Origin of the sequence: Lyngbya sp. CCAP 1446/10, from assembly GCF_026130175.1 — a bacterium.
Taxonomy (GTDB): domain Bacteria; phylum Cyanobacteriota; class Cyanobacteriia; order Cyanobacteriales; family Microcoleaceae; genus Microcoleus.
On the sequence record NZ_JAIGNI010000019.1, the window covers coordinates 1 to 57,671 of the forward strand.

The 57,671-nt window shown below is 46.9% G+C and carries 42 protein-coding genes and 1 tRNA gene (1 of these 43 running past the window's edge); 25 read left to right on the forward strand and 18 right to left on the reverse strand.

Going from position 1 to position 57,671, the window contains the following annotated elements; genetic code table 11:
* The 3 genes from K4039_RS10615 to K4039_RS10625 all read right to left on the reverse strand — a co-directional run.
* Positions 1-676 (reverse strand): FAD-dependent oxidoreductase (locus K4039_RS10615; RefSeq protein WP_265235143.1); only part of this gene is annotated, 676 nt, incomplete at its 3' end.
* An 83-nt stretch (positions 677-759) separates the two neighbouring features.
* A complete protein-coding gene (locus K4039_RS10620; RefSeq protein ID WP_265235144.1) occupies positions 760-1,113 on the reverse strand; it encodes a helix-turn-helix domain-containing protein in 354 nt (117 codons plus the stop codon).
* Positions 1,103-1,474, reverse strand: a complete 372-nt coding sequence (locus K4039_RS10625; protein ID WP_265235145.1) for a type II toxin-antitoxin system RelE/ParE family toxin — start codon at positions 1,472-1,474, stop codon at positions 1,103-1,105. Before K4039_RS10625 ends, K4039_RS10620 begins: the two co-directional genes overlap by 11 nt.
* Positions 1,475-1,631: 157 nt before the next feature.
* Between K4039_RS10625 and K4039_RS10630 the strand changes: the two genes are divergently transcribed.
* The 10 genes from K4039_RS10630 to K4039_RS10675 all read left to right on the forward strand — a co-directional run bounded on the left by K4039_RS10630 (position 1,632) and on the right by K4039_RS10675 (position 20,173).
* The gene (locus K4039_RS10630) at positions 1,632-1,961 is read left to right on the forward strand and encodes a hypothetical protein (RefSeq protein ID WP_265235146.1); all 330 of its coding nucleotides are present in this window, start codon (positions 1,632-1,634) and stop codon (positions 1,959-1,961) included.
* 197 nt (positions 1,962-2,158) lie between these two features.
* The gene (psbB, locus tag K4039_RS10635; protein ID WP_265235147.1) at positions 2,159-3,688 is read left to right on the forward strand and encodes a photosystem II chlorophyll-binding protein CP47; all 1,530 of its coding nucleotides are present in this window, start codon (positions 2,159-2,161) and stop codon (positions 3,686-3,688) included.
* Between the two features lie 147 nt (positions 3,689-3,835).
* Positions 3,836-3,931: a photosystem II reaction center protein T gene (locus K4039_RS10640; RefSeq protein WP_096830854.1), complete on the forward strand. Its 96-nt coding sequence runs from the start codon at positions 3,836-3,838 to the stop codon at positions 3,929-3,931.
* Positions 3,932-4,328: 397 nt separating this feature from the next.
* Positions 4,329-4,886 carry a transcriptional regulator NrdR gene (gene nrdR, locus K4039_RS10645; protein WP_265235199.1) on the forward strand — a complete coding sequence of 186 codons (558 nt, stop codon included), beginning with the start codon at positions 4,329-4,331 and terminating at the stop codon, positions 4,884-4,886.
* 788 nt (positions 4,887-5,674) lie between these two features.
* Complete coding sequence (locus K4039_RS10650; RefSeq protein ID WP_265235150.1) at positions 5,675-6,928, forward strand: 30S ribosomal protein S1; 1,254 nt, start codon at positions 5,675-5,677, stop codon at positions 6,926-6,928.
* Between the two features lie 545 nt (positions 6,929-7,473).
* Positions 7,474-8,883 carry an adenylate/guanylate cyclase domain-containing protein gene (locus tag K4039_RS10655; protein WP_265235151.1) on the forward strand — a complete coding sequence of 470 codons (1,410 nt, stop codon included), beginning with the start codon at positions 7,474-7,476 and terminating at the stop codon, positions 8,881-8,883.
* Positions 8,884-9,112: 229 nt separating this feature from the next.
* Positions 9,113-13,330 (forward strand): chemotaxis protein CheB, encoded by a 4,218-nt coding sequence (locus K4039_RS10660; protein ID WP_265235152.1) that lies wholly within the window; start codon positions 9,113-9,115, stop codon positions 13,328-13,330.
* A 409-nt stretch (positions 13,331-13,739) separates the two neighbouring features.
* Positions 13,740-14,183 (forward strand): endonuclease domain-containing protein, encoded by a 444-nt coding sequence (locus K4039_RS10665; RefSeq protein ID WP_265235153.1) that lies wholly within the window; start codon positions 13,740-13,742, stop codon positions 14,181-14,183.
* Positions 14,184-15,259: 1,076 nt separating this feature from the next.
* Positions 15,260-19,462, forward strand: a complete 4,203-nt coding sequence (locus tag K4039_RS10670) for a CheR family methyltransferase (protein ID WP_265235154.1) — start codon at positions 15,260-15,262, stop codon at positions 19,460-19,462.
* A gap of 315 nt (positions 19,463-19,777) precedes the next feature.
* Entirely contained in the window at positions 19,778-20,173 is a 396-nt protein-coding gene (locus tag K4039_RS10675; protein WP_265235200.1) for an endonuclease domain-containing protein, read from the forward strand.
* Between the two features lie 16 nt (positions 20,174-20,189).
* Here the strand turns inward: K4039_RS10675 and K4039_RS10680 are convergent, their stop codons facing one another.
* A complete protein-coding gene (locus K4039_RS10680; protein ID WP_265235155.1) occupies positions 20,190-21,341 on the reverse strand; it encodes an ISAs1 family transposase in 1,152 nt (383 codons plus the stop codon).
* A 211-nt stretch (positions 21,342-21,552) separates the two neighbouring features.
* Here K4039_RS10680 and K4039_RS10685 point away from each other — a divergent pair, with 211 nt between their 5' ends.
* The gene (locus K4039_RS10685; protein WP_265235156.1) at positions 21,553-22,293 is read left to right on the forward strand and encodes an HAD family hydrolase; all 741 of its coding nucleotides are present in this window, start codon (positions 21,553-21,555) and stop codon (positions 22,291-22,293) included.
* Positions 22,294-22,411: 118 nt separating this feature from the next.
* Here K4039_RS10685 and K4039_RS10690 read toward each other — a convergent pair whose 3' ends face one another.
* Both K4039_RS10690 and tsaD read right to left on the reverse strand, forming a co-directional pair.
* Positions 22,412-22,903 carry a GNAT family N-acetyltransferase gene (locus K4039_RS10690; RefSeq protein WP_265235157.1) on the reverse strand — a complete coding sequence of 164 codons (492 nt, stop codon included), beginning with the start codon at positions 22,901-22,903 and terminating at the stop codon, positions 22,412-22,414.
* A gap of 46 nt (positions 22,904-22,949) precedes the next feature.
* Complete coding sequence (gene tsaD, locus K4039_RS10695; protein ID WP_265235158.1) at positions 22,950-24,023, reverse strand: tRNA (adenosine(37)-N6)-threonylcarbamoyltransferase complex transferase subunit TsaD; 1,074 nt, start codon at positions 24,021-24,023, stop codon at positions 22,950-22,952.
* A 346-nt stretch (positions 24,024-24,369) separates the two neighbouring features.
* On the opposite strand from tsaD, the gene K4039_RS10700 reads away from it, so the two are divergent.
* From K4039_RS10700 to ilvN, 4 genes are all read left to right on the forward strand, one after another.
* Positions 24,370-24,858: a Photosystem I reaction center subunit III gene (locus K4039_RS10700; RefSeq protein ID WP_265235160.1), complete on the forward strand. Its 489-nt coding sequence runs from the start codon at positions 24,370-24,372 to the stop codon at positions 24,856-24,858.
* A gap of 122 nt (positions 24,859-24,980) precedes the next feature.
* Positions 24,981-25,109: a photosystem I reaction center subunit IX gene (psaJ, locus tag K4039_RS10705; RefSeq protein WP_265235161.1), complete on the forward strand. Its 129-nt coding sequence runs from the start codon at positions 24,981-24,983 to the stop codon at positions 25,107-25,109.
* A gap of 289 nt (positions 25,110-25,398) precedes the next feature.
* Positions 25,399-26,211, forward strand: coding sequence for a carbon-nitrogen hydrolase family protein (locus K4039_RS10710; RefSeq protein WP_265235162.1), 813 nt, complete (start codon positions 25,399-25,401; stop codon positions 26,209-26,211).
* A 424-nt stretch (positions 26,212-26,635) separates the two neighbouring features.
* A complete protein-coding gene (gene ilvN, locus K4039_RS10715) occupies positions 26,636-27,154 on the forward strand; it encodes an acetolactate synthase small subunit (RefSeq protein ID WP_265235163.1) in 519 nt (172 codons plus the stop codon).
* A 408-nt stretch (positions 27,155-27,562) separates the two neighbouring features.
* Here ilvN and K4039_RS10720 read toward each other — a convergent pair whose 3' ends face one another.
* Positions 27,563-30,958: a bifunctional diguanylate cyclase/phosphodiesterase gene (locus K4039_RS10720; protein WP_265235164.1), complete on the reverse strand. Its 3,396-nt coding sequence runs from the start codon at positions 30,956-30,958 to the stop codon at positions 27,563-27,565.
* 277 nt (positions 30,959-31,235) lie between these two features.
* On the opposite strand from K4039_RS10720, the gene K4039_RS10725 reads away from it, so the two are divergent.
* Positions 31,236-32,243, forward strand: coding sequence for a zinc-dependent alcohol dehydrogenase family protein (locus K4039_RS10725; RefSeq protein ID WP_265235165.1), 1,008 nt, complete (start codon positions 31,236-31,238; stop codon positions 32,241-32,243).
* A gap of 285 nt (positions 32,244-32,528) precedes the next feature.
* Here K4039_RS10725 and tnpA read toward each other — a convergent pair whose 3' ends face one another.
* The 4 genes from tnpA to K4039_RS10745 all read right to left on the reverse strand — a co-directional run bounded on the left by tnpA (position 32,529) and on the right by K4039_RS10745 (position 35,368).
* Positions 32,529-32,951 carry an IS200/IS605 family transposase gene (gene tnpA, locus K4039_RS10730; RefSeq protein WP_265235166.1) on the reverse strand — a complete coding sequence of 141 codons (423 nt, stop codon included), beginning with the start codon at positions 32,949-32,951 and terminating at the stop codon, positions 32,529-32,531.
* Between the two features lie 332 nt (positions 32,952-33,283).
* Entirely contained in the window at positions 33,284-34,525 is a 1,242-nt protein-coding gene (gene argJ / locus K4039_RS10735) for a bifunctional ornithine acetyltransferase/N-acetylglutamate synthase (RefSeq protein WP_265235167.1), read from the reverse strand.
* A 446-nt stretch (positions 34,526-34,971) separates the two neighbouring features.
* Entirely contained in the window at positions 34,972-35,112 is a 141-nt protein-coding gene (locus K4039_RS10740) for a hypothetical protein (protein ID WP_265235169.1), read from the reverse strand.
* A gap of 61 nt (positions 35,113-35,173) precedes the next feature.
* Complete coding sequence (locus tag K4039_RS10745) at positions 35,174-35,368, reverse strand: hypothetical protein (protein ID WP_265235170.1); 195 nt, start codon at positions 35,366-35,368, stop codon at positions 35,174-35,176.
* A 1,166-nt stretch (positions 35,369-36,534) separates the two neighbouring features.
* Between K4039_RS10745 and K4039_RS10750 the strand changes: the two genes are divergently transcribed.
* Positions 36,535-39,924, forward strand: coding sequence for a PAS domain S-box protein (locus tag K4039_RS10750; RefSeq protein ID WP_265235171.1), 3,390 nt, complete (start codon positions 36,535-36,537; stop codon positions 39,922-39,924).
* A 176-nt stretch (positions 39,925-40,100) separates the two neighbouring features.
* Positions 40,101-40,823, forward strand: a complete 723-nt coding sequence (locus tag K4039_RS10755) for a Uma2 family endonuclease (RefSeq protein WP_265235172.1) — start codon at positions 40,101-40,103, stop codon at positions 40,821-40,823.
* A gap of 617 nt (positions 40,824-41,440) precedes the next feature.
* Here the strand turns inward: K4039_RS10755 and K4039_RS10760 are convergent.
* From K4039_RS10760 to K4039_RS10770, 3 genes are all read right to left on the reverse strand, one after another.
* On the reverse strand, positions 41,441-42,511 hold the full coding sequence (locus K4039_RS10760) for an ABC transporter permease (RefSeq protein ID WP_265235173.1): 1,071 nt from the start codon (positions 42,509-42,511) through the stop codon (positions 41,441-41,443).
* Positions 42,512-42,785: 274 nt separating this feature from the next.
* Entirely contained in the window at positions 42,786-43,919 is a 1,134-nt protein-coding gene (locus tag K4039_RS10765) for an AI-2E family transporter (protein WP_265235174.1), read from the reverse strand.
* 84 nt (positions 43,920-44,003) lie between these two features.
* Positions 44,004-44,180, reverse strand: coding sequence for a hypothetical protein (locus tag K4039_RS10770; protein ID WP_265235175.1), 177 nt, complete (start codon positions 44,178-44,180; stop codon positions 44,004-44,006).
* A 111-nt stretch (positions 44,181-44,291) separates the two neighbouring features.
* Between K4039_RS10770 and K4039_RS10775 the strand changes: the two genes are divergently transcribed.
* Both K4039_RS10775 and K4039_RS10780 read left to right on the forward strand, forming a co-directional pair.
* A complete protein-coding gene (locus K4039_RS10775; RefSeq protein WP_265235176.1) occupies positions 44,292-46,085 on the forward strand; it encodes an efflux RND transporter periplasmic adaptor subunit in 1,794 nt (597 codons plus the stop codon).
* Positions 46,086-46,366: 281 nt separating this feature from the next.
* Positions 46,367-49,477, forward strand: a complete 3,111-nt coding sequence (locus tag K4039_RS10780; protein WP_265235177.1) for an efflux RND transporter permease subunit — start codon at positions 46,367-46,369, stop codon at positions 49,475-49,477.
* 144 nt (positions 49,478-49,621) lie between these two features.
* Here the strand turns inward: K4039_RS10780 and K4039_RS10785 are convergent, their stop codons facing one another.
* The 4 genes from K4039_RS10785 to tumA form a co-directional block, all read right to left on the reverse strand.
* Positions 49,622-49,948: a HEPN domain-containing protein gene (locus K4039_RS10785; protein WP_265235178.1), complete on the reverse strand. Its 327-nt coding sequence runs from the start codon at positions 49,946-49,948 to the stop codon at positions 49,622-49,624.
* On the reverse strand, positions 49,945-50,265 hold the full coding sequence (locus tag K4039_RS10790; RefSeq protein WP_265235179.1) for a nucleotidyltransferase domain-containing protein: 321 nt from the start codon (positions 50,263-50,265) through the stop codon (positions 49,945-49,947). The genes K4039_RS10785 and K4039_RS10790 overlap by 4 nt, the downstream gene beginning before the upstream one ends.
* 192 nt (positions 50,266-50,457) lie before the next feature.
* A complete protein-coding gene (gene tumE / locus K4039_RS10795; RefSeq protein ID WP_265235180.1) occupies positions 50,458-50,838 on the reverse strand; it encodes a toxin TumE in 381 nt (126 codons plus the stop codon).
* Entirely contained in the window at positions 50,828-51,058 is a 231-nt protein-coding gene (gene tumA / locus K4039_RS10800) for an antitoxin TumA (RefSeq protein ID WP_265235181.1), read from the reverse strand. The genes tumE and tumA overlap by 11 nt, the downstream gene beginning before the upstream one ends.
* 529 nt (positions 51,059-51,587) lie before the next feature.
* On the opposite strand from tumA, the gene K4039_RS10805 reads away from it, so the two are divergent.
* From K4039_RS10805 to dpdE, 5 genes are all read left to right on the forward strand, one after another.
* Entirely contained in the window at positions 51,588-54,896 is a 3,309-nt protein-coding gene (locus K4039_RS10805; protein ID WP_265235182.1) for a calcium-binding protein, read from the forward strand.
* Positions 54,897-55,175: 279 nt separating this feature from the next.
* Positions 55,176-55,247 (forward strand) — tRNA-Gly (locus K4039_RS10810).
* A 54-nt stretch (positions 55,248-55,301) separates the two neighbouring features.
* A complete protein-coding gene (locus tag K4039_RS10815; RefSeq protein WP_265235183.1) occupies positions 55,302-56,249 on the forward strand; it encodes a rhodanese-related sulfurtransferase in 948 nt (315 codons plus the stop codon).
* Between the two features lie 160 nt (positions 56,250-56,409).
* Positions 56,410-57,066, forward strand: coding sequence for a glutathione S-transferase (locus K4039_RS10820; RefSeq protein WP_265235184.1), 657 nt, complete (start codon positions 56,410-56,412; stop codon positions 57,064-57,066).
* Between the two features lie 213 nt (positions 57,067-57,279).
* On the forward strand, positions 57,280-57,671 hold the 5' portion of the coding sequence (gene dpdE / locus K4039_RS10825; protein ID WP_265235185.1) for a protein DpdE. It continues 2,944 nt past the right edge of the window; only the first 392 of its 3,336 coding nucleotides appear in the window; its start codon is at positions 57,280-57,282; the stop codon falls past the right edge of the window.

The following is a 57,671-nucleotide window of genomic DNA, read 5'->3' on the forward strand; positions in this document are numbered from 1 at the left end:
GCTGCGGTTCCAGGTTGGTGTAATCGAGGGTACGTTTGTCAACTCTTGCCGGAGTTCCTGTTTTTAAACGTCCGGTTTCAAAGCCCAAACGGTTGAGAGTTTCTGTCAAGCCGACTGCGGCAAATTCTCCGGCACGTCCGGCGGGCATCGACTTATTGCCAACCCAAATTGTGCCACCGAGAAATGTGCCAGTGGTGAGAATTACGGCTTTGCATTCAAAGGCAACCCCGAAGTATGTTTCAACGCCGATAATTTCTTCGTTTTTGCCCAATACTAAGTCTGTAACCATCGCTTCGCGGATGGTCAAGTTCTCTTGATTCTCGACAATATTGTTCATCACGGCGGCGTATTCCCGCTTGTCTGTCTGGGCTCTCAGCGCCCAAACTGCGGGGCCTCTAGAAGCATTGAGGACGCGCTTTTGTAGGTAAGTGCGATCGGCCATTTTACCGATTTCTCCGCCCAGGGCATCGACTTCGTTGGTAAGTTGAGTTTTAGCGGGCCCGCCGACGGCTGGATTGCATGGTTGCCACGCGATTTTGTCGAGGTTGAGGGTGAGTAAAAGGGTGCGGCATCCGAGGCGAGATGTGGCGAGGGCGGCTTCGCAGCCTGAGTGTCCAGCACCTACTACGATGATGTCGAAACTGTCTTGGAATTGTACTGGGGTTTGTGCAGTCATTCGATTTTAGATTTTAGATTTTAGATTTTAGACTTTAGATTGAAGAATAGACATCTGGCAAAATTAGGTTTTAGTTTCGTCAATTAAAACTCTTCCTCTCCATTAGTGTAGCTGCTTTCTTCAAACATCGATGTTAATCCAGTAATTTTTACGGGGGGTCGATCTTTGAATTCTACGACAAATGACAACTCCCCACCCATTGCCGCGATATAACTTTGCAAAGTAGATACCAACAAATCCGCACGGCGTTCGAGTCGCGAGACATTTTCTTGACGCACATTTAATAATTCTGCCATGCGAATTTGAGTAAATTTCCTTGTTTTTCGTAAGTCTTGCAAGGTCATTTCTTCAGCCATTAATTCAACCGATCGCTTTTCGACTATTGCTCGTTGTTCGGGAGGAAAGTTTTCCATAATAGTCTTCAGGCTAATTGTCATTTGTTTCTGGCTCCATTAACTTATTCAAATGGCCGGTAAATCTACTATCTGCTATCTTAATTAGTTGCTTGTAAAATCGCTTCTCACTACTACCAGATTTGTCTCCAGCTACCAATAGAATCGCAGATCGGCGGGGGTCAAATGCAAAAGCGACTCGCCAAACTCCATCAGCCGCCTGAAACCTAAGTTCCGACCTATTGGTGTAGGTAGAATCATTGAGAGTATCGACGTGAGGACGCTTGAGGTTTGGACCAAATTCTTGTAAGAGTGTGAGTTTTGCTAAAAGCTCTAATCTGACATCAGTGGGGAATTCGGTAAACTCAGAGTAAAAATCCAAGTGAAACTCAATGTTCCATGTCATTTGGATAAATTATGCCTTACGTAGCATATTATAGGTAATAGTCGATCGAATAATAATATTTATATGCACCCTTGGCGTCTTCGCAGTTCAATAATTCCGTACTGTTGCAGTTTTGCGCTATGTTAGACAAAAAAATCTCAATAAGCGTACACAGCAAATGAAATATTTCTTCTTATCCGACGGCTGGAAAGTCGGGCGCGTCTGGGGGGTTGGCGGCGAGTGGACAGTCGCCGGCTGGAGACGACAGCCGGATATCCAACAGCTCAACCTCTGCCTTTCGGATCGAACTGAAAAAATGTGGCTCTACCGCGTAGAAGACGCTGTACTCATGGTAGAAGTCCAACCCGGAACCCCTCTAGATCCGGCAGATCCGGGAAAAAATATTGGCAACGTTACCCTTACCAGACTCATCGATGCCGAGCAAGTTCTCGAACGCCTCGGGACGATCGCCGCCCGCTGCCAAATCGATAGTCCACAATTAATGTAATGTTGAACATATTGCAATCGGTTCTAACACTCGATACACTTCTTTAAATAACTTTCATTTTTATACCTCCTCCTGTGAAGGTAGAAAGGATTCGGCAAAAGACAGAATTTAAACCCCGGACATCACCGCTCGGGATGGAAAATCTGAATTTTCCGTCAAAATGACATCATCACTTACACCTTGGAGAACCGCAGTCAATGGGACTACCCTGGTATCGCGTACACACAGTCGTCTTAAATGACCCAGGCCGATTGATTTCTGTACACTTAATGCACACTGCCCTCGTGGCAGGTTGGGCCGGCTCGATGGCCCTTTACGAACTAGCAATTTTCGATCCCTCAGACCACGTTCTGAACCCGATGTGGCGTCAAGGGATGTTCGTGCTGCCCTTCATGACTCGCTTGGGAGTCACCGGTTCTTGGAACGGTTGGAGCGTCACGGGCGAAGGTAACGTCGATCCTGGCTACTGGTCTTTTGAAGGCGTTGCGATCGCTCACATCATCCTCTCTGGTTTACTGTTCTTAGCAGCAGTCTGGCACTGGGTATTCTGGGACTTGGAACTCTTCAGAGACTCCCGCACCGGCGAACCAGCCCTCGACTTGCCAAAAATGTTTGGCATTCACCTGTTCCTTTCCGGCTTGCTCTGCTTCGGCTTCGGCGCATTTCACCTTTCGGGACTTTTCGGCCCCGGAATGTGGGTGTCCGACCCCTACGGCCTGACCGGTCACGTCCAGGCAGTGGCGCCTTCTTGGGGCCCTGAAGGCTTCGATCCGTTCAATCCGGGTGGCATCGTGGCTCACCACATTGCAGCGGGCGTAGTCGGCGTAATTGCCGGTTTGTTCCACTTGAGCGTGCGGCCGCCGGAACGTCTTTACAAAGCCCTGCGGATGGGGAATATCGAAACTGTACTTTCTAGCAGTATCGCTGCTGTGTTCTTCGCGGCCTTTGTGGTTGCGGGTACGATGTGGTACGGTTCTGCTGCTACTCCGATCGAGCTTTTCGGCCCGACCCGCTATCAGTGGGACGGCAACTATTTCCAACAAGAGATCGATCGCAGAGCTCAAGCTAGCTTAGCCTCCGGCCAAAGCTTCCAACAAGCTTACGAGCAAATTCCCGAAAAATTGGCTTTCTACGACTACGTGGGCAACTCTCCTGCTAAAGGTGGTTTGTTCCGTGCTGGCGCGATGGTCAACGGCGACGGTATTGCTAAAACTTGGCTGGGGCACGCAGTATTTACTGACAACGAAGGTCGGGTTTTGTCGGTACGACGACTCCCCAACTTCTTTGAAACTTTCCCAGTAATTTTGACGGACAAAGATGGAGTCGTTCGCGCTGACATCCCCTTCCGTCGTGCTGAATCAAAATACAGCTTTGAACAAACGGGAGTTACTGTCAGCTTTTACGGTGGCGAATTTGATGGTCAAACCTTTAATAATCCTTTAGATGTTAAGAGGTTTGCTCTCGCCGCCCAAAAGGGTGAACTGTTTGAATTCGATCGCGAAACCTTGAATTCTGACGGTGTTTTCCGCACTTCAACTCGCGGTTGGTTCACTTTCGGACACGTTTGCTTTGCTTTGCTGTTCTTCTTCGGCCATATCTGGCACGGTTCTCGGACTATTTTCCGCGACGTGTTTGCTGGAGTTGAGGCTGACTTGGAAGAGCAAGTCGAGTGGGGCTTGTTCCAAAAACTGGGCGACAAGAGCACAAGAAGAGAAGAATCTATCTAGTTTTCTGCCGCCAAACAGAGCACCGGGAAACTTCCCCGGTGCACAAAAACCCGGTTTCTTCAAGAAACCGGGTTTTTTTAGTTAATAAGAAAAGCAGCAATAATTAAGATAAAATAATATAGCAAGGGAAGATAGGGAAAATTTAACATGGAAAGTGTTGCTTACATTTTGATGCTGGCTTTAGCCTTGGGCGTGATATTTTTTGCGATCGCCTTTCGGGAACCACCTCGGATTGGCAAATAATTAGCTATGCGCCTGCTGCGTTCCGTCAGGTTAACAATCGTCTAAAAACTTTTGTATCTCTCGTTGATAGCTGAGGCCCGATCCCCCTAAATCCCCCAAAAGCAAGGGGGACTTTGAGAGAATACTCTGTCCCCCCTGATAGTCGGGGGACTTTGGCGCTCTTGTCCCCCCCCGGATAGTGGGGAGACGCAAGACGCTCTTGTCCCCCCCTTCTTAAGGGGGGCTAGGGGGATCTAGCCTAGTCGTCAAACAGCAGTCTAGAACTGCGTTTGACGTGAAGTTGACACCTCTGCTCAGCGCCATGTGCCGAGTCATTTTTCTAGTCCAGCCATTCATTAGACCCCACGCGGTTAGATGAATGGCAATTTGCTGGCAACGCCTGTTAAAATCAGCAATCATGCGCTGTTCCTCCTGCCAACATACAAATAGTCGCGTTCTCGAATCGCGTTCAGCCGAATCAGGTCAAAGCATCCGTCGGCGGCGCGAATGTTTGAGCTGTCAGCACCGCTTCACAACTTACGAACGCATAGAATTTGTGCCGATTACGGTGATTAAGCGGGACGGCAAACGCGAATCTTTCGATCGCTCAAAATTAGTCAGAGGACTGGTTCGGGCCTGCGAAAAAACAGGTTTGTCTTCCGGCCAACTAGAAAGCCTGGCCGAAGAAATCGAAGCGCAACTCCAAGGTCGATCGCTCCGAGAACTCGCCAGCTCAGAAATTGGGGAACTGGTGTTGTCGCACCTACGCCCGCTCAGCGAAGTCGCTTATGTCCGTTTTGCCTCCGTATATCGGCAATTTCGAGGCATCCGAGATTTTGTAGATACTCTAAATCACCTTCAAAATCCCCTCAACGAAGCCCATAATCAAGAAACTCCGTCAGATTTTGACCCAGATTTGTCAGATGCCGATGCGTGCGATCGACAAAGCCCCGCATCCTGCGCCACTCCCAGCTAAGTTCGCTCAAATTAATTTAGAAAAATATTCTGGGAGATGGAAAACCGTCTTGCGAGGAAGGCCCGGAGTTCGATCGACTCAAGGGACTCTCAGTCGAGCGAGTGTTCTTTTTTCTCAGTAACAGTGCTGGGTATGATATGATCATCATCGGTCTAAAATTGAGTATCACTAGACAACGTAAAAACTCAACTAATTTAGTTGAGTGCGTAGTCACACCGATAGGTGTTGCAGTTTAGGAAAGCTAAATTTGAACAAAACCTAACTAAAGGTCAATACGGTTTAGTTAAGCCAGATCCCCCCTAGCCCCCCTTAAAAAGGGGGGGACAAGAGTATTCTCTTTCGTCCCCCTTCTTAAGGGGAATTTAGGGGGATCTCCGGGCAATAAACAGCGTTAGCTCAACCGTATTGAAATACAGGTCGGTGACTAATTAAATACGGTAGGGCATACCGGAATTTATGCTTCTCTAAAAAGCGACCTCTACTTAGACAAGAGTAATCCTGTCACCAGCAAGTCAGCTCGCTGCATAAAGAATCTCAGTTTATTTATACCTGAGAGTGTCACAATAGTCTACTTGACTCTGCAATGTGTAAGATGAAAAGTTTTAACACAGAGCTTGGAGTAACAGTAATGGCAAGCCCGGATGTGCAGTTGCACCGGGGGAAAGTTAGCAAAAACTGACTTTAGTAAAAGATTTTGCAAGAAGTTAACCGCTTTTTCACCAAAATCTCTAATATCTGCCGGCACCAATGAAAAACATGAAGGAGAGAAATCCTAGGAAACTATTCGCATGGTCAATCTCAAAACCACAGTCAAAGACATCGGCTTTACTCACGAAGATTTTGCAGCCCTACTCGATAAATATGACTATCACTTTAGCCCGGGCGACGTAGTAGCCGGTACAGTTTTTAGTATAGAACCCAGGGGCGCTCTGATTGATATCGGTGCTAAAACAGCAGCGTACATTCCCATTCAGGAAATGTCTATCAATCGAGTCGAAAGCCCTGAAGAGGTATTGCAATCAAACGAAACCAGAGAATTTTTCATCCTCACCGATGAAAACGAAGACGGACAATTAACCCTGTCCATCCGGCGCATCGAGTATATGCGGGCTTGGGAAAGAGTGCGACAACTGCAAGCAGAAGATGCTACTGTGCGATCGCAAGTATTTGCCACCAACCGTGGCGGCGCACTTGTCAGAATTGAAGGCTTGCGAGGCTTTATTCCCGGTTCTCACATCAGTACCCGCAAACCGAAGGAAGAATTAGTCGCCGAAGAATTACCATTAAAATTCTTAGAGGTAGACGAAGACCGCAACCGCCTAGTGTTGAGTCATCGTCGCGCCTTAGTCGAACGCAAGATGAACCGCCTCGAAGTCGGGGAAGTGGTCATCGGTACAGTACGCGGTATCAAGCCTTACGGTGCGTTTATCGACATCGGTGGTGTCAGCGGCTTGCTGCACATCTCAGAAATTTCGCACGACCACATCGATACGCCTCATAGCGTGTTTAATGTCAACGACGAAGTGAAAGTGATGATCATTGACTTGGATGCTGAGAGAGGCCGGATTTCTCTCTCCACCAAGCAGTTGGAACCGGAACCGGGCGCGATGGTCAAAAATCGCGAATTGGTTTATGAAAAAGCTGAAGAAATGGCAGCTAAGTTCCGGGAGAAAATGCTCGCTCAAAAGCAAGCTAAAGCAGGCATAGATGTTCCTGTAGACTCAACTGATGCTGATGATGATATCTCCGACGAAATGCTCGAAGATGTGCCCTCAGCAATGGAAGAGGATGAGCCCGAAGTAGCAGCAGAAGCCGCACCCGAAGTAGCAGCAGAAGCCGCACCAGAGGTAGCAGCAGAAGCCGCACCCGAAGTAGCAGCAGAAGCCGCACCCGAAGTAGCAGCAGAAGCCGCACCAGAGGTAGCAGCAGAAGCCGCACCGGAAGTCGCAGCAGAAGCCGCACCGGAAGTCGCAGCAGAAGCCGCAGCAGAAGCCGCACCGGAAGTAGTAGAGGAAGAAGTTCCTTCTACAACGGTCGAATAACATCGCCGTCACTGTGATTAAAAGAGGGAAAATTCCCTCTTTTTTTTTGCAGTTAGTAATTAGTAATTAGTCATTAGTAAGTAGTCATATCATGTCCGCTCGAATGACCATACTAAGATTGGTTTGTAGTCGGGGTAATTGACCGGACAGGATATCATTAAGCCTTAGTCATTAGTCAGAAGTGCTGTCCCCGCTCGCGAACAGCAGTCATTACTAATTACTAATTAGTCGCTGCTTAGTGGTTGACAATTCCCAATTCCCAATTACTAATTACCAATTCCCAATTACCAACTACCAATTATTTAACATCTTCCTGTAGATAGATGCAACGATCGCTCTTTGGATAAAAAAAAGGCAGCATCATCGCTCTGCCTAAATAAACATCGCCTTTAGCCTCATAATTTGTTAAGATTTATAAACACATCAGGGACATCCGCACAGGTGCAAACTCATCAGAATTCTCAGGCAAGAACACACCAGACGAGCAAATCACACAACAAAATGCTTAGAAATTTCTTGCCCTGACGCTCAAAGGCAAGCTGATAATGAATATCGAACTATTAAAAGAAAAACTTAAACAGCTTAAAAAACGTCCCAATTCGAGCAAAGGAACGATCGACCAAATCGAAAACTGGTTAATCGGTTCCCACATTTTGCAGAGATTGCGGATTAACCCTTACTACGTAGCAGGCGATACAGTCAAGAATGTTAAAAGAATTACTTCGGAATTTCTGCACGGAGTAAACGCCGGTGCTTTCGACTTGCACTGGGACATCCACTGTCCCCACTGCAACATGATAGCAGAGGAATTTAAGGATTTGGCAGACACATCGGAAATGTCTTTCTGCCCGATGTGCGATCGCGAGTTTAAAATTGATTTGCTCGATCGCGTCGAAGTTACTTTTTCCCTCAACAAAGAAATCGAAGACCCGCAACTGCGGCCCGTGTGCTCTCCGCCTCCGGTACTCCAGAACAAACTGCAACTGGTAACGCCTCTCTACTGCACCGAATCCGAGACTGTCACCTTAGAAAACGGTCGATATCGCTACTGCTGTCCCCTCACTTTAGCTAAAGGGATTTTACAGGTTGAAGGCGAAGAAACCGCAGACATCCAAGAAATTCAACTCAAGCAGTTAGCGGGCAAAGATTTTGACAAAAAAGAGCTGAAAGTGCGTCCGGGAAAAGTGAAAATAGAACTAACTAATACCGAACACAATTTGTCTGGGCTGATTTTGCATTCCGATGTATTGCCCGATGAATTGACATTAGAACAACTGCCCCTGCGGCTGTCAGGAATGCAACTGCTTCATCACCCGGATTACAAGCGTTTGTTTGGCGATCGAGTAATATCGGAAAGAGAGCGAGTCAAGATTCGGGCGATTACTATTATGTTTACCGATATTACCGGTTCTACCAGAATGTACGAAACGCTGGGAGATACTAAAGCTTACAATATTGTGCGCGACCATTTTGAAATTTTCTTTGAGTCGATCGAGAAATTTGGCGGTAAAGTCATTAAAACTATCGGCGATGCCGTTATGGCTTCCTTTATCAGCAACGAACAAGCAATTATGGCGGCCGCTGCTGCTGTGGCTAGTTTCAGAGAGTACAACTCAACTCGCCAACAAGAAGAGTGGATTCAAGTCAGAATTGGCATTCACCGAGGGACGGCTTTGCTCGTAAATCTTAATAATTCGATCGACTATTTTGGTTCCACAGTCAACAAAGCGGCCCGCATTCAAAATCTTTCTAAAAGTGACGAAGTTTCATTTTCCGAAGATGTTTATCATGACCAGGGATTTTTAACAGCATTAAAAGCTGCTGGAGTTTCCGAAATTCAAAGACGAGTTGAAGATTTAAAAGGGATACAAGGCGCACAAGTCGCTTTTACTGCTAAAATTAATACTGAATCAGTAATCGCCCTGTCTGCTGAACTGCTTGCTAAAAAAAGCTAATAAGGTAAGCAGATATACTGGTTATTTCCCGCTTCTCCTGGTAATTTACGCAACAGCAGATACAGTCCTTCGATCGCGCTCATCTAATCGCTCCCAAGCTACACCTCATCCTTAAGCTAGTTGCGTAATTGTACTAACTTAAGCTCTAATAAAAATAGTCCGAATTACTCAGCCGCACGCTCAACAGATATATTTGCTGCGAAATAGCTGCGGTACAGGATTTAAAAGCATGACTTCTAATCAATTCTCTCCAGAAATTACACCCGAATCGATCGCCCCAGCCGCCCTCGACAGCGCACAATTAGCCACAACGGATGCCCCCTTTCCGATTGTGGGGATTGCCGCCTCAGCAGGAGGGTTGGAAGCATTTACGGGGCTACTCAGCCATTTACCAGTAGATACGGGTATGGCGTTTGTGCTGATTCAGCATTTAGCGCCCGATCACAAGAGTTTGCTGACCGAGATTCTCGCCAGAGAAACGCAAATGCCTGTTAGTGAGGTAAAAGACGGCGTAGCTGTAGAGCCGAATCAAGTCTACATCATTCCGCCAAACACCAAAATGGTGCTATCTAAAGGCGTGCTGCAACTATCACCCCGCGAGAAGATTTATGGCAAATATATGCCGGGAGATGCGTTTTTTACGTCATTGGCGATCGATCGCGGACACAAAGCCATCGCCGTAGTATTATCCGGGGGAGACGGCGACGGTTCACTGGGACTCAAGGCAATCAAAGCAGCCGGAGGCATGACTTTTGCTCAATGTCAAGACACGGCAAAATTCGATAGTATGCCTAACACGGCTGTGGCTACAGGAAATGTCGATTTTGTTCTGCCACCGGAAAAAATTGCCGAGGAACTGGCAAACTACAGTCGCAATCCCCTTCTCACTTCCCCGCTTCCCCTGACAATAGTTGAGGAATCGCCGCAACAGGAAGATGCCCTGGCCACTATTTTTGCGCTGCTGAAATCGACTACAGGCGTTGATTTTAGCCACTACAAACGCACCACGATCGCTCGACGCATCCAGCGGCGGATGGTATTGTACAAGCTGGAGACATTGGATGCTTACGCCGAACACCTGCGACACAATTCGGCTGAAGTCAAAGCTTTGTATGAAGAAATCCTGATCCACGTTACCAGTTTCTTCCGCGATCCCGAAGTATTTGACAATTTGAAAAAGCTGGTTTTCCCCACGATTACCCAAAATAAATCGGCAAATGCTCCGATTCGGATTTGGGTGGCGGGATGTTCCACGGGTGAAGAAGTTTATTCGATCGCCATTTGTTTGTTAGAGTTTTTGGGCGATCGAGTTATCCCGCCGCCGATCCAGATTTTTGCCACAGATATTAGCGAGACCGCGATCGGCAAAGCGAGGTCTGGCTCCTACTCAGAAAACCAGATGGTAGACATTTCACCAGAGCGCCGTCAACGCTTCTTTATTCGCGCCGAAGTAGGAGGTAGTTATAGAATCTGCAAAGCTATCCGCGAAATGTGTGTATTTGCCCGACAAGACTTAGGCAGCGACCCGCCTTTTTCCAATCTCGATTTAGTTAGCTGTCGCAATGTGCTGATCTACTTGGGAGAATCATTGCAAAAGAAAGTGATGCCGATTTTTCATTACAGTCTTAACCCAACAGGGTTTCTGCTGTTAGGCACTTCTGAGAGTATCGGCAAATATTCATACTTGTTTAATTCGGTGGATAAAAAGTCTAAAATTTATGCTAAAAAGTTAACTGCGACTCGTCCCATTTTTTCGTTTATGCCGAGTTCCTATCCAGTCGCTAAAGTAGGTGAACGGCAGGGAGTAAATGAAAAATTGATGAATGGCTTTGACTTACAGCGAGAAACTGAACAACTGATTTTGAATCGCTATGCCCCAGCCAGTGTGGTTGTCAACGAGGAGATGAAAATCCTGCAAGTGCGGGGAGACATCGATCCTTACTTTAAAGTGGCAGCCGGAACGCCGGACTTAAACTTGCTGACAATGGCAAGGACAGGCTTGCTGCTTGATCTTCGCACCGCGATTTATCAGGCACAAACGCAGAACGCGACTGTTAGGAAAGAAGGAGTATCGGTTGAATCGGGCGGGCGATCGACTATCGTCAATATTGAGGTGATACCGTTCCAGCCACAGGCTGTCGAAACACGCTACATTGTGGTGCTATTTGAAGAGGCTGCACCCACGGATCTCAACTTTTGCAGCCTCACTTCCGAAAGCGGCGAGCAAGGTGATTTAGATCCTGAAAATGAGCGGCTGAGGCAGGCACTTGCCACGGCCAACCAAGAAAAAAATGCTGCTCAAGCGCACCTGCAATCGCTGATCGAGGAGCAGGAAAATCTCAACCAAGACCTCAAAATTGCCAACGAAGAAATCCTATCGAGCAATGAGGAGTTGCAAAGCACCAACGAGGAGTTAGAAACTGCCAAAGAAGAGATTCAAGCCACTAACGAAGAACTCACCACCACTAACGAGGAACTTCGGAGCCAATATCTTGAACAAACCCAGCTCAATAACGATCTGACAAATTTGCTGGCTAGTATCAATATCCCAGTCTTAATGCTGGCAAACGATTTACATATTCGACGCTTTACGCCAACGGCGCAGCAACTTTTTAATCTGATTCCCACAGATATTGGACGACCTTTTAGCGACATCCGATTAACTCTTGACGTTCCTGACTTGGAACAGATGATTTTGGAGGTGATTGATACTCTCCAGACGAAAGAACAAGAAGTTCAAACTCAAGCGGGATATTGGTACAACCTCCGCATTCGTCCTTATCGCACAACGGAAAACCGGATTGACGGTGTGGTAATGGTTTTGATTGATATTGATGCTCTTAAACGCAGTGCCAGAACCTTAGAGGATGCCCGCAACTACGCTGAAACAATCGTGGAAACTGTGCAAACGCCTTTAGTCGCGCTAGATGCTGATTTCCGAGTGAACAAAGCAAATCGATCGTTCTATGAAACGTTTGAGGTTTCATTCTCAGATACATCAAAATCTTCGCTGTTTGAGCTAGGAAACGGGCAGTGGAATATCCCCCAATTGCGATGGATCTTGGAAGATATTCTGGTTAGTGATGTTCAGCTTCAAAACTTTGAGTTGGATCACCAGTTTGAGCAGATCGGGCAGAAAACTATGCTGCTGAATGCTTGTAAACTTGAACGCGAAGACAAAGCTTTAATGATTCTGTTGTCGATCGAGGATATCACCGATCGCAAGCAGTTTGAAATACAGCGATCGCAGTTATTGGAGCAGGAACAGTTAGCCCGCCAACAGGCAGAAACCGCCAACCGTACTAAAGATGAATTTCTGGCGAATCTCTCCCACGAGCTCCGCAATCCCCTGACTCCGATCCTGGGATGGGCACAACTGCTGAAATCTGGTCAGCTTAAGGGAGCAGCCGCTAATCGCGCTCTAGAGGTGATCGAGCGGAGCGCGAGGGCGCAATCTCAGTTAATCGAAGATATGCTGGATATTTCCCGGATTACCAGTGGCAAGCTGGCTCTCGATATCAGTCAGATCGATCTGGGGTTAGTGGTGCAAGCTGCGATTGATGGGGTGCAATTATCAGCGGAGGCCAAAAACATTGAAATTGTTTCGCAGTTGAGTTCTGCGACTGTTTTAGGCGATGCTGCTCGCTTGCAACAAGTTGTGTGGAATCTGCTATCTAATGCGATTAAGTTTACTCCAGCCGGGGGACGGGTGGAAATTGCGTTGGAGTCGATCGACGATCACGCCGGGCTCCGAGTCAGCGACACGGGAAAAGGGATTCGGGCCGAATTTTTACCGTATATTTTCGATCGTTTCCATCAAGGCGATTCCAGCACGACTAAGGCTAGTCAAGGGCTGGGATTGGGTTTGTCGATCGTGCGTCATCTGGTAGAATTGCACGGAGGAACGGTGAAAGCAGATAGTCCGGGTGAGGGACAAGGAACTACAATCACCATGAGATTGCCGTTGCGAGAGTTGTCTGAAGTGTTGACAGGGGCGATCGATTTACAGCCAATTGTATTGGCTGCGCCTGTGAATGTATCGAGTGATGATGTGCCTTCTTTGGATGGTTTGCACGTTTTAGTTGTGGATGATCTAATCGATACGCGCGATTTGTTAAAATTTGTGCTGGAAGGCTACGGGGCGGAGGTTTTGACGGTTGGAAATGCCCGAAGTGCGATGGCTGCTTTGACTGAAAATCCCGGCAAATACGACGTGCTAATCTCGGATATCGGGATGCCGGAGGAAGATGGGTATTTCTTGATTCGAGAGGTGCGAAGCCTTGCTGCGTCAGCCGGAGGGGAAATCCCAGCGGCGGCGCTGACTGCGTATGCTGGCGATAAAGAACGCGAAAGGGCGATCGAAGCGGGTTTTCAAACACATATTGCTAAGCCTGTAAAGCCCGTTCAATTAGGATTAATTGTTGCTAATTTAGCAGGGCGATTTTAACAGTTGACAGTTGACAGTTGAGAGTTGATAGTGAATATTTTTGAGAAGACTCGGCGGTTGAACTCTTGTCCCCCCCTTCTTAAGGGGGGTTAGGGGGGATCTCCGGGCCGAGATTACAATAATTATGACAAAACAAGTTCAGTTAACAATTTTTATAGCCCGGAGATCCCCCTAAATCCCCCTTAAGAAGGGGGACTTTGAGAACACTCTTGTCCCCCCCTTCTTAAGGGGGGTTAGGGGGGATCAAGCCGAGATTACGAGAATGATAACAAAATAGGTTCAGTTAACAATTTTTCCGCCCCGGAGATCCCCCTAAATCCCCCTTAAGAAGGGGGACTTTGAGAAGAGTCTTGTCCCCCCCTTCTTAAGGGGGGTTAGGGGGGATCTCCGGATCGAGATTAGGAGAATTATGATCAAATTAAACGACTCCAATTTCCACCTACCTTACAACCCAAAACTTATCCCAATCGCCCAAGAATTTCGGAAAAATCCAACTCCAGCCGAAAAAAAACTTTGGCAAGATTTTCTGAGAAATTTCCCTTTTCGAGTTTTGAGACAGCGGCCTATTGACAATTTTATCGTAGATTTTTATTGTGCTGCTTTAAGATTAGTAATTGAGGTTGATGGAGAGAGTCATTTTACCGAACAGGGGAAACAACATGATGCAGAAAGAACAGGGATTTTAGAGGGGTATGGGCTGAAAGTTGTCAGGTTTACGAATGTTGATGTGTTGCAGTGTTTTGAGGGAGTTTGTCAGGAGTTGTGGGCGGAGGGCGATCGTAATAGCAGAGGCCAGATCCCCCCTAACCCCCCTTCAGAAGGGGGGGACAAGAAGCGATCGGGCATCTCGTAATAGCAGAGGCCAGATCCCCCCTAACCCCCCTTCAGAAGGGGGGGACAAGAAGCGATCGAAGTTCCCCTTCAGAAGGGGGGGACAAGAAGCGATCGGGCATCTCGTAATAGCCGAGGCCAGATCCCCCCTAGCCCCCCTTCAGAAGGGGGGGACAAGAAGCGATCGAAGTTCCCCTTCAGAAGGGGGGGACAAGAAGCGATCGGGCATCTCGTAATAGCCGAGGCCAGATCCCCCCTAGCCCCCCTTCAGAAGGGGGGGACAAGAAGCGATCGAAGTTCCCCTTCAGAAGGGGGGGACAAGAAGCGATCGGGCATCTCGTAATAGCCGAGGCCAGATCCCCCCTAGCCCCCCTTAAGAAGGGGGGGATAAGAAGCGAGCGAAGTTCCCCTTAAAAAAGTAGAGTTTGAGTGTTATTGTCCCCTCAAAAAGAGAGAATTTGACCGCTGCTTTTCCCCCGTCAAGAAAAGAGAATTTGAGCGCTGCTTATCCCCATCAAAAAAGGAGAATTTGAGCGCTGCTTATCCCCATCAAAAAAGGATAATTTGAGCGCTGCTTATCCCCATCAAAAAAGGATAATTTGAGCGCTGCTTGTCCCCATCAAAAAAGGATAATTTGAGCGCTTCTTGTCCCCCCCTTCTTAAGGGGGGCTAGGGGGGATCTGGCCTCTGCTAGCAGCGAAAAATCTCAAGGATTTTAGTTTTCAGTTAACACTAATAGCCGATCGCCCCACATCACAAAAGCTAAGCCGATCGCCCCACATCACAAAAGCTAAGCCGATCGCCCCACATCACAAAAGCTAAGCCGATCGCCAACAATGACATAAGATTTAGCAATTACCTAAAAACCGGGTTTTCATACCAAAAAATCTCGTTACAGCCGCCCACCAGAGTATAAACAATCGATTTCTTCAGTAATTGTGCCTAAGTCCTTTTATCGACGCTCTCACATTGCACCTAAGCCTTAAGGCGGTTGCACAATCTTAGCAATTCAAGCTGCTATTAGAATAGTCCGCATTACTCGGAGGCTGACAAGGGTTGGCTGCTAATAACTGCGTGCGGTAATTAAAATGGATATTTATGAACTTATCTAACGAAGATACATTTGCACCGATCGCCCCCGGTGCGATCGACTTAGAGCTAGAAGCCAAAACCGATGCCCCTTTTCCGATCGTCGGGATTGTGGCCTCTGCTGGAGGGTTGGAAGCATTCATCCAGTTGCTGATTCACTTACCCGCAGATACCGGCATGGCATTTGTGCTGATCCAGCACCTAGCGCCCGATCGCAAAAGCCTGCTGGGCGAAATTCTCAGCAGAACCACGCAAATGCCCGTGGGCGAGGTGGAAGACGCGATCGCCCCAGAACCGAACCATGTTTACATCATTCCGCCGAATACCAAGCTGCTGCTGCTGGAAGGAAGGCTGAAACTGATGCCGAGGGAGAAGGTTTTTGGCAAATATATGCCGGGAGATGCGTTTTTCGAGTCCTTAGCAGTCGATCGGGGGAACAAAGCCATCGCCGTAGTTTTATCGGGAGCCGATGGAGACGGAGCCTTGGGGCTGATGGCCATCAAAGCAGCCGGTGGCGTGACTTTTGCTCAATCCGAAGCAAGCGCAAAATTCGACAGTATGCCCATTACCGCCGTCGCTACAGGCAGTGTAGACTTCATTCTGCCGCCCGAAGCAATTGCGCGGGAACTAGAAAATCTCAGCCGCCATGCCTTTCTAGTCGGGCCGCTCCCCGTCACAATCCCTGAAGAATTGCCAGAACCCGGATCTGCCCTGGGGACTATTTTTGCGCTGCTAAAATCGACCGCAGGCGTTGACTTCACCCACTACAAATCGGCCACCCTGAACCGACGAATGCAGCGGCGGATGCTGCTGTACAAGATGGTACGATTGGAAGATTACGCCCAATATCTGCTCGAATATCCGGCGGAAGTCACAGCTTTGTATGAAGAAATTTTGATCCACGTCACGAGTTTTTTCCGCGACTTAGAAGCTTTTCAACGCTTAAAAGAGCAAGTTTTCCCCACAATTACCCAAAATAAATCGGCAGAAGCTCCGGTGCGGATTTGGGTGGCGGGATGTTCGACTGGTGAAGAGGTTTACTCGATCGCCATTTGCTTGTTAGAGTATTTGGGCGATCGAAATCTGTCGCTGCCGATTCAGATTTTTGCTACAGATATCAGCGAAGGGGCGATCGGCAAAGCGAGGTCTGGCCTGTACTCAGAAAACCAAATGTTAGGCGTTTCCGAAGAGAGACGCACCCGCTTCTTTGTCCCCGTAGAAACAGGCAGATATCGCATCAGCAAAGCAGTCCGCGAACTGTGCGTATTCGCCCGACAAAACTTAGGCATCGATCCGCCTTTTTCTAATCTCGATCTGATTAGCTGCCGCAATGTGCTGATTTATTTAGCAGAACCTTTGCAAAAACGAGTTTTGGCGATTTTTCATTACAGTCTCAACCCAACAGGCTTCTTGATGCTCGGCACTTCCGAAAGTACGGGCAAATCCTCGGACTTCTTTACTTTAGCCGACGGGCCGTCTAAAATTTTTACCAAAAAGTTAACAGCAACTCGTCCCCGACTTTCGTTTACGACGAGTTTCTCTCCCCTCTCTCAACTAGATAATCGGCGGCCAATGAATGCAAATTTTGCCAACAGCTTTGACTTGCAGCGCGAAACAGACCAATTGATTTTAAATCGCTCTGCTTCTGTCGGTGCGGTGGTGAACGACCAGATGGAGATTCTGCAACTGCGGGGAAATACCAATCGCTACTTGAGATTAACACCAGGAACGCCGAGTTTAAATTTGTTCGCAATGGCGGTTTCAGGATTGTCTGCGGAGCTTCGCACCGCAATTTATCAAGCGCAAAGCCAGAATGCGACGGTGAGAAAAGAAGGGGTGAGGGTGGAAGAGGGCGACACGACTTTCGTCAATTTTGAGGTGATTCCGTTCCAGCCGGCGATCGTGGAAACGCGCTATTTTTTGGTGCTGTTTGAAGAAGCTTTACCCCCAGCAAGCGACCTGGGAACCGTAACTTTTGACAGCTTAGAACCAAGCGATTTAGAGCGGGAAATAGTGCGACTGAGGCAGGAAATTGCCACCGCCAACCAAGATAAAACACTGGCTCAAGCGCACCTGCAAGCGGTGGTAGAGGATCAAGAAAATCTCAATCAAGACCTGAGAGTTGCCAACGAAGAAATTATTTCGAGCAATGAAGAACTGCAAAGCATCAACGAAGAACTAGAAACGGCTAAAGAAGAAATTCAAGCTACTAACGAAGAACTGATTACTACTGTCGAGGAACTTCGCACTCGAAATCTCGATTTGCAGCAGGTTAATAATGATGTGACTAATTTGCTTGCTAGTATCAGTATTCCAATTTTAATGCTGGCCGACGATTTGCGGATTCGCAGTTTTACGCCGATGGCGCAGCGACTGTTCAATCTAATTTCTACGGATGTCGGGCGCCCGTTTAGCGACATCCGAGCCAATCTGGAAATTCCCAATTTAGAAGCGATGATTTGGGAGGTGATCGATACTCTCAATACCAAAGAACAAGAAGTGCAAACTGCATCGGGATATTGGTACGCCCTCCGCATTCGTCCTTACCGGACGCTTGAAAACCAGATTGAGGGTGTGGTAATAGTTTTGATCGATATTGATGCTCTCAAACGCACTGCTGCAACGTTAGAAACGGCTCGCAATTATGCAGAAACAATTGTGGAAAGCGTGCCGACGCCTTTAATTGTGCTGGATGCTGATTTGCGAGTGAACACTGCCAATCGAGCGTTATACGAAACGTTTCAAGTTTCATCTTCCGAAACTGCCGAAGCTGACTGGTTTGAATGGGCTAACGGGCAGTGGAATATCCCGCAACTGCGAGGGCTTTTGGAAGATATTCGGGTTAATAATGTTGAGATTAACAACTTTGAGATCGAGCAGGTTTTTGAGCTGATCGGGCCGAAAACTCTGCTGATCAATGCTTGTAAAGTTGAACCAAAAGACAGCGTTTCCATGATTCTGCTGTCGATCGAGGATATCACCGCTCGCAAGCAGTTTGAGAAAGAGCGATCGCAGTTATTGGAGCAGGAAAAGTTGGCCCGCGAACAAGCAGAAATTGCTAACCGAACTAAAGACGAATTTCTGGCGAATCTCTCCCACGAGCTCCGCAATCCCCTGACTCCGATTCTGGCGTGGGCGCAAATGCTCCGCGAGGGGAACCTGAAGCAAGCAGCCGCCGATCGCGCTCTAGAGGTGATCGAGCGCAGCGCCAAGGCCCAAGCTCAGTTAATCGAAGATATTCTTGATGTTTCCCGGATTACGAACGGTAAGCTTCAACTTATCACCTGTGCGATCGATCTGCGGTTAGTGGTGCAAGGTGCGATCGATGGGATTCAATGTTCAGCGGAAGCAAAAAACATTCAAATTGTTTCGCAGTTGACTTCTGCTGTTGTCTTGGGAGATATCGATCGTTTGCAGCAGGTTTTGTGGAATATCCTGTCTAATGCGATTAAGTTTACTCCATCGGGGGGACGAGTGGAAATTGTGCTGGAGGCGATCGACGATCGAGCAGAAATTCGAGTCACCGACACGGGAAAAGGGATTGCACGCGAGTTGTTGCCGCATATTTTCGATCGTTTCCGCCAAGGAGATTCTAGCACCACTAAAACCAATCAAGGTTTGGGATTGGGTTTGTCGATCGTGTACCATCTTGTCGAATTGCACGGGGGAAGAGTGCAAGCCGAAAGTCCGGGTGAGGGACAAGGAACTACCATAATTGTGAGATTGCCTTTGCGAGCATCGGGTGAAGAGTTGACACCGCCAAACGGTTTAGAGTCGGCTGCATTTTCAGAGTCTTTGAACACTTTAGGCGATCGTGTCCCTTCTTTGGAAAATTTGCAGGTGTTAGTTGTCGATGATGAGGCTGATACGCGGGAGCTCTTAAAATATGTGCTGGAACATTACGGCGCTGAGGTTGTGACAGCGGAATCTGTAAGAGCCGCGATGGCTGTTTTGACGGAAAATCCCGGCAGATATGACGTGCTGATCTCGGATTTGGGAATGCCTGAGCAAAACGGATATTCTTTAATTCAGCAAGTGCGAGCTCTTGCTGCGCCAGCCGGAGGAAAAATCCCTGCCGCTGCGCTGACTGCGTATGCGAGCGAGCAAGAGCGCGAAAGGGCGATCGAAGCGGGTTTTCAAACACATATTACGAAACCTGTGAAGCCTGTTCAATTAGTATTAATAGTTGCCAATTTAGCAGGACGATTTTAAATATTTTGGGGTTTTGAGTTATGATATTTTAGATAAGAATTAGCGGTTTCAACTCTTATCCCCCCCTTCTTAAGGGGGGTTAGGGGGGATCTCCGGATCGAGAGGAAGAGAATTATGACCAAATACGGTTCACTTAACATATTTATGCCCCGGAGATCCCCCTAAATCCCCCTTAAGAAGGGGGACTTTGAGAACTCTCTTATCCCCCCCTTCTTAAGGGGGGTTAGGGGGGATCTCCGGATCGAGAGGAGGAGAATTATGACCAAATTAAACGACTCCAATTTCCACCTACCTTAGAACCCAAAACTTATCCCAATCGCCCAAGAACTTCGGAAAAATCCAACTCCAGCCGAAAAAAAACTTTGGCAAGATTTTCTGAGAAATTTCCCTTTTCGAGTTTTGAGACAGCGGCCTATTGACAATTTTATCGTAGATTTTTATTGTGCTGCTTTAAGATTGGTAATTGAGGTTGATGGAGAGAGTCATTTTACCGAACAGGGGAAACAACATGATGCAGAAAGAACAGGGATTTTAGAGGGGTATGGGCTGAAAGTTGTCAGGTTTACGAATGTTGATGTGTTGCAGTGTTTTGAGGGAGTTTGTCAGGAGTTGTGGGCGGAGGGCGATCGTAATAGCAGAGGCCAGATCCCCCCTAACCCCCCTTCAGAAGCAGGGTGGATTAATTGTCAAGAGGCGAAATCAAGGCTATGAAGGCTATTGACCAACTTTATGCGAGGCATTTAACAGGTTTATCTTGACTAGATAAATCAAAAAGTAACTCACTCAAATCTTCAATTTGATTAGCCATTAATCTTAAAGCTTCAGGAAAAGTACGAGTACCTTTCAGGCGAGCCAATGAAAATAAAAATTGTCTAACCATTGCCCAATTGGCTGGTGCATTGCCACCACGACGAATATCGTTATCCTCGTTTAACGTCACATCTTTCACCCAATGCAGTCGATTCTCAATCAACCAGTGCCCACGAATAGCCTCGGCAAATTGACTCGCCGACCAATCCAGACTACTTAAATAATAGTGTATTTCATCGAAATTAACCAGATGACGACGACTTTTTTTTCCCTCCCATCTGGTTCCATATCTCCTGACCACAATTATGTGTTTTGGACCAGCCCAAAGGGGTAATAATTCAGGTGGAATTGGATAAATCTTGGTGTGGCGAGTTGTGGTTCGCCCATGTACCGATTCAGAGACTTCATGTTCGTCAGTCGCCACGGCAGAACTCACTAATTTTTTAGCCGCTTTAAACAGATTTAATTGATTCTTTTTGAGCGTAACTATATAGTCATTGCCACAATTAATAATTAAGGCTAGCGTTTTTTTTTGACAATGTAGTGCATCGAGGGTAATTACTACTTTATTACCGGAGAGTTCCTTGACTAGCTCCTGTACGACTTCGACTTCACTTTTCTGTTTATTTTCCATAACTTGATGTCTCACCACCCATCCATGATGATGACTATAAACGGAAACCATACTGACAAAATTTTGGTAAGAGCTGTTGCCACCTGTTAAGGTACTTTTAATGCCTTTTCCGTCCATTGCCATCAATTCTCCTTCGTCTATTGACAATGTTTGTTTACACCACACATTAAAAAGAACTGCTAAAACCTCAAAATCTAATGCTTGAATTATATTTCTAAATGTTGAATCTGATGGAAACCGAATATCAGGCGGGAGAGCCAATAATTTTATGAGGGCTTTTCGATGATTCTCGGTGAACTCAACTAAAGGCTTATACCCCCAATATCCCGTACAACTACCCAACAAAATTATCGTTAATATCAGCCAAAGTTCATGTCTAATCCCTCTCGGATGTCGATGATCTGGAACGGCCTTAATTGCTTCAATTAAATTCATTGCTGATGCACTCCATAATTATAATCTACCCATCCGGGGCAGACTTGATTGCCTCTTCTATCATACATTCCCCCCTGACAATTAATCCACCCTGCCTAACCCCCCTTCAGAAGGGGGGGACAAGAGTATCATTTTGCTTTAAAAACAATTGCCAAAAAGAGCACAACATGAGACAATACAAAAAAATATAAAAATTCGGGAGTTATGATTCTTGGTAACTATTAAATGTCGGGGCATTACCTTCTCAAATATCCAAGCTGTAATCTTCGACAAAGACGGCACTCTAGAGGATTCTCAGGAGTTTTTGAGATTGTTGGGAATTAAGCGAGCGCGCCTCGCAGATGCTCAAATTCCGGGCGTTGGAGAGCCTTTACAAATGGCTTTGGGTATCAATGGCGCTAGCATCGACCCCACGGGTTTACTAGCAGTCGGTAGTCGCAGGGAAAATGAGATTGTTGCAGCGGGATACATCGCGGAAACTGGCAGGGGATGGCTGGAATCTTTAACTATTGCGCGCCGCGCTTTTGATGAAGCTGACGAAATGTTTAAAAATGCGTCTTCTTCTCCGATGTTTGTCGGCAGTTTGGAAGTGCTGAAAAATCTTTCGGAAGCTGGTTTGAAGCTGGGAATTCTGTCGGCTGCTACGACTGCGGCAGTGCAAAAGTTTGTGAAACACCACGAATTAAGCGATTGGATTCAGTTAGAAATGGGAGTTGATTCAACGCTTCACAAGCCTGATCCGAAATTGTTTTTGCAAGCTTGCGAAAAACTCGGAGTAAATCCCGCAGCCACTTTGATGGTGGGAGATTCGGCGGGTGATATTCAGATGGGTAAAGATGCTGGCGCGGCTGGCTGTATCGGGATTTGTTGGGGAAATGCTGAGGTTAATCATCTGGAAAAGGCTGATGTGGCGATCGCATCTTTGGATGAGATGATAATTGTAGCAGAGTAGGGACACGGCAATGCCGTTTCCTCCAAATCTTTTCGGGCGGGCTAGAAGCCCACCCCACAAAAGCTAGGGAAACGGCAATGCCGTTTCCTCCAAATCAGGACACGGCATTGCCGTTTCCCTACAAACAACGCAGGCCAAGAATTATTACATCTCTTTCCACGCCCTCAAGTTCGGCAATTTTTGGCAGATATCCCCACTGCTGAAACCCAAATTTCTCGAACAATCTTAAACTCGGCTGATTGTGAGCAAAAATTATGCCCATCAGCGTTTTGAGTTGCAATTGTGGACTCCGCATGATTGCCGATTGCAATAATTTTTGTCCGATTTGGCAGCGTTGGCGATCGGGCGCGACGTAGATGCTAACTTCTGCGGTATGCTGATAGGCGGCGCGTCCGTAGAAAAGCTGAAAACTCAGCCAGCCAACGATATTTTGTTCTGATTCCATTACCCAAATCGGCAAGGAATTGGGAGAATGTTCTCTGTACCACGCCAGACGGCTTTCGACGGAGACTGGTTTTAAATCTGCTGTGGCCATTCTCCCTGGTATTGCTGCGTTGTATATTTGGACAATTGCGGGTAAATCGCTTTCAATTGCGTCGCGGATTTTCATCGTTTGGTTGACTGTTGACTGTTGACTAATGACTAATGACTAATGACTAATGACTCTTGTAAAGTTCCATGACATCGCTAACGGGCATCCGCGAATTTGCTCCCAATGTCAGCGGTGATATGTGTCCCCGCTGCAAGTGTTCTGCCGCCGCACAGCCGATCATTGCTGCGTTATCTGTGCAATATTTTAATGGGGGAAACAATACTCGCAAGTTGTTTTTGACTGCGGCGGCTTGTAAGTGTTTTCGGAGTCCGCTGTTGGCTGCGACTCCTCCACCGACTACTATAGTGCTAAGTCCTAAATTTAGTGCACAGGCGATCGACCTTTTAGTTAAACCCTTGGCTACTGTTTCCTGAAAGCTAGCCGCAATATCATTAATTGTAGAGGCAGCCAAGATGCCTTCGCCACCAGCATTAATATCTTGTTTTTTGAGTTTCTGCACTAATTGCAAAACTGCTGTTTTCAAACCACTAAAGCTGCTGTCGTAGGGATGGTAGCCACCACCAGGCAGCGAAATTCTGCCTTCTGGTAGAGGGTACGCTTGGGGATTGCCAAGGGCGGCCAATTTGTCCATCAGCGGCCCGCCGGGATATCCTAGCTGTAAAAGTCTGGCGACTTTATCAAACGCTTCGCCCGCCGCATCGTCGCGGGTTTGTCCTACTGTTTCGTAAACGCCGCAATCTTTAACATAAATTAAGCTGGTGTGTCCGCCGGAAACTAATAGACACAAAAATGGTGGCTGTAAGTCGGGTTCGATTAGGTAAGAAGCGTAAATGTGTCCTTCGAGGTGGTGGACACCTAAAAAGGGTTTTTGGTGGACTATTGCCAAGGTTTTCGCCGCTGTCAACCCGACTAACAATGCACCTACTAAACCGGGGGCGCAAGTCGCTGCAATGCCGTCAATTTCTGACCAACTCAGGTTGGCTTCACTCAGACACTGGGCAATTACCTGATTTAGCATTTCTAGGTGACTCCGCGAAGCTACTTCGGGCACTACCCCGCCGTACTGCTCGTGGATTTTAATTTGTGATGCTACAACATTGCTGCAAACTTGACGATTCTTAACAATTGCTGCTGCTGTTTCGTCACAACTTGTTTCGATCGCGAAAATGGTTGCCATTAATCTGGTAATTTTATTTGATAGGTTAGCTATTGCTAGCTTAACTAATTTGGCGCAAGTCCCCCGCGCCAGCCTGTACTCAGGTTATTGTTAGGGATATTTGCCCGATCGCGACAGTTAAGCCCATCATTAGATGCAGGCTGTGAAATATCCTCGCGGTATTGCTAGCTTGCCACTGACTGATGTACTGATGCGATCAAACGCGAATTCCTAATTCTATTGGGATTTGCCGCATCAACGATCAATGCTTCGCATTGTCAACAAATGCGGTAATCTGGATTAGAGATCGGCAAGTTGAAATGCTTGTAGAAAAAATTATTGTTTTGTAACAAAAGGAAACAATTTCATGCGACGATTGTTTGCTGCAATTTTAGTGGTTAGTCTGTGGATCAGTTTTGCTCCAGTTGCTTCGGCCTACAATTTGGTGCCGTGCAAGGACTCCCCCGCGTTCCAGGAACTGGCTAAAAATGCTCGTTCTACCAATGGCGACCCAGCATCTGCGAAGGCAAGATTCGATCGCTATTCTGCGGCTATGTGCGGCCCGGAAGGATACCCACACTTAATCGTAGATGGTAACTTGGCTTATGCTGGCGACTTTTTGATTCCCAGCCTGCTGTTCTTGTATATTGCTGGTTGGATTGGTTGGGTAGGCCGCGCTTATCTGCAAATCGCCAAAAAATCAGCGACTCCAGAGGAAAAAGAGATTATTATCGACGTTCCTGTGGCAATCTCCTGTATGCTGAGCGGCGTTTTATGGCCTCTAGCAGCACTCAAGGAAATCACCACTGGTGAAATGTTTGCCAAGGATGATGAAATTACTGTTTCCCCCCGCTAAAATAGGGAAATGGAGCGAACGCTAATAGCTAAGAGTTAAGCAATTAACTGCAAGTTAGCAATTAGCGTCTTACCGAGCGATCGGCAATTACCAACTGTCTCAAAATTTCAGGAGCAGAATTCATGCAATATTTTGTCAAGTTTCTTTCAACCGCACCAGTATTGGCAACGATTTGGATTGCTATTCAAGCGGCCGGTTTGATTGAATTTAACCGCTTTTTCCCTGACTTGCTTTTCCATCCGATGCCTTAAGATTTGACCGAAATTAGGTCTTAAAGTCTTGGGTAAAAAAGTTGAGAGTTTTGAATTTTGAGTGAAAGGTTAAAGGTTAATTGAAAACTCAAATATCAAAACTCTCAAACTATATATAGCCTTTCTCAGTGACATGAGGTGAGCATAGGGCATAGGGCATAGGGCATGGGGCATAGGGCATAGGGCATTGTTGACTACTGACTACTGACTACTGACTACTGACTACTGACTATTGACTACTGACTATTGACTAAATGACTATTGACTAAATGACTAATATTGTGAATCGATGAAGTCTTATATCGCCGCAGCAATTCAAATGACTAGCTTGCCTGACCTGCGAAAAAATTTGGTGCAGGCAGAGGAATTAATCGACTTGGCAGTACGTCAGGGTGCGGAGTTAGTTTCCTTACCAGAAAATTTCTCGTTTATGGGAGAAGAGGAGGAAAAGATTGCTTCAGCAGAGGCGATCGGACTCCAAAGCGAAAAATTCCTCAAAACGATGGCCCAACGCTTCCAGGTGACGATTCTGGGCGGCGGATTTCCGGTGCCGACGGATGGGGGGAAGGTCTACAATACTTGCTTGCTGATAGACCCAAACGGCACCGAAGTTGCCAGGTACAAAAAAGTACATTTGTTCGATGTGAATGTGCCAGACGGGATTACTTACAGGGAATCGAACACTGTGAAAGCTGGTGAAGATTTGCCGCCGGTTTATGTGTCGCCGGAGTTGGGGACGCTGGGACTTTCGGTGTGCTATGACGTGCGGTTCCCGGAAGTGTACAGGCATTTGTCTCACAAGGGTGCTGATGTTTTGTTCGTGCCGGCGGCGTTTACAGCGTACACTGGCAAGGATCACTGGAAGGTGTTGTTGCAAGCTAGGGCGATCGAGAATACTTGTTATGCGATCGCCCCGGCGCAGACTGGACACCACTACGGCCGCCGTCAAACTCACGGTCACGCGATGATTGTAGACCCTTGGGGTGTGGTTTTGGCGGATGCTGGAGAGGAACCGGGTGTGGCGATTGCAGAGATTAATCCCGATCGACTAGAACAAGTCCGCCGCCAAATGCCATCGCTGCAACACCGGGTTTTTCTGTGAGTTGTGGTGGCTTGGTACTTCGTAATTTTGAGACCAATTGGTCTCAAAATTGCAGTTTCCGTCAGCCACCAGACCTAAATAGTTTTTATTCGGTCGCGTAATTGTGTACGTTCGTACACGAAAAAACTTGGATCGTGTGCGGCCAGAACCTGGTTGGGGCGGGTTTAGGGTTGAGATAAAGCCGATCCCCCCTAACCCCCCTTCTTAAGGGGGGGGACAGGAGTGCTATCAAAGTCCCCCTTCTTAAGGGGGATTTAGGGGGATCGAGACTGCGATAAAAGCGAAATTTATCAAGAGGTTTTTTTCCCGCAGATGAACGGCTAATAACTCGCGATAAAATGTCTAATGCAGGTTCAAGTGCACTTCTGCTAAAAGGCGAATTGACGACAGTAGAATTGCACAAAATGCGTCTTTTTTTGGAGAAATGAAACACACTCTTTCGGTTTTAGTAGAAGATGAAGCGGGTGTCCTCACTCGAATTGCTGGTTTATTTGCCCGTCGGGGTTTTAATATTGAAAGTCTGGCCGTTGGCCCGGCGGAACAAGTTGGTGTGTCTCGGATTACGATGGTTGTACCGGGAGATGACCAGATTATTGAACAGTTGACTAAGCAACTGTACAAGTTAATTAATGTGCTGAAAGTTCAGGATATAACCGAAATTCCCTGCGTGGAAAGGGAGTTGATGTTGCTGAAAGTTAATTCTGCTACCGGGACGCGATCGGAGATCATTGAGTTAGCTCAGATTTTTAGAGCGCGGGTGGTGGATATTGGTGATGATACGCTGACTTTGGAAGTTGTGGGAGATCCTGGTAAAATGGTGGCGATTGTCCAGGTTCTGAATAGGTTTGGGATTAAGGAAATTGCTCGGACTGGGAAAATTGCCATGACTCGCGAGTCGGGCGTAAATACTGAGTTTCTTAAGTCTTTGGAAGCGAAAGTTTAAGTCAGTTGTCAGTTGACAGTTGTCAGTTGATAGTTGTCAGTTGTGAGTTGTCATTGGTCACAAAGTATCTTTTAACTTTTAACTTTCGACTTCTGATTACAACAGTTGACAGTTGATAGTTGTCAGTTGATAGTTGTCAGTTGATAGTTGTCAGTTGATAGTTGTCAGTTGTCATTGGTCACAAAGTATCTTTTAACTTTTAACTTTCGACTTCTGATTACAAATGACCAATCACTAAGGATATCGTGTCCGGTTGTATCAGAATCATAATTTTCCGAGTTCAGCACTTTGATTCAGCTTAGCTCGCGAGATGCTCGCATTGCGTTATCATTCCGATGTAACCCAACTCGATATGACAACTCGATATGACAACTGTCAACTGTCAACTGTCAACTGTCAACTGACTAATTACCATACTGGTTGACTTTCTATCAAATTTGTGGCTGTTATACTGTCTACGGCTTTTGAAAAAAAGTATCCCTGTCCGTATTCGCATTGCAGGGCTCTGAGCAAATTAAGCTGTTCGATGGTTTCGATTCCTTCAGCAATTACATCCATGTCTAAATGACTGGCTAAAATTAGAATAGTCTGTACAATGGCTTCGTTTCCTTCATCTTCCGTCATGCGGCTGACAAAAGCTCGATCGATCTTTAAGGCATCAGTGGGAAAAGTGTGCAAGCGGCTTAAAGAAGAATAGCCCGTTCCGAAATCGTCAATATATAATTCAATTTCTAAATTTTTCAATTCCGTGAGGATAGCGGCGGCTGATTCGGCATTGTCCATGATCACGCCTTCAGTAATTTCTAACTTAAAAGTGCGAGGGTCAAGCTGAGTTTCTTGTAAAATTTCGCTCAGGCGATCGATTAAATCTGGCTGTTTAAATTGTTCGTTAGAAAGGTTGACGCTGACAGTCAATGGCGGATTTGCTGGGAATTTTTGGTGCCACTCGTGGATCTGACGGCAAGCCGATCGCATCATCCACCAACCAATAGGTACAATCAATCTAGTTTCTTCTGCGACTAAAATAAACTCGCCGGGAGAGACTAAACCCCGATCGGGGTGATACCATCGCAGCAGCGCTTCAAAACCGCTGATTCTACCGCTAGTTAGAGAGACGATGGGCTGGTAGTAAAGCCGAAATTCCTCGGAGTCTAGAGCGCGCCGTAGGTCGTTTTCCAGTTGCAACAGGGCGACGGCGCGAGTGTGCATACTTAAGTCAAAAACTTCATGGCGAGCTTTGCCCAATCCCTTGGCGTGATACATGGCAGCATCTGCATCTCGCAGCAGTTCTTCGGGTCGATCGTACAATATTCGGAACGGCACCGGGAGAACTGGGGAGTCGGGAGATAGGCAAGACAAAACAGTTTCCCGATCGACATTTCCCAGATTTGCTGGACTAGAAAATTCGCTGCTTGGACTCGAAGGCTGCGGCAAACCAGAACAAACAATGCCAATGCTAGCACTGCTAAAAACTTGATATTCGTTGAGGTAAAAAGGCTCTGCCAGTTCCGCTTGCACTCGTTCGGCAATGACGATCGCATCATCGGTGTTTTTGATGTTTTCCAGCAAAATAGCGAATTCGTCGCCGCCGAGACGGGCAACGGTATCTCCAGTGCGCAAACAGATTTCCAGGCGCTGCGCGATCGCGATCAGCAAGCGATCGCCCACTAAATGCCCCAAACTGTCATTAACAACCTTAAAGCGGTCTAGATCGATAAACAGCACCGCAAACAAAACTTCGGGACAGCGTTTTGAAAGCTCGATCGCGTGTCCCAAACGATCCATAAATAAAGCTCTGTTTGGCAAACCCGTTAGCGTATCGTGCAAAGCATCGTGTACTAACTTGTCTTCGGCTATTTTGCGGAGGGTGATATCTTCGACAGTACCTTCGTAGTAAAGCAAATTGTCGTCAGCGTCGCGAACATCCCGGCCATTCTCGGAAACCCAGATGGTGCTGCCGTCAGCGCGGTAAACTTGGGACTCGAACTCAGACACAGAACCGTGTTTTTCGATCGCGCGCAAAAACTCGACGCGGCGGTTGGGATCGAGGTATAGTTGGTGATCGATATCGTGGATGTTTGCGATCAGTTCAGAGGCAGACTCGTAGCCATAAATTCTCGCCAAAGCCGGGTTAGCACTGAGGTATCGTCCGTCGGGCGTTGTCTGAAAAATTCCTTCGATCGCGTTTTCAAAGATGCTGCGGTATTTCTCTTCGGCTTGTTGCAGTGCGAATTCTGCCTGCTTGCGATCGCTGATATCCGTCAGCGTCCCCAGATAGCCGAGAACTTCCCCGCTGTTGGCAATTTCCGGCACTGCTTGCCAAAATATCCAGGTTGTGCGATCGCCGTTGCAAAAGCGGTACTCTAACTTACAAGACAACTTGTCTTTGACAGCGCGATACCACAGGCTCAAAACGCGATCGCGGTCTTCGGGATGCAAACTTTGAGCCCAACCTTCGCCTAGTGCATTTGGCGCAGTCAGTCCCGCCATCTCCAAAAATCGCTCGTTGACATACAAGCAATCTCCAGCAGCGTCGGCGCGCAAAATCCCGACTGGCAGTATTTTAGCTAAGGTGTAATAGCGATATTCGCTTTCTAGCAGGGCGCTGGCAGCTACTTTAGTCTCTGTGATGTCAAACATTGCGCCTTGAAGGATCACAGACTTGCTTGCTTCATCGCGAACTGCGATCGCTCGATCGCGGAACCAGACAACTCTGCCGTTCCGGGCGATCGCGCGGTATTCTGAAACTAGCGGCGCGTCGCCAAAGATATCTTCTCCGTCGGTAAATTTCTGTGTGGCGTTTTCAACTAACACGCGATCGCGGTCTTCTGGGTGAACGAGTTTCAGCCACAGATCTGGGTCTGCCTTCCATTCAGCTACAGAATAACCCAGAAAAGTCTCGATTTGAGGGCTGATATAAAGTTTGGCATTGCGGTTGAGCGGAGAAATGTAGGTGACAGCCGGCATTTGTTCTACAAGGGCGCAGTATTTCGCTTCTACGGTGCAGAGTGCTGCTTCTAGGCGCTGCCGTTCTAATTCGGCGGCGGCCCGTCCGGCAAAGATGCTGATGATTAGTTGAAATTTGGCAAGATTTGATTCTACCAAGGGGCGATCGTGTAAAATACAAATAATCCCTAAAGGTTCGCCGTAGGAGTTTTTGAGCAAGACTCCGAGGAAACTGCGCGCGCCTGTAACGATCGGTCTGCGGTCTTGTGGGAAGGTTTCTAGGAGACAGTCTGGACAGGAGTACATTCCCTGCTCAAACACCAGCGCTTCGGGAGTATTGGCGGTGTTGCACTCAAAGTTTGGCTGCTGCTGTCCGTCGCTCCAAAAACTGATAACTTGTAATTGATCGGGATCAGTATCGGCGCGTTTTATCGACTTAATTGATTTGTAAACAACGGCGCTGCGAACTCCGAGTGCTGAGGCTAAGTGGCGAACTAAGGTATCAAAAAATTCTGCTCCTCCGGGCGAATTAGTACCTGTTAAGATGTCGCCTAGCAAGTCTTCTTCTAATTGCGGGGAAGCCCGAACTTTGGGTGGGTTGACATTGGGAGGGTTGTTGTCATTTTGGGCGATCGAACCTTGGATGCTCAGACTAACGGTTTTGCTGGTGGAAGGCCCTACAAGAGGCGAAGAATTCACAGTTGGGCGTTGTTGCTGGGCGAATAATAGATGGTAGCCAATACTTAAAAGTTTACCCAAGAAGCTGTCTGCGATCGCCAACAGATTTGAGTTGGGGAAAATCAAAAACTTTTTCCAAATTTTCAATCCCGCAAATAAATCGGGCTGTAATTCTGTCAACAGCGGTTGCTCTGCGGCGCTTGGCAGACTGGGAGGCCTTCGCTGCCACTTGAGATAAATCGCGGACGCCAGGGCTAAAGTCGCCGATAATCCCAGAAGGTATGCAAGAATCTTAAAGTAAAGGAATAAATCTAGATCGAACATCGATTAGCACCGCTCGACAATTGTTGTAGTTATCTGAAGCCAATCTATTTAAAAATAACTAAGTATCGTCACAAATGGGTAACGAATACAAGGTAGGATCGGAGGTGAAGACGAAAATAGAGTTAATACCCTGATGAAAGCGATCGTTTTTGAAACGCCCGGAAGCCCGTCCGTATTGAAACTGCAAGATATCCCCGCTCCTACTATACAAACAGAAACTGAAGTTTTGGTGAAGTTGCGGGCGGCGGGGATTAATCCGATAGATACTAAGTTGCGATCGCGCGGCACTTTTTACCCCGAAAAAACTCCTCATGTTTTGGGGTGCGACGGTGCTGGAGTCGTAGAGGCTGTCGGTGCTGCTGTGCAGAGTTTCCAAGTCGGAGACGAGGTTTTTTTCTGCAATGGCGGTTTGGGTGGGTCGATCGGTACTTATGCGGAGTTTGCCGTTGTAGACGAACGTTTTCTCGCCATCAAGCCTGCTGCTTTAAGTTTTGCTGAGGCGGCGGCTGCACCGTTAGTTTTAATTACAGCATGGGAATCGCTGTACGATCGAGGGCGCTTGCAAGCTGGCCAAAAAGTGCTAATTCTAGCAGGTGCAGGCGGTGTCGGCCACGTCGCGGTACAATTGGCTGCATTGCAGGGTGCTGAGGTTTGCACTACTGTTAGTTCCGAAGCAAAAGCCGAATTTGTAAGGCAGTTAGGTGCAGATTCAGTTATTTTATACAAAAATACCGATGTTGTCGATGAAGTTTTGACTTGGACTCAGGGACAAGGAGTTGACTTGGCTTTCGATACTGTCGGGGGAGAAACTTTTTACCAAACTATTCCGGCTGTCAAGATTTATGGAGATTTGGTAACAATTTTGGAACCAGATCCGGATTTGGGGAATTTGAAAACGGCGAGAATGCGCAATCTGCGGATCAGTTTGGAGTTAATGTTAACTCCGATGTTGCAAGGTTTGGAACAGGAACAGGAAGATCAAGCTAATATTTTGCGGCAGTGTGCTGGTTTGTGCGATCGTAATTTGCTCAAAATTCATGTCAGCAAAACTTTTCCGCTAGCACAAGCTCAAGCTGCGCATGAATTGTTAGAAACAGGCTCGGTGACGGGTAAAATAGTGCTTGAAATTGCGGGCGATTGAGATTGCGGGCGAATGGAATTCGCGGAGATTCCCGGCGAATCGAATTCGCGGCGACATAAACAAAACCCGCCTCCGCGGGTTGAAGAAATTTTGGATTCAAGAATCGCGGGCGATTGAGATTCCCGGCGAATGGAATTCGCGGCGACATAAACAAAACCCGCCTCCGCGGGTTGAAGAAATTTTGGATTCAAGAATCGCGGGCGATTGAGATTCCCGGCGAATGGAATTCGCGGCGACACATACGAAACCCGCCTCCGCGGGTTGAAGAATTACGGGCAATTGCGATTATGTAGTGATTTTTGAAGTCAGTTCCCAATGAGGAATCATTGATTTCTCCTTGTGGTGAACAGCTTGATTTTTGATATATTTAGCCACAACGTCGAGCCCATCATGGCTAACAGTAAATGCCCCATAGCTGCCTTGCCATTTAAAAAATTCACCCGGTTTAATTTCGTGAGTGATTAAATGGGAAGAACTACCCTTGACTTGCTTAATTATCTCAAATACCGCCAAAGTCGTCGGAAAAGCTGTTAACAGGTGAACGTGATCTTCTATACCACCAACAGCAATCACCGTGCATCCCAACTTCTGACATTCTGCAATAATTGCTGCATAGATTACTTGTTGAATATCAGAAGTAATCAACGGCAATCTATCCCAGGTTGACCAAGTAAAATGGATATATAACTGCGTAAAATTGTCTCTCATTGCTATTAAAACTGTGTGAAATTTGTCTTCAACCCACGGAGGTGGGTTTTGTCTGTGTCGCCGCGATTTCAATCGCCGAGACATCTTCAACCCACGGAGGTGGGTTTTGTCTGTGTCGCCGCGAACTCGATTCGCCGGGGCTGCCGCGATTTCAATCGCCGAGACATCTTCAACCCACGGAGGTGGGTTTTGTCTGTGTCGCCGCGAATTCGATTCGCCGGGGCTGCCGCGATTTCAATCGCCGAGACATCTTCAACCCGCGGAGGCGGGTTTTGTCTGTGTCGCCGCGAATTCGATTCGCCGGGGCTGCCGCGATTTCAATCGCCGGGGCATTAAGTCGTATACTCCGCGTTAATCTTCACGTAGTCGTAACTCAAATCGCATCCCCAAGCCTTCGCAAAACCGCCGCCATTCCCGACAGCAACCTGAATTAAAACCGTGTCTTCCTTCAGATATTCACCAGCAGCCGCCGCCTTCATATAATTACTCGCAGCAGATTTATCGAACTCCTTCGGTTGTCCATTTTCCATCATCAAAAAATCTCCCAATTGAATCCGCAAATTCTCTTGATCGAAAGGAACACCAGCGCGCCCCGCAGCCGCCGCAATCCTTCCCCAATTCGGATCGCGTCCAAAAATAGCAGCTTTTACCAAAGAAGAACCGACAATTATTTTGGCAATTTTACTCGCAGAAACTTCGTCGGTGGCGCCGCTAACTTGTACTTCCACCAAACAAGTTGCACCTTCACCATCGCGGGCGATTGCTTTTGCTAAATGCACGCAAACTTCTGTTAGCATCGCCTCTAATTTCTCAGCCTCCGGGCCCATTTCTGTAATCGCTGGCGTGCGGGATTGGCCGTTAGTTAAAGCAATTAGCGAATCGTTGGTACTGGTATCGCCGTCAACAGTAATTTGATTGAAACTTCTGTCAGCCGCCCGACTCACCATTTCCTGCCATAGATGGGACGACACTGCTGCATCACAAGTTACAAATGCGAGCATTGTTGCCATATTCGGGTGAATCATTCCTGAACCTTTGCAAATGCCGCCGATCCGCACGGGGCGATCGCCAAACATGGTTTCCAGGGCGATCGTTTTCGGGACTAAATCAGTCGTACAGATAGCCTTAGCAGCCGCATCAGAACCAGTTTCCGATGCCTCAGCAACCAATCGCGGAATTGCCGCCCTCAACGGCTCCATTTTAATCCGCTGTCCGATCACGCCAGTGGAGGCCAAAAGAATTGATTCTGAAGGAATATTCAGCGCTTCTCCCAACAATTTGGCGCTTTCGAGGGCATCTGCTAAGCCTGCTTCGCCAGTCGCAGCATTTGCTTGTCCGGCATTGCACAAAATGGCTTTGGCGCTGGGTTTAGCTTGTAGTAGTTGGCGGCAGTAGTCCACACAAGCGGCCCGGACGGTGGATGTGGTGAAGACTCCTGCGGCGATCGCGTCCACTTCTGATAAAATTAAACTTAAATCCGGTAAGCCTGAAGGCTTCAAACCCGCTGTAATTCCCGATGCTCGATATCCTCTGGGTGCTGTAACTCCGCCGTCAATTTCTTTCCAGTCCGACATGATGACCTCCCTAGTAGCCTTCAATCTGCTGAAAAGGGATTATATCAAGTTTCTAGGCACAAACGTCTTTTATTCTTTGTGATGTATACGTTTGAGGCGAGCCAACTCTCATGCAAGCTCACCTTTTGCTCACAAGCACTACAACCGAAATCTTGCCAATTGGCAATTGCCAATGACTACTGATACCATTTTTTTAAAGATGTGATAGAGATAAAATACCGCCAGACATTGATAATTCTGTCTTTGAGTTTTTACATAAGTCTTGCATAACTTTAAAAAAATGGTATGACTACTGACTACTGACTAATTACTAATAAAAACCATCGCGACTGCTTTTTGATATCGATATCAAGAAGCAGTCGCGATGGTTTTGTAACTAACATAATTAATTTTTAGTTGGCAAACAACAAACTCGATTCAACTGTCTGGGTGTTGAAAAAAATGAGTTATTTGCGATCGACATTCGCCTGAGAACCAGCATCTAAACCAACTTCAGCAGCCGCGCGGCTCAGCATCGATTCCTGACGGTTTTTGACGAGGTGTTGGTGGCGCATCATCAGGCTGCGCGCTTGTTGTTGAGTTGACATAACTGATTTCTCCAAATTATAGGTAATAACTTCGTAGACAATTGTCGAAATTGAGCTTGCCCTAGCTCATGGTGGCGTTGCTGCGATCGTAACTGGCTTGAAGGCTGGGCTGTGGTTTGCCTTGAATGTGGCCCCAGTAGTGGGTATCTTCCATCCCGACTTCAGTGGCGCTGCGGTTGAGCATGGATTGCTGCCGGTTCTTCACCATCTGGTGGTGGCGCATCATCAGAGAGCGGGCTTGATTTTCGGTAGACATATGCGGTTCCTCCGTCTTCCTGGATTTAATATTGGGCTGTTTTTCTGTTCCTACTTATAAATATATCAGATAATTCTGTATCTAAAGCTACCGAATTGAAATTAGTAACAAAAATTTACAATTGGGTGAGAAGTGCGATCGAGATTGCAGGGAGTGCGTTAGCGAAGCCCTCGAAGAGGATCGCCCTTCCCTGAGAAAAAGTTAAAGTTGTCAAGGGCGATTCCCTAGGGGATAGCTTCGCTCGCGCGCACCGGCGCGATGCCTAAAAGTGCGTTAGCGAAGCCCACCCCTACGGGGGCTGCGCCAACGAAGAGGATCGCGCTTCCCTCAATACTTCGGACAGTTTTGCCACACGGACACTCCGCGAGCATTCCGCTAAAAAGTCACTGGGATTTTCACCAAAAAGACAAAAAAAGGTACTTTTTGCGTTAAGCTCAAAAACAGACGAACTTAAAAAAATGCTTAATAAATATTCTAGAATCTATCTTACAAAAAATGTCAGGGATTAGTCAATCCCCAACAAGTTTATGGTAATTTTATTTGACACCATATTGCTTGTTTATGGCAAGGTGAACTTTACCAATCTGAGCCCTTATAGTTCATTGAGTAAAAAAAACTGATATTCGTCATTTTTTAAAGAATTTTGATTTGAGCGAATTTCACCAATACCTTATCAAGAAAGCCTTGAACTGTAAGCTAAAAATTATTGCGACCATCGATTGTTCATTAATTAATGAAAGGGGCAAAAAACTGAAGAAAAAGCTACTTTTTAATTTATTTTCGGAGCTATTCGTGTTTTCAATAGCCTCTTGTAAACGCCGGAAATTCAATACAAATATACTTTACACCTTTATTAATAAGTTAGATTTAGACCCTAATTTAATTTTAAATCACCCTAACCTTCCGTCAGTCCTATCCTATGGTACTCTCGCTGCTCAAAAACTGTCCGAAGTATTGTTAAGTAAGAGTGCTAAGTTTCAAAAAATGCGTTAAAAATGGCATAGCAAGCTCTGTAAGGCTTACAGGGGGGTTGAAAAACTGTCCTGACTATTGATATCTAGGGCATCTTTTAAACGACAAACGATATGCAAACCCGATCGGTGTCAAAATAATATTAATGTTATTGAAAACTCTAAGCAGTCGAAGAAATGAAAAGCTCGCCCAAGATGTCACTGAGCCTTGTCTTGTTGATGCCGCTGGTGGTGCAAATCTCCGTAGCAGTTGGCGTCACTGGATGGCTATCGTTTCGTAATGGTCAGAAAGCCGTCAATGACCTTGCAACCAGGTTAAGCTTGGAAGTTGCAGCCAGGACTAAAGAAAATTTCCGCAGTTTTGGAGAGGTGTCTCACCTGTTCCTGCAAATGAATACTGCTGCGATCGCCTCTGGAAACCTAGACCCTGATGACTTCCCCAACTTAGAGCGTTATTTGTGGAACCAGACCAAGCTGAGCGATCGAACTACAACCATCTACTACGGCGACGAACAGGGCAAATTCCTCTTACTCAAACGCGAAGCAGAAGAATTAGTATACATCAGAGACGAATCAACTGCTCCCAACCGCCAAATTTATCGCCTCGACAGCCAGGGAAATCGCACTGAACTCATCCAAACCGCTGCCTACGACCCCCGTAATAGACCGTGGTACCAAGCTGCCAAACAGGCAGAAAAAGCTACTTGGTCTCCGATCTACGTCTTCACGGCCTCGCCAGTTCTGGGGATTACGCCGGTGATGCCGATTTACAATGAAACAGGAAAACTGCGGGGGGTATTGGCAATTGACCTGACTCTTTCTCAAATCAGTGATTTTCTTAAAAGTATCAAAATTAGCCCGTCTGGAGAAGTTTTTGCGATCGAACGCAGCGGCGAAATAGTCGCCAGTTCCACAGATGAATTGCCCTTTATCACTGACAACGACGGACAAAAACGGCTGTTGGCGACTAGGAGCAAAAATTTGCTAATTCGATCGGCATCCACGTACTTGCAAAAACGATTTGGCAGTTTTGCAGAAATTGACACCCAAGGACAGTTTACCTTCGATATAGACGGCAAACGTCAATTCATTACGGTTGCTCCCCTGCGAGACGGCCGCGGTCTGGATTGGCTGATTGTCGTAGCAATCCCGGAAGCAGACTTTATGGAGCAAATTAACGCCAACACTCGCACAACTATCTTATTGTGTTTTTTTGCGTTCATATTGGCGATCGTCCTGGGAATTTTCACCTCTCGCTGGGTTGTCACACCAATTACCCGATTGCTGGAAGCTTCCAAAGCTTTAACAAAAATGTCCGAATCTGCCGACTTCACCTCCGCCGAATTAGACGGCGAAGTTGAAGTCAAAGGTGTCAACGAACTCGGCGTCCTGGCTCAGTCTTTCAACCAGATGGCGAGACAATTGCGAGCATCTTTTGTAGCCCTAGAACAAACTAACTCCAGTTTAGAACAGCGAGTAGCAGAGCGGACTGCCGAACTCGAAGCCGCCGAAGCAGAATTGCGGGCTTTGTTTGCAGCTATGAACGAATTAATTATAGTTGTGGATGCCACGGGCCGCTATTTAAAAATCGCGCCCACAAATATATCCCTGCTCTACAAACCAGCCGAAGAATTAGTTGGCAAAACTGTCGGAGAGCTGTTTCCCCAAGCTAAAGCCGACATTTTTTTGCACCACATTCGAGCAGCTTTAGATACTCAGCAAACTGTCAGCATCGAGTACGATTTAACCATTGACAACCGCGAAGTTTGTTTTGCCGCCAGCATTTCGCCACTTTCAGAAGAATCCGTAATTTGGGTAGCCCGCGACATTACTGAACAGAAACGAGCCGAATCAATGCGGCGGATGAGGCAAAAACAATTGCTCAAACAAAATATGGTTTTGCTAGAATTGGCAAGAAATAAAGCGCTATATCGAGGCGATTTGCAAGTAGCTTTGAGGGAAATCACCGAAGCCGCAGCTCATACCCTAGATGCAGAAGTAGCCGGAGCGTGGTTGTACGACCAAAGTCGATCGAAACTGCAATGTCTCGACCAATTTCACCGCACCAACAGCCAGCATTCTCAAGGTAGTGAACTCGCAGTAGCAGACTATCCAGTTTATTTTAAAGCTTTGGAAGAAGACCGGACGATCGCAGCCGATGACGCTCTCTCAGATATCAGAACCAGAGAATTTGTGGCATCTTACTTTACACAAAATGGCACTAAATCAACCTTAGATGCGCCGGTGCGATTGGGAGGACAAACAGTCGGAGTCATCTGTATCGAACAGGTGGGAATTGCTCGCAACTGGACGGTAGAAGAACAAAATTTTGCTGCTTCCCTCGCAGATTTGGTATCATTGGCGATCGAAGCTAGCGATCGCGATCGGACACAAACCGCACTCCGCCAAGCAGAACAAAAATACCGCAGCATCTTTGAAAATGCAGTCGAAGGCATTTTTCAAACCACCCCAGAAGGCCGCTTCTTGAGCGTAAATCCATCCTTAGCCCGCATCTACGGCTACGCAACACCCGAAGAATTGACATCAAATCTCACAAACATCAGACAGCAGGCTTACGTCAATCCTCAGCAGCGCGAGAAGTTTATGCGAGTGATGCAAGAATTCGGACAAATTTCCGGGTTTGAGTCACAAGTTTACCGCGTTGACGGCAAGGTAATTTGGATTTCCGAAAGCGCCCGTGCAGTGTGCGACAGCGACGGCGAGGTACTCTACTATGAAGGGAGCGTCGAGGATATTAGCGATCGCAAAGTCTTTGAATCCGCCTTGCAACTCGCCCTAGAAGCAGCCCAAACAGCTTCCACCGCAAAAAGTGCATTTTTGGCAAACATGAGCCACGAACTGCGAACACCTCTGAATGCCATCATCGGCTACAGCGAAATGCTCCAAGAAGAAACCGAAGAATTGGGTTACGATGAACTCACCTCAGATTTAGACAAAATCCGCACATCCGGCAGACACTTGCTATCACTAATAAACGATATTCTCGACATTTCTAAAATCGAAGCAGGCCGCATGGATCTCTACCTAGAAACCTTCGACATCGCCACATTGATTGCAGAAGTCGCCGACACCGCCATGCCACTAATTGATAAAAATCATAACACTTTAAACTTACAGCAAATTAGCAATATCGGCACTATGCACGGTGACATTACCAAAGTGCGGCAAATTTTATTAAATTTGCTGAGCAATGCCGCCAAATTTACTCAAAATGGTACAATTACCCTCACCGCCAGCCGACAAGAAATCGCCAGCGATAGCAGCGCAGCGAGACCAGAAAACAATTCTGAACCTGCGGTAAATTCTCCATCCTCAAATCCCAGTAAAGAATTTTTAGTAATTAATTGTACAGATACAGGAATTGGCATGAATCCACACGAGTTGCAGCACATTTTCCAACCCTTTATCCAAGCAGATGCTTCTACCACGCGCAAATACGGCGGCACAGGTTTGGGACTAGCAATCAGCCAGCGTTTTTGCCTCATGATGGGTGGCAATATTTCAGTAAACAGTCAAGTCGGTGTTGGTTCTACTTTTACGATCCGCTTACCTCTAAATAATTAGCAGAAAGCACAAAAGTAAACACAGCTTGTTCAAGCTGTATCTTATAACAGTCCTGCACGCAAAGTGTCCGTACATGGTGTTTTTAAGCGGGGCAATCCCCCCGCTTAAAAGCTCCTACACCTGGGTATAGTGCATAATTCCTATTATAATAGGAATTAGTTTTGAGGAAAGCCGCAATGTTACAGTACAACTTGCCGAGGAACTTGCCCTCAGCCGATGAACTACCAGACTCGGATGAAACCCCTGTGGATAATGAACTGCAAGAACTAATACCGGGGTTGTTAAAGGCAATCTTGCTGATACTTTGGTCAGAACGCATGGACTGGTTTTTTGGCATAGATATGGGTGTTTATCATGACCCGGACGAACCACCCATTGTCCCAGATGCTTTCTTAAGTTTAGGAGTAGAACGGTTTTACGACGAAGAATTACGCCCCAGTTACGTGCTGTGGGATGAAAATGTCATGCCACTTTTCGTGCTAGAAGTGGTTTCCCCAACTTATCGCAAGGAATACAGCACAAAATTAGACACTTATCAAGCTTTAGGCGTACTTTATTACGTCATTTATTCTTCCCGCCGCCGTCGTAAACCTCATTTGGAAGTACACAAGTTAGTCAATGGGAAGTATGAATTACAACAGCCAGGACATCCAGTTTGGATGCCAGAAATAGGTTTGGGGATTGGTTGTGAAAGGGGAAACTATTCTGGGGTGACAAGAGAGTGGTTGTATTGGTATGATGCCGATGGCAAACGCTATCTGACACCTGAAGAACAGGTGAAACAGGAAGCGCAGCGCGCCCAACAATTAGATCAGCGCGCCCAACAATTAGATCGGCGCGCCCAACAATTAGCTCAACGATTGCGGGAGTTGGGAGTAGATCCAGATAGTCTGAACTAATTGCAGTCAGTAATTCGCTTTTTGTGATGAGCTTCAGTTGCCCAAATCCACTTTAGTTCTTCTTTTGTTTGGCGGTGCGTGAGTCTCTGTTTTTAAGTGCGAAATCCGGGATTTTTCTCTCATATCCTGTCCGGTTGAACAGTTGTCATTCCCAAAGAAGTGAAGAATCTCGCCATTTCGGCTCTCACGACGACGTGAGAGCTTGACTCTTGACATCCACCCCGACCTGAAGGTACGGGGATTCCCAAACCTCGCGATTTGAATTTCTGCTTCTTCGCAACTGCCTCCACCCTCAAAGAGATTTGGTCTTATGTTCGCTCCACAGACTAACCCCGCAAGCCCTGCGGTTTTTACGTGTCGAATACCAAACGGAATTCTTCGTAGTTTTGATTCTAGGGTTGGACTGCCCATTGCCCTGTCCTCTTTTCCCGGTCTACCTATTTTTCTTTCCCGTTGCGGTTGTCGCAAACTTATTAATTAGGGTTTATGTTCACATAGTCGCGGGTGGGTCATTGACCAATTATATTGTAACACAAAGCCGTCCTTTTAGGACGGGGTTTCTACCCAATTTCTCGGATGACAACCAAGCTTTACGGCAAATATTTTGAGAGTATTGTTTAATTCCTTTGAATGCTGCGCGGATCTAGAGCATCCCGCAACCCATCTCCCAATAAATTAAACGCCAAAACAGTCAAAATAATCAGTGTCGCCGGAGGCCAAACTAACCAGGGCTGCAAAACTAAAATTGAAGCATTAGTAGACAGCGATAGCAAATTTCCCCAAGAAGGATCAGGCTGTTGAATTCCCAAGCCAATTAAACTCAAAACCGACTCCGCTACAATAAAACCCGGAACCGATAAAGTAGCAGAAATAATTACATAAGTTGCAGTTTGTGGCAAAACGTGGCGGACTATAATATAAATTGGATTTGCGCCCATAGCCCGCGCTGCTTGCACAAATTCTAGCTGTTTGATTGACAGTACCTGACCGCGAATTACCCGCGCCAAACTCGCCCAACTGATAAATGAAGTAATCAGCACAATCAATATAAATCGCTGAGCGCTTGTCAATCCGGGGGGCAACACTGCTGCTAGCGCTACTAATAAATAAAGACCAGGAATCGTCATCAATACTTCGGCGAATCGCATTAAAATACTGTCAATCCAACTGCCGAAATAACCTGATATTCCTCCAACTAACAATCCCAAGGGAAAAGAAATTGCTATGCCAACTAAACCGATGCTGAGGCTAATTCTGCTGCCATGTACTAAGCGGCTGAATTGATCGCGAGCTTGTTCATCCGTGCCTAAAATGTTAATTTTGCCTTCTCCTGTAGTGCCAAACAAGTGCCTGTCGAATGGTAAAATTCCTAAAAACTTATAGGGAGAACCTTTGACAAACAAACCGACAGCAGAGGGTTTTTTCCAGTCTACAATTACCTCGCGAGCGCCCGTATTCGCATCCACTGGACCCTGAGTTGTCGGATAAACGTGCGGCCCGATAAATCGCCCATCTTTGGTACTTAAATAAATCTGAGTTGGGGGCAGCAAGGAAGCGTTTAATTGAGAGTCGTAGGGGTCGTAAGGTGCCACAAATTCGGCGAAAAGTGCGACTGTATAAAAGATTAACAGCACCACTGCTCCCAACCGAGCTAGAGGATTTTTTTTAAGATTTTGCCACCATTTCATAGGTTTTAGGTTTTAAATTTTAAGTGTGTTCGTAGTGAGGACTTTAGTCCTTCTTTCCTTCGTAGTAAGCTGTTTTGCAGTTAAATTGTATATTCGGAACGGCGTCGAAGCCCATTCCACAATACTTGACAATACTTGGACTGATTTTTGACCCACACTTTAAATGTATAACAGCTTAAGGACTTGAGTTATTTCTTAACGAAATCCGTAGCAAGGGCTGATTTCCTTGCTAATATAAATTTTGAGGACTGAAGTTCTTACTACAAACCTTCGACTATTTTTGTTCATCTGCAACCAAAATTATTTTATTTTCATTTTCCTCAATTTTGCCCAATTCCTCGCCGCTAAAGGGATTGTAGAAAAATGAGCCTGTTTGCGGTGGCAATTTGGGATTGAGTACAATTTCTACGATACTTTTGACAACCCCAGTCAGCGGAATTGCCAGGATAACTCCTAACAATCCTCCCACTCTACCTCCTAATAGTAAAGCTGTAAAAATAATTACCGGACTCAACCCCGTGAGATTGCCCATGATGCGGGGAGCTACTAAATTATCCTTGATTTGCTGGAGGCCGATCGCAACTGCCAACACTTGCAGCGCCAGCCACCAATCGATAAATGCTACAATTATAGTAACTGCTCCAATGCCCAGTGTGGCTCCGATAAACGGAATTATTTCTGTCAACCCTATAAACACGGCAAACAACAGAAAAAATGGAACTTGCAGCCACCAAAAAGCCAGTGTTAGTAAAATCGCCATAAATAGTCCCAGCAATAACTGGCCAGATACAAATCGTTGGAGGTTTCGCTGCAAAGTATCGGTTAAAACATAGCGAATATCCGGCGAAAAAATGCTGGTCAAACCCTGCCACACTCTTTGACCATCTAGCAGCATATAAAATGAAATTACCAGGATAAAAATTAAGTCGAGAAACCAGTTGAAAGTGCCGACAACTAAGCCTAAACTTGTACCTGCGATTGCTTGCACTTGTTCCTGGACTTTGGCTGATAACTGCTGTTCTAATATTTGCACATCAAAGGGCAAATTGCGATCGGCACTCCATACTTGAAATTCACCTAACTGCTGCCGCGCCGACTCCAGTAATTCCGGGAATCTCACGCCCAATTGCCTCGCTTGGCTGAACACGGGTGGTACAATAGTTAGACCAATTACTACTACTAGCAAACCCGCAGTTAAATAAACTAGCCCCGCAGCTACTCCTCGTGGCAAAAATACTTGCAGTCTGATTACGGCATAATTTAATAAGAATGCAATGAGTCCGGCTGTTACTAAAATGCTGACCAGTTCCCCCACGTAACTGATTGCAGTTAGGGTAAACCATCCCGTCACTAGGACTAGCAACCAAGTAATTAGAAACTGTTGGATGGGAGTAAAGACATTATTCATTGGGATTTGTGTCAATTAAACTGGCAGGATTTTTTCAGCCGATGTGCCGTATTATACGACAAACAGATTATAAATTAGCAATAATTAGTTCAAGATTAGGCTTGATTTTCTGAGAATTGATGAGTTGGTGACGGCAAAACCGCGAATAGAGATAATATCAGCCCGATCGCCCGAACGATCGCCAATCACGCTAATATTACTTTGCTCAGGAGCCCGATCGAAATCGCCGCTGCAACCGGAAATCTGGCCACACTCACCCAAAAGGAGGACGCGCGACTGCTCAGCTCATCGGCTAAAATGAACTACATATTAATCTCGAAATATTTCTTTACAATCAAAAATCAAGGGCTCATAGCGGCGAGAGGAACTACCGTGACAAATCAAATTTTTTCAGAAGCAGAAGAAAAGCAACCTCTTCGCCCCGTGCAGAGCGGGCGCGACAGGAATTTAGTAGCGGAAGTGCCTGAAAGTGGGGTTCCAGACCAATCTCGCTGGCAATTTCCCCCAGAGGAAGATGAACGAGAAGTGGCGCTAGAAGTTCCAGAAATGACTGGGAAACAATCAGAAGTTTGGGAGCCAGCAGCAACGGAAGTTCCTCCGAGCAAAGGAATCAGGTGGACGACTATGTTGGCGGGCGTGGGAATTGGGGTGGCTGCAACGCTGGCGGGCGTACACTTGATTGCGGAAAAAAGTGCGCGCCCCGTAGTGACAGCCCCAGTGGCGGCTCAGTCAGCAACTGCTCAGACTGTCACTGTGGCGGCTGTGGAATCTGCCGAGGTGGCTCAAACTCTGGAAGCGACGGGCACTGTGGCGGCTTACGATTTGCTGCCGGTGTTGCCGCAAGCCAACGGTTTGCAAATCAAGCAGGTTTTGGTGAAGGAAGGGGATGCGGTAGAAAAAGGTCAGGTAATGGCGGTTTTGGATGATTCGGTGTTGCGATCGCAAATTGCCGCAGCGGTTGCTAAAGTACAATCGGCAGATTCTACGGTAGAACAAGCGCAAGCTCAGGTGCAGCAAGCTCAGTCAACTCAACAAGAAACTGAAGCTGGGGTCGCTCAAGCCCTAGCTGGCGTTGAAAAAGCCGTCGCTGATTTGGCGCAAGTTAAAACAGGTGTCGGCCAAGCTGAAGCTGGCGTGAATCAAGCTAAAGCTGGCGTCGAGCAGGCTAAGGCTGGCATTGCTTCCGCCCAGGCTAAATTAGCTCAAGCCCAAAGAGAGGTAAATCGCACCCAAAATTTGGCTACGCAGGGAGTGATTAGCCAGCAAGATTTGGAAAAGCGCAAGACGGAGCGAGAAACTGCTGTTCAAGATGTGAACAAAACTAAGGCTGATTTGAATAAAGCTGTAGAAGAACAGAACAAAGCGGCGGAAGAAGTGCGATCGGCTCAAGCTAAAGTAGTTAATGCCGAAGCTAATATCAGTACCGCGCGAGCAGCACTGCTCAGTGCCCGCGCTAAGGTGAATACTGCGGCCGCAACTGTCAGCAGCGCTAGAGCAAATGTGGGAAACAATGCAGCAAGTGTTCGCAGCAATAATGCACAAGTCCAACAGTTGCAAACTCAACTCGAACAAACTATAGTTCGGGCGCCGGATAGCGGTATTGTGTCGGAAAGAATTGGTCGAGTTGGGGATGTTTCTGCGGGGAATCAAAAATTATTTTCGATTATTCGCGAAAACAAGCTCGAACTGCAATTGAAAGTGCCGGAAACTCAGGTTGCACAAGTACAACCGGGAACGGCGGTGCAGATTACTTCTGATTCTGATAAGCGGATTAAATTGTCGGGAACTGTGCGAGATATTTCGCCGTTAGTTGACCCGCAAAATCGGCAGGCTACGGTGAAGATTGATTTGCCTGGAAGTGAGTTTTTGCGATCGGGAATGTTTTTGCGCGCTTCAATTTCGACGGCGACGACGCAAGGTTTGAAAGTTCCTGCTAAGGCTATTTTACCACAGTCTGACGGGAGTTCTATTGTTTACAAACTTGTGGGCGAGGACAAGGTGCAGGCTCAGCCGGTGGTGGTTGGGGAGATTACTGGGGGCGCGGTTGGGGATTTGACGAGTGCTAAGGTTCAGATTAAAAAAGGGCTGAAAGCGGGGGATAAAGTGGTTGTTGCTGGTGCTGGTTATCTTAAGGATGGCGATCGGGTTAAGGTCAGCAGTCAGTAGTCAGTTGGCAGTAGTCAGTTGGCAGTAGTCAGTTGGCAGTTGGCAGTTGGCAGTTGGCAGTTGGCAGTTGGCAGTAGTTATTATAGGGTGCGTCAGGTCAGAATTTGGCTACTACAAACTAATAATTTTCCCCTGACGCACCTTACTATTAGTTAGTTAATACATATTTGGAGCGGGCAAGATGCCGAATAAAGAGAAGAGAAGAAAAAGAAAATCAAGAGTTATTAATAACGGTCATTTCCACTGTCAATTGTCAACTGTTAACTGTCAACTGTTTAAATATGTCTTTTAATATTTCGGCTTGGTCGATTAAACAGCCTGTCCCGACGATTGTTTTATTCTTAATTCTGACAATCGGGGGTTTAGTATCATTTCCGGTTTTAGGGATTGATGATTCACCTAATATCGATATCCCTTCTGTTTCGATATCCGTCAGCCAACCGGGGGCAGATCCAGCAGAACTTGAATCTCAAGTTACGAAAAAAGTAGAAGATGCTGTGGCGGGTTTGGGGAATATTGACCACATTATTTCTACTGTTAATGATGGTTCTTCTAATACGACTGTTAACTTTTTGTTGGGTACAAATAGCGATCGCGCTACGAATGATGTCCGAAATGCGATCGCCCAAATCCGCCAAAGCCTGCCGCAAGATATTAACGATCCGGTTGTCAAACGGGTAGAATTTGCCGGCAGTTCCATCATGTCCTACGCCGTGGTTTCCGATCGCCAAACGGTAGAACAGCTAAGCGAATTAATCGACCAAAACATCAGCCGCGTCCTCCTCTCCGTCAAAGGTGTGGCTCAAGTGCAGCGCATTGGAGGCAGAGATAAGGATATTCGAGTTGATTTAAACCCCGAACAATTGCAAAGTCTGGGGATTACAGCTACCCAAGTTAACGATCAAATTCGCAATTTTAACATCAATCTTCCCGGTGGCAGAACTGAAATCGGCAATTCCGAGCAAACAGTCCGCACCATCGGCAGTGCCAAAACTATCGAACAGTTGCAAGCTTATCAAATTACTTTGCCTAAAGGCGGTTTTGTGCCGCTTTCCAGTTTGGGAAAAGTTGAGGAAGGCTACTCGGAAGCGCGTCAGGGCGCGCGGCTCAATAACAAGCCAGTCGTGGCTTTTGCCATCCTCCGCAGCACCGGCAGCACTCTGGTGACTGTGGAAGAAGCGGTGCGGGAAGCTGTTAATAAAATGGAAAAAACTTTGCCAACCGATGTCAAGCTGGAACTTATTTATACTTTAGGAGATCACATCCGAGATTCCTATGAAGCTTCTGTGGATGCTTTGATTTTAGGGGCGGTTTTAGCGATTATCACAATTTTTATTTTTCTGCGGGATTGGCGGGCTACTTTGATTGCTGCTGTGGCTTTGCCGCTGTCGGCAATTCCTACTTTTGCTGTGCTGAGAATGGTGGGATATACGCTTAACAGCATGACTTTGTTGGCGCTGTCGCTGGTGGTGGGAATATTAGTCGATGATGCGATCGTCGAAATTGAAAATATCGAACGCCATGTCGGGATGGGGAAAACGCCTTATCAAGCTGCTTTGGATGCTTCTGCTGAAATTGGTTTGGCTGTCGTTGCGACGACGATGACGATTGTTTCGGTATTTGCACCGGTGGCTTTTATGCCGGGAATTCCTGGTCAGTTTTTTCGACCTTTTGGGGTGACGGTTTCGGCTTCGGTGTTGTTTTCGCTGTTAGTAGCCCGCACCGTGACTCCGATGATGGCGGCTTATATGTTTAAGGAGAAAGGGCATCATCAGGAACTCAAAAAAGACCAACTTTCTTATCAGTATCGCCGGCTTTTGACTTGGGCGCTGAAGCATCGGGCGATCGTCCTAATTTTAGGTGTAGCCTTGTTTTTCGGCAGTGTTCAATTAATTCCTTTCATTCCCACGGGCTTTATCGATCGCGATGATACCGGACTTTCGACAGTTTCCATTGAATTGCCGCCCGGTTCTACCTTGTCACAGACAGATTTAGCAGTGCAGCAAGCAACTAAATTATTGCTCGCCCATCCAGCCGTAGATAGCGTTTTGGAGACCGAAGGCGCTCCGACTGTCTCCGGGGGCGCGGGTGGAGGAGGCGGGGGCGCTAGCGGCGTAAATACAGCCAGTCTGTACGTGAAATTGAAGCCTGCCAATCAGCGAATTAAGCAACAGCGGTTTGAGGAGGAAATGCGGCCGAAACTTACCGATGTTCCGGGTGTGCGACTGAGTTTTGCTCAAGGGCGTGTCGGCGGTAGGAAGCAAATGTCGATCGTCCTCAAGAGTGAAAATGCGGAAGCTTTAACTAAAACTGCGGAAACTCTCACGCAACAAATGAGGCAAGTTCCGGGACTGATTGAGGTACAATCGAGCGCGAGTTTGGTGAAGCCGGAGATTTTGGTGAAACCCGATCCGATTCGGGCGGCGGATCAGGGTGTTTCGGTGCAGCAAATTGCTCGAACTGCTTCTTTAGCAACGATTGGAGATATTGACTCGAATCTTGCTAAATTTGATTTGCCGGACAGACAAATTCCGATTCATGTGATGTTAGCATCGCAGTTTCGCAGCGATATCGAAACAATTAAGAACCTGCAAGTACCGGCGAAAAATAATACTTTTGTGCCGTTGAGGGCGGTGGCTGATATTACTTTGGGCAGCGGGCCTTCTCAGATCGATCGCTATGACAGAGCTCGTCAAGTATCTGTAGAGGGCAATTTGTTGCAAGGTACGACTTTAGGAGAAGCTGTTGCTGCGGTGAAGAAACTGCCTGCAATGAATCCTTTACCACCTGGTGTGGAACAGGAATCTTCTGGTGATGCGAAGGTAATGCAGGATATTTTCAGCGGTTTTGCGGGAGCTTTGGGAACGGCGGTATTGTTTATTTATGGTGTGTTGGTGCTGTTGTTTGCGAACTTCTTGCATCCGATCACAATTATGGTGGCATTACCTTTGTCTCTGGGTGGTGCGCTGCTAGGACTTTTGGTAGGTCAAAAATCTCTCGGTTTGTACGCTTTGATTGGGGTGGTGTTGCTGATGGGAATTGTGACGAAGAATTCCATTTTGTTGGTGGATTACGCGATTATGAATCAGAAGGAAGGTGAGCCGATGTATGAGGCGACGCTGGATTCTGGTGTGGCGCGGTTGCGGCCGATTTTGATGACAACTATTGCGATGATAGCTGGGATGATGCCGATCGCGCTAGGAATTGGCGCGGGATCTCAGGTGCGGAGTCCGATGGCGATGGCGGTAATTGGCGGTTTGATGACTTCTACGCTGTTGACTTTGGTGGTGATTCCGGTGGTTTATACCTATATGGATGGTTTGCAAGTCTGGGTTTTTAATCTGGTGCGGGGGAAGAAAAAACGGGAAGGGCGATCGAAGTTCTCCGGGTAGCGAAATGGTACGATTGTTGAGAAAAAGAGGTAAAGTGCGATCGCCATCCATCTCAAAACCTACTCCCAATCATTTAACCAGATGGTGGAGGAAGCGAATCAATATTGTCTGTGGCAAAATTGAGAAAGTATTCTGTCCGCGATATCAGTTGTTCAGCATCGGTTTCTGTGATGTTTGGATCGACATTATAATCCGCGATATCAGACGGGTTCTTTCAGCATCAATTAGGTAGCGGTGCAATTCTACTGGAACTCGATTAGTGCGAGCGAAGCGTTCCCCAAAAGCAGCGATAACGGCTGAGTGCCGGGAATAGGATAGTCCTTCGGCTTCTAAAAATGCTGTGGCGAGATAAAACATCGAATAGTAAGCACGGGATGTGGCAAATTCAGGAAAACCGGTATTATTCAATTCTCTCGCTGCTTGCAAACTTCTATTTGCTTTCTCCAGTAGTCTTTGTTGTTCTGGAGTCAAATCGCTAACCCTTCTTGACGAATGTTGCGAAAGAAACCATTATTATGGTGATGCAACTGCTCGTCAGTGGCAAATGCACAGCTAATCAGCACATTATATTCTAAACACAATTCGGCAATAAAAATACTCATTCGATCGCTTTCTTGAGAGTAGTTAAAGGAATTTTTGAGAACAATTAAGATATCGATATCGGAGTCTGGTCTAGCATCACCTCTGGCTTGGGAGCCAAAGAGGACAATTTTGTCTAATTGTTCGCCGTAAAGTTTTTTTAGACCTTGCTGAGTTTTTGTGATAATTATTTGGATTTGTTCATTCATATTTCCTGAGCAGTGGTATTTAGCTAATTTGTATTAGGTCACAATTCTACTATAGCAAAAAGGGCGTGAAGCGTAGCTATCCCGTAGGGTATCGCCCTTTAGGCGTTGAGAAAAATAGTGTAAAAGGCGATCGACCTTTTGGCATGGGAAGGTCGAGATTCCTGTGTGTGGCCACAATAGCGATCGTTGTTCTTACCCCAATATCTCAGTTGCTTCTTTTATAACTTGAGTTATTTCAGGTTTTTCAGAAGCAATTACGTCATTGGGCAAGTGCTTGTGATGCGGAAAGTTGGGGAGATTGGGAAAATGAGGTGTGCTGTCATAGCGAAAAATTAAGCAATTATTTTGATTTTGAAAGTGGTAACGGTAATCGAGAAATTCTAATTGATTGTCTGCGATGATTGCTTCATTTATTTCTAGTAAGTGAGTTTGATTGAAACGCAATCTAATTCTGAGATTAGCCCGTTTTGGTGTCAAAATTTCTTCGTCATACCGTTCGACATAAACATTGCTACACTGTAGAATTGCTAGCTCCACTCGATCGAGGTAATCAGATAAGATGTTAGGCAGCATAATTCAGTCGTTGTGCTAGTTCTTGGTGCAAAGCTACGTAATGCCGATAATCATTAGCCCATTCGATAAATAGAGCGTCATCGGATAATAGTCCTCGATTATATTGGTTAAAGAATTCTTCTGAGTCCATTTTTTGCTGATTTTCATACAGGCTCAGTCGCTTGGAAACGGCAACTAAGGCATCTAATGGTGATGTATATTGAATAGTCTGTTTACGCATTTGTGGCTTACTCCTGCAATAGATTTATTTGTGGAAATAAAACTTATAAATGCTTTAATTTTAGCAAATTGCTGATGCGCTTTGTTACGATGCTTTCTCCGTCTGGGTACAACGATCGACGTGATCGCATTTGATGACTGACGACAACAGAAAAAGTGATCGCCCTTCGGTGAGCAAAAATAGTCAAGGGATCTCGCCCTTTGGATATCAAAAAGGGCGATCGGGCTGCCTGTGCCCACAATAGCGTTACTCTTACCCTACACATATCCTGTCTGGCGGCTGTCGATCGTGATCGGGCGATCGTTGCTTAAGTCTGTTAATCGATATCTGCGTACATACAGATTTGGTCACGCACTTAAATATGCGGGTAAAAATTATAACATCTTTCGCCGCAAATAAAACAAAATCTTTCGCTCCAAAAAAAACTTTGAAAAATTGCATAATTTTTGGAAAAAGCCCTGATAGATAAATAGGGTCAGGTGCTGATGTAAAAATCGCCCTCGCCTGTTACAAATAAGCAGGAAAAAAGATGGCAACAATTATCAGTACATCCTCAAGTGACACCCTGATCGGTGGAACCCCAGACAATGACAACATTTCAGCCCTAGGAGGCAATGACACCCTCAGTGGCGTTGACGGCAACGACACCTTGGTAGGAGGTGATGGAAACGACAGCCTCAGTGGAGGTGGGGGAAATGATTCCCTGATTGGTGACAGTGGCACTGACACCCTCGATGGCGGTGCGGGCAATGATTTTCTGAACGCAAGTGGCAGTCTCGCTGGTGGCGATGGAGATGACACCCTTTTTGGAGGTTTCTCTTCAACCCTCGATGGCGGTGCGGGCAATGACTATCTCCGTGCTAGCGGTAATAGCATTGTAGAAGGCGGTGCTGGTGATGATACGCTCGATGGCGGATTTGGCAATGGAAATACGCTACGAGGCGGTGCAGGTAACGATCGCTATTTGCTGCGGGCTTCTGGGCAGAGTGCAATTCAAATTCAGGATACAGGTGGCATCAATCGCTTAGATTTTGTTGATTTTGGCGACCAAATCAGCACCAGCCCTACCTTGTCGTTGTCGCTGTCATCGGGAAATACAGGCTTGACGCGACAAGGTACTAGCTTGCTGATTGACATCAATAAAGACGGAATCGCAAGGCCAGCCGATGACGTGGTGATTTTAGACTTTTTCGGTGCATCGCCGACACTCCAAGGTGCAGGCTTCATCGAAACTGTGGGCAACCTCTCAGGTACCGCCATCCTCACAGCCAATTTAACAGAGGCTACCGCAGCAGCAGGCAGCAATGCACTCACAGGAACTCCGGGCAATGATAACCTCATCGGTACTGCCGATAATGACAACATCTCAGGTCTTGATGGCAATGACACCATCAGTGGCGTTGACGGCAACGACACCTTGGTAGGAGGTGATGGAAACGACAGCCTCAGTGGAGGTGGGGGAAATGATTCCCTGATTGGTGACAGTGGCACTGACACCCTCGATGGCGGTGCGGGCAATGATTTTCTGAACGCAAGTGGCAGTCTCGCTGGTGGCGATGGAGATGACACCCTTTTTGGAGGTTTCTCTTCAACCCTCGATGGCGGTGCGGGCAATGACTATCTCCGTGCTAGCGGTAATAGCATTGTAGAAGGCGGTGCTGGTGATGATACGCTCGATGGCGGATTTGGCAATGGAAATACGCTACGAGGCGGTGCAGGTAACGATCGCTATTTGCTGCGGGCTTCTGGGCAGAGTGCAATTCAAATTCAGGATACAGGTGGCATCAATCGCTTAGATTTTGTTGATTTTGGCGACCAAATCAGCACCAGCCCTACCTTGTCGTTGTCGCTGTCATCGGGAAATACAGGCTTGACGCGACAAGGTACTAGCTTGCTGATTGACATCAATAAAGACGGAATCGCAAGGCCAGCCGATGACGTGGTGATTTTAGACTTTTTCGGTGCATCGCCGACACTCCAAGGTGCAGGCTTCATCGAAACTGTGGGCAACCTCTCAGGTACCGCCATCCTCACAGCCAATTTATCAGAGGCTACCGCAGCACCAGGCAGCAATGCACTCACAGGAACTTCGGGCCCTGATAACCTCATCGGTACTGCCGACAATGACAACATCTCAGGTCTTGATGGCAATGACACCATCAGTGGCGTTGACGGCAACGACACCTTGCTGGGCGGTGATGGAAATGACAGCCTCAGTGGAGGTGGGGGAAATGACTCCCTGATTGGTGGCTATAATGATGGCACTGACACCCTGGATGGCGGTGCTGGCAATGATTTTCTGAATGCAACTGGGAGTCTCGCTGGTGGCGATGGAGATGACACGCTGCAAGCCTTTGGGGCTAGCACCTTGGATGGCGGTGCGGGCAATGACTCTCTCAGTTCTGGCGGTAATAGCACCTTAGATGGCGGTGCTGGCGATGATACGTTCGATGCCTACAATGGGGGTTCCGGCAACCTGTTCAAAGGTGGTGCAGGTAACGATCGCTATCTTCTCGACAGCAGGTCAAATCAGATTCAGGATACTGACGGCATCGATAATATACTGATCGGTTTTGGTACCTCAGTCAACATTTCCACGTCCTTGGCGGCGGGAACTCTGGGATTAGGGCGACAAGGTACAAGTCTGGTAGTTGACATCAACAAAGACGGGATAGCCAAGGCTGCGGATGACTTGGTGATTTTAGACTTTTTCGGTGCATCGCCGACGGTGGCAGGTGCTGGTTTCATCGAAACCATCAATAACCTCTCAGGTACCGACATTCTCGCAGCCAATTTACCAGAAGCACCAACAACAACACCTCCGGTAACAACACCCACACCAACACCTCCGGTAACAACACCCACACCAACACCTCCGGTAACAACACCTCCGGTAACAACACCTCCGGTAACAATACCGATACCCGTAAGACTACCGACACCGGAAACCACACCCACACCCGCAACCACACCCACACCCACACCTCCACCCTTCACACCCGCGATCGCACTGTCGATCGCACAGCCGATCGCGCCCACATTCACCAACCGGCCCGCACCAAGCGAATTGCCGCAGGTTTTGGGCACCAGTGGCAACGACGCGATCGGTGGCAGCGAAGCCAACAATATCTTGTATGGCAACGCTGGAAACGACACCGTGGGAGGCAATGGCGGCGACGACATCGTATTTGGCGGCAAAGGCGATGACGGCTTATTCGGCGATGTCGGCAACGACCTCTTGTTTGGCAACCTCGGCAACGACACCCTTGTCGGCGGCGACGGTGCAGATACCGCATTGGGCGGCAAAGCTGACGATTTGATATTTGGCGGCGCTGGTAACGATGTCCTCGGAGGCGAACTCGGCAACAATACTTTACTCGGCGGCGAGGGTAGCGATACTCTGTACGGCGGTGAAAATAATGATGTCTTGTTTGGCGGTAGCGGCAACGATTTCCTCTACAGCACAAAAGGTAACGATATCTTGGTTGGTGTTGACTATACCGGTGCTAATCCCGGACGCGGCGAAGTCGATACGCTGATTGGCGCAGATGGCAGCGATACTTTCTTGCTGGGAAATGCTACCGATTTGTACTACAACGACGGCATCGATAGCAGCACTGGCGCAGCCGACTACGCTTTGATTGTCGGCTACAACCCCAGTAACGATATCATCCAACTTCAAGGCGCTCCGAGTACCTACAGGATCGGCGCTTCTCCCGCTGGATTGCCGGAGGGTGCTGCTATTTTCAAGAAGACTGCGGGTGCTGACGAGTTGATCGCGATCGTCCAACCTGTTTCTGGTTTTGGTCTTGACAGCAACTCTTTGCGCTTTGTTTAACGGTTGAGGGCGATCGGATCGATCGCTCCTCCAGTTTCTCCAATAGCCCCGGCGGTTGAAACCGCGGCTACACAAACGATGTCCGCCTCCGCGGACTGAAGAGTAGAAGTATTAGTCCTGCCTTTCGTGCAGGACTTTTTTTGTCTGGAGGGGCGATCGACCACCAAAAATTAATTCTCAAAATGGTTGACTCAGAATCGCAAAATCGTTGTATAATGTTTTTTAGGTCATTTTTTACTGCAACGCCTCAAAGGTAAAAGCAAGTAAAACAGGCTAAGCGCGGACGTAATTCAGTGGTAGAATGTCAGCTTCCCATGCTGAACGTCGTGGGTTCGAGCCCCACCGTCCGCTTTAACTGAATTTTCATATTTATATGAAAATCAATTAGTGTTATCAATTCGATCTATGGCTAATTTCTTAACCGCTGCATTATATAAGTTCGTTGAACTATCAGATTTTGCCGACCTCAAAGCACCGCTACTCGATTGTTGCAACCACCACAACGTCAAAGGCACTATCTTGTTGGCAGCAGAAGGCATCAATGGCACGATCGCCGGTTCATCCGAGGGCGTACACGCAGTGCTCGCATTCTTGCGCTGTGACGCGCGTTTTGCTGATTTGGTTCACAAAGAATCTTTCTCAGAAAAAGCACCGTTTTACCGCCTGAAAATACGCTTAAAACGCGAAATCGTCACGATGGGAATACCAGATATTAATCCATCCCTCATGGCTGGCAAATATGTCAAGCCCGATGAGTGGAATAAGCTGCTTGATGATCCTGATGTTGTCGTAGTTGATGTGCGTAACAACTTCGAGGTATCTATGGGTACTTTTGCAGGCGCTATTAATCCCAAAACAAAAAGCTTTTCCGAGTTACCTGAATGGGCGCTCAAAGAAGCTGCTTTACGCGAAAAACCTAAAATAGCAATGTTTTGCACCGGTGGTATTCGCTGCGAAAAATCTACTGCTTTTTTGCGATCGCAAGGCTTTAATGAAGTCTATCATCTCGAAGGCGGGATTTTAAAATATTTGGAAACGGTGCCGGAAGCAGAAAGTCGTTGGGAAGGTGAATGTTTTGTCTTTGATGAACGGGTTTCTGTTGTTCATGATTTAAAGCCTGGTAACTACGAACTTTGTCGCGGTTGTCGTCACCCGATTAGTCAGGAAGATAAAGCTTCTGAATTATTTGTGGTTGGTGTAAGTTGTCCTCATTGTCATGACTCGAAAACTGAAACCAAAAAACAAGGCTTATCTGAGCGGCAACGTCAGATTGAGCTTGCTAAGAGTCGCAACCAAGCACATATCGGCGCACGCTATGATGCTAAGGAAAAACCCGAAAGTGCGATCGATTAATAGTATTAGCACGAAGCTCAAAGAAACCGGGTTTCTATGAAAAATCTGGCTGGGTGACGAGAAATCTAGAAAGAAACCCGGTTTCTGACTCTAAAGCCTTCCTAATGACTAATGACTACTGACTAATGACTACTGACTAATGACTACTGACTAATCCTATATGTCACCAACCTACCCAATTTTATATTCATTCCGCCGCTGTCCCTATGCTATGCGCGCCCGCTTGGCGCTGATGGTTAGCAATCGCGCGTGTGAGTTGCGGGAAGTTGTTTTACGAGACAAACCACAAGAAATGTTAGATGTATCTCCGAAAGGTACAGTGCCGATATTGATTGATGTTGACGGGCGGGTACTCGATCAAAGTATTGATATCATGTTGTGGGCATTGGGACAACATGATCCTCAAAAATGGTTGATGCCAGAACAAGGTTCTGTGACAGAAATGCTAGCACTAATTGCTCAATTTGATGATAGATTTAAATATCATCTCGACCGTTATAAATACCCTGAGCGTTACCCAGATGTTGATGCTCAAGTGCATCGATATGAAGGTGCTTTATTTATCGCAAAACTCAATGCACAGTTAAGGGCGAACAAATATTTATTTGGTAATAGTGTAGCATTAGCTGATATGGCGATCGCACCTTTCGTCCGTCAATTCGCCCATACCGATACAGGTTGGTTCAACCAACAGCCTTGGATGCCTCTACAAGCTTGGTTAACAGCCTTCACAGACTCGGAAATCTACGCTAGTATTATGCACAAATACCCGAAATGGGAATCTGGCAATGCAGGTGTTGTTTTTGGGCGATCGTAATTACGTATTCTGATAAGCTGTCTCACATTTAATTTATAACTTAAACTCTTGTGGCGCGGGCATCCTGCCCGCGATCTAGCTTAAATTCAAATGCCAAATAGCCGATCGAATCCGGTGACATTAGAATTATACTATTACCCGCAATCAAGATGCAATGTTATTCTCGTCGCTCAGGCGTTAGTGTATTCTAATAGGTATTGTCAGGTTGAAATTATGATTGATGTTGGTTCGTTAGTTCGATCGCCCAAAAACGATATGGGAATCGGAAAAGTTGTCGAGGTATCACACCCCGATGCCGTAATTGAATATTTTTGCTCAGTAAAAAACCGCATCCGCAAAACTGTACCCCTCGGTTTGCTACAAGAAGCCCGACTTCAGCGCCAAACCCGCTGCTACCTCTGGAGCACAAGTCAGGAAAGATGGATAATTGGCCGAGTTTATGACTGGGATGAAGATAAATTAGAGTACGAAATTGACCTCCCCGATAGCCAAAGTTTGCAAGCTGTCGAAACCCAACTTTACGTGCGCTGCAATATCCCGATCGCCGATCCGATCGACATTTTAGCAGTCAAAGGTCAAGAAACACCGTATTTTCACGATCGCCG

Coding starts and splice junctions, on each gene's coding strand:
- K4039_RS10620 (WP_265235144.1), bottom strand. CDS start 1,113: ATGACAATTAGCCTGAAGACTATTATGGAAAACTTTCCTCCCGAACAA.
- K4039_RS10625 (WP_265235145.1), bottom strand. CDS start 1,474: ATGACATGGAACATTGAGTTTCACTTGGATTTTTACTCTGAGTTTACC.
- K4039_RS10630 (WP_265235146.1), top strand. CDS start 1,632: ATGAAATATTTCTTCTTATCCGACGGCTGGAAAGTCGGGCGCGTCTGG.
- psbB (WP_265235147.1), top strand. CDS start 2,159: ATGGGACTACCCTGGTATCGCGTACACACAGTCGTCTTAAATGACCCA.
- K4039_RS10640 (WP_096830854.1), top strand. CDS start 3,836: ATGGAAAGTGTTGCTTACATTTTGATGCTGGCTTTAGCCTTGGGCGTG.
- nrdR (WP_265235199.1), top strand. CDS start 4,329: ATGCGCTGTTCCTCCTGCCAACATACAAATAGTCGCGTTCTCGAATCG.
- K4039_RS10650 (WP_265235150.1), top strand. CDS start 5,675: ATGGTCAATCTCAAAACCACAGTCAAAGACATCGGCTTTACTCACGAA.
- K4039_RS10655 (WP_265235151.1), top strand. CDS start 7,474: ATGAATATCGAACTATTAAAAGAAAAACTTAAACAGCTTAAAAAACGT.
- K4039_RS10660 (WP_265235152.1), top strand. CDS start 9,113: ATGACTTCTAATCAATTCTCTCCAGAAATTACACCCGAATCGATCGCC.
- K4039_RS10665 (WP_265235153.1), top strand. CDS start 13,740: ATGATCAAATTAAACGACTCCAATTTCCACCTACCTTACAACCCAAAA.
- K4039_RS10670 (WP_265235154.1), top strand. CDS start 15,260: ATGAACTTATCTAACGAAGATACATTTGCACCGATCGCCCCCGGTGCG.
- K4039_RS10680 (WP_265235155.1), bottom strand. CDS start 21,341: ATGAATTTAATTGAAGCAATTAAGGCCGTTCCAGATCATCGACATCCG.
- K4039_RS10690 (WP_265235157.1), bottom strand. CDS start 22,903: ATGAAAATCCGCGACGCAATTGAAAGCGATTTACCCGCAATTGTCCAA.
- tsaD (WP_265235158.1), bottom strand. CDS start 24,023: ATGGCAACCATTTTCGCGATCGAAACAAGTTGTGACGAAACAGCAGCA.
- K4039_RS10700 (WP_265235160.1), top strand. CDS start 24,370: ATGCGACGATTGTTTGCTGCAATTTTAGTGGTTAGTCTGTGGATCAGT.
- psaJ (WP_265235161.1), top strand. CDS start 24,981: ATGCAATATTTTGTCAAGTTTCTTTCAACCGCACCAGTATTGGCAACG.
- K4039_RS10710 (WP_265235162.1), top strand. CDS start 25,399: ATGAAGTCTTATATCGCCGCAGCAATTCAAATGACTAGCTTGCCTGAC.
- ilvN (WP_265235163.1), top strand. CDS start 26,636: ATGAAACACACTCTTTCGGTTTTAGTAGAAGATGAAGCGGGTGTCCTC.
- K4039_RS10725 (WP_265235165.1), top strand. CDS start 31,236: ATGAAAGCGATCGTTTTTGAAACGCCCGGAAGCCCGTCCGTATTGAAA.
- tnpA (WP_265235166.1), bottom strand. CDS start 32,951: ATGAGAGACAATTTTACGCAGTTATATATCCATTTTACTTGGTCAACC.
- argJ (WP_265235167.1), bottom strand. CDS start 34,525: ATGTCGGACTGGAAAGAAATTGACGGCGGAGTTACAGCACCCAGAGGA.
- K4039_RS10740 (WP_265235169.1), bottom strand. CDS start 35,112: ATGTCAACTCAACAACAAGCGCGCAGCCTGATGATGCGCCACCAACAC.
- K4039_RS10745 (WP_265235170.1), bottom strand. CDS start 35,368: ATGTCTACCGAAAATCAAGCCCGCTCTCTGATGATGCGCCACCACCAG.
- K4039_RS10750 (WP_265235171.1), top strand. CDS start 36,535: ATGTCACTGAGCCTTGTCTTGTTGATGCCGCTGGTGGTGCAAATCTCC.
- K4039_RS10755 (WP_265235172.1), top strand. CDS start 40,101: ATGTTACAGTACAACTTGCCGAGGAACTTGCCCTCAGCCGATGAACTA.
- K4039_RS10760 (WP_265235173.1), bottom strand. CDS start 42,511: ATGAAATGGTGGCAAAATCTTAAAAAAAATCCTCTAGCTCGGTTGGGA.
- K4039_RS10765 (WP_265235174.1), bottom strand. CDS start 43,919: ATGAATAATGTCTTTACTCCCATCCAACAGTTTCTAATTACTTGGTTG.
- K4039_RS10780 (WP_265235177.1), top strand. CDS start 46,367: ATGTCTTTTAATATTTCGGCTTGGTCGATTAAACAGCCTGTCCCGACG.
- K4039_RS10790 (WP_265235179.1), bottom strand. CDS start 50,265: ATGAATGAACAAATCCAAATAATTATCACAAAAACTCAGCAAGGTCTA.
- tumE (WP_265235180.1), bottom strand. CDS start 50,838: ATGCTGCCTAACATCTTATCTGATTACCTCGATCGAGTGGAGCTAGCA.
- tumA (WP_265235181.1), bottom strand. CDS start 51,058: ATGCGTAAACAGACTATTCAATATACATCACCATTAGATGCCTTAGTT.
- K4039_RS10805 (WP_265235182.1), top strand. CDS start 51,588: ATGGCAACAATTATCAGTACATCCTCAAGTGACACCCTGATCGGTGGA.
- K4039_RS10815 (WP_265235183.1), top strand. CDS start 55,302: ATGGCTAATTTCTTAACCGCTGCATTATATAAGTTCGTTGAACTATCA.
- K4039_RS10820 (WP_265235184.1), top strand. CDS start 56,410: ATGTCACCAACCTACCCAATTTTATATTCATTCCGCCGCTGTCCCTAT.